This window comes from Bacillus inaquosorum (assembly GCF_023238325.1).
Classification (GTDB): Bacteria; Bacillota; Bacilli; order Bacillales; family Bacillaceae; genus Bacillus; species Bacillus inaquosorum.
Map to the genome: position 1 here is coordinate 2,470,089 of NZ_CP096592.1, position 57,051 is coordinate 2,527,139.

A 57,051-nucleotide genomic window follows, 5' to 3' on the forward strand; every position below is an offset into this window, starting at 1 on the left:
ATGCTCTTTTTGCTTATTTAGTAAACAGATGCTTTTTCGTCAATCGATTCTAAAATTTGTTTCACTCGTCCCAGGAATCGCCCGCACACAAGGCCGTCAAGCACTCTGTGATCCAAGGACAGGCACAGATTGACCATGTCTCTGACAGCAATCATGCCATGATCCATGACAACCGGGCGTTTGACGATGGATTCCACTTGAAGAATCGCAGCCTGAGGGTAGTTGATAATGCCCATTGACTGTACAGATCCGAACGAACCTGTATTGTTGACGGTAAACGTTCCTCCCTGCATGTCGTCTGCTGAAAGTTTTCCGTCTCTTACTTTTTTGGCAAGGTCAGTAATTTCTCTCGCAATGCCTTTAATTGTTTTTTCATCAGCGTTTTTAATCACCGGAACAAATAAAGAATCCTCTGTCGCAACCGCTATTGAAATATTGATATCCTTTTTCTGAATAATCTTGTCGCCCGCCCACATACTATTCATTTGCGGGAATTCTTTTAACGCCTGAGCGACCGCTTTGACGAAAAAGGCGAAGAACGTTAAATTAAACCCTTCTGTCTTCTTGAATGAATCTTTTATACTGTTGCGGTATGCCACCATATTTGTGACGTCGACTTCCATCATCGTCCAAGCATGCGGAATTTCTGTTTTGCTTCGTTTCATATTGGAAGCAATTGCTTTTCTTACGCCTGTGACAGGGATTTCTTTATCTCCGGCTGCAGACGCAGGATATGAAATCTCTTCCTTCGGCTCTGGTTTTGGTGCAGACTCAGGTGCAGGAGCTGCTGTTTTCGGCTTCTCAGGCCGTTCTTGCACGCCGCCTGTCTCAATGATACGCTGAATATCTTTTCGCGTAATGCGGCCGCCGGCACCAGTTCCTGTCACTTGATCAAGATCAATGCCGTGCTCTCCGGCTAAACGGAGTACAGCTGGCGAGTAGCGCTTTTTATTTGGCTGACTGGCTGCTTCGGCACTTTCTGCAGCAGGCGTCTCAGCAGCTTCTGATGCCACTGGCTGCTCTTGTTTTTGTTCAGCCGGATTCGCGCCTTCTGTTTCGATTTTGCAAATCACTTCTCCGACTTGCAGGGTCTGGCCTTCTTCACCCACAAGCTCTGTTATCGTCCCGGTAAAAGAAGACGGAACCTCTGCATTTACTTTATCTGTCATCACTTCCGCTATCGGATCGTATTTGTTCACTTTATCACCGGGGGAGACAAGCCATTTGCTGATCGTCCCCTCTGTCACGCTTTCTCCAAGCTGCGGCATCGTCATTTGTTCAATTGCCATGATTGTATCCTCCTTACGTCTTTAAAACTCCGCTAATTCTCTCATCGCCGCTTCCACTTTATCAGGGTTGACCATAAAGTATTTTTCCATTGTCGGCGCATAAGGCATAGCCGGAATATCAGGACCTGCAAGCCGTTTGATCGGCGCGTCTAAGTCGAAGAGACAATGCTCGGATATAATCGCAGCTACCTCACTCATGATGCTGCCTTCTTTTGTATCTTCTGTGACCAAAAGGACCTTTCCAGTTTTGGATGCGGCTTCGATGATTGCTTCTTTATCAAGCGGGTAAACCGTTCTTAAATCCACCACATGTACTGAGATGCCATCTTTTTCGAGACGTTCTGCAGCCTGTAACGCGAAGTGGACACACAGGCCATATGTGATTACCGTGATGTCGTCGCCTTCCCGTTTTACATCAGCCTTGCCGATTGGCAGGACATAATCATCTGCCGGAACCTCTCCTTTTATCAGGCGGTACGCGCGCTTGTGCTCAAAAAACAGCACCGGATCTTCATCGCGAACTGCGGCTTTTAAGAGTCCTTTCGCGTCATATGGCGTTGAAGGCATGACAATTTTCAATCCGGGCTGATTGGCGAAAATCGCTTCGACTGATTGAGAATGATAAAGGGCCCCGTGTACGCCTCCGCCGTATGGCGCTCTGACAACAATCGGACAGCTCCAGTCATTGTTGCTGCGGTAGCGGATTTTAGCCGCTTCAGAAATGATTTGGTTGACCGCTGGCATAATAAAATCAGCAAACTGCATTTCGGCAATCGGTCTCATGCCGTACATAGCCGCTCCGATACCGACTCCGGCGATCGCTGATTCAGCAAGCGGCGTATCCATAACACGCTCTTCCCCGAATTGTTCGTATAGGCCGGCTGTGGCTTTAAATACACCGCCTTTTTTTCCTACATCTTCCCCAAGAACGAAAACGCGAGGATCTCGTTCCATTTCTTCTTTCATCGCCAAATTGATCGAATCAATATATGACATTACTGACATTTGTTCTTCCTCCCTACTTCGCATACACATAATCAAGCGCTGACTCAGGAGCTGCATAAGGGGCGTTCTCCGCTTCATCCGTCGCTTCGTTGATGATTGCCATGATTTCATCCAGCATGGTTTGTTCTGTCTCATCGGACAGCAGGCCTGTTTCCTTTAAGTAAGCTTGGTAAGTAAGCAGGGGGTCACTTTTTTTCGCTTCCTCTACTTCTTCACGGCCTCTATAGCTGCTGTCATCGTCATCACTGGAATGCGGTGTAAGGCGGTAAGAAATGGTTTCAATTAATGTCGGGCCTTCTCCTCTTCGCGCCCGTTCGCGTGCTTCTTTGACCGCTTGATAAACTTCCAGCGGATCATTTCCATTCACAGTTACGCCAGGCATCCCATAGCCTACGGCACGGTCGGAAATGTTCTCACATGCAACTTGCTTATCGTAAGGCACTGAGATTGCGTATTTATTGTTTTCACACATGAAAATAACCGGCAGCTTATGGACAGCGGCAAAGTTTGCCCCTTCATGGAAATCACCTTGGTTTGAAGAGCCTTCACCAAATGTAACAAAGGCTGCGATATCCTTTTTCTCCATACGTCCCGCCAGCGCAATGCCGACTGCGTGCGGCACTTGCGTTGTCACTGGAGATGATCCCGTCACGATGCGGTTTTTCTTTTGTCCAAAATGCCCCGGCATCTGGCGGCCTCCTGAGTTCGGATCTGCTGCTTTGGCAAACCCGGACATCATTAAGTCCTTTGCTGTCATGCCAAACGCCAGCACGACACCCATGTCTCTGTAGTACGGCAGTACATAATCCATTTCACGGTCAAGAGCGAAAGCCGCTCCTACCTGTGCAGCTTCCTGCCCTTGACAAGAGATCACGAATGGAATTTTGCCAGAGCGGTTTAACAGCCACATTCTTTCATCGATTTTTCTTGCTAACAGCATGGTTCTATACATATCAACGGCTTCCTGATCAGTCAGCCCTAGTGCTTGATGTCGGTTTGTACTCATTCAAGCCCCTCCTTTATGCTTTTAAAAATGAATGGCTTTGCCGTCTGCGGCAAGCGCTGCTTCTCCAATCGCTTCAGAAAGCGTCGGATGCGGGTGAATCGTTTGTCCGACCTCCCACGGCGTCGCATCCAGCACTTTGGCAAGACCAGCTTCTGAAATCATGTCGGTGACATGCGGGCCGATCATATGCACGCCGAGAATATCATCCGTATCACGATCCGCCACGATTTTTACAAATCCGTCGCTTTCACCGTATACAAGCGCTTTTCCAATTGCCATAAACGGGAACTTGCCGATCTTGACATTATGCCCCTTCGCCTTTGCCCCTTCTTCAGTTAAGCCGACACTGGCAGCTTCCGGGCTAGAGTAGATGCACTTCGGTACAAGCGTTGGATCAAGCGGATGCGGATTGAGACCTGCAAAATGCTCAACGGCAATGATCCCTTCATGTGATGCAACATGGGCTAACTGGAGGCCCCCGATCACGTCTCCTATTGCATAAATATGAGATTCCTTCGTTTGGCAGTTTTCATTGACTGAAATGACGCCATTTTCAGTGACAATATCGGTGTTTTCTATGCCGATGCCTTCGATATTTGCCTGTCTGCCGATGGAAACGAGCATTTTTTCAGCAGAGTAGGTAACGGTTTCTCCGTCTTTTTCCGCTTGTATGCTGATGTTGTCTGATGTTTTTGCCATTGTGTCAGGCAGCACTTTTGTGCCTGTAACGAACTGAATGCCTTTTTTCTTAAGAAGACTTTCCATTTCTTTTGAAATGTCTTGATCTTCAGTCGGCAATATGCGGTCCGCGTATTCAATAACCGTTACCTTCACGCCAAAATCATGAAGCATAGATGCCCATTCGATACCGATAACGCCTCCGCCGACGATGATGATCGATTTTGGCAGCTCTTCCATTTGGAGAGCCTCATCTGAAGTCAATACATGCTTGCCGTCCGCTTCAAGGCCCGGAAGCATTCTCGGTCTTGATCCTGTTGCAATGATGACTTGTTTCGGGATCAGCATGTCATTTTCTTCGCCATTTCCCCGCTCAACAGAAATCGTTCCCGGCATCGGAGAGAAGATTGACGGTCCGAGGATACGGCCATATCCGTTATACACGTCGATTTTTCCTTTTTTCATTAAATGATTCACACCTGCTGCAAGCTTATCAACAACAGCTTGCTTACGCTGCTGCACTTTTTCAAAGTTGAGGGACACGCCTTCCGTTTCCACTCCGAATTGGTCGGCTTCACGAGCAGTCCGATATACCTCTGCACTTCTAAGCAGCGCTTTACTCGGGATACAGCCTTTATGGAGACATGTTCCCCCGAGCTTTTCCTTTTCAACAACGGCTGTTTTTAAGCCGAGCTGAGCGGCTCTGATCGCCGCAACATAACCGCCGGTACCGCCGCCCAAAATGACTACGTCATACTCAGTTGCCATGGTGACTCACTCCTGTCTGTCTATTCAATACGATATTGTTTGGATTGCTCTTCGCCCAGCAATACCCTGAGCGCCCCTTGGGCCAGAGACTGCAGTTCATTTTCTCCCGGATAGACTAAAACATCTGAAATCCAATCTATGTATGATCTGATACTGGAAACAAAGCTTTTGCCGTACGCAAGGCCTCCCGTCAGCACAATCGCTTCAACTTCGCCTTTTAATGCCGCGCTGGCTGCTCCGATTTCCTTTGCTACCTGATACGCCATGGCATCAAAAATGAAGCGGGCTTTTTCATCGCCACCCTGAATCATCTGTTCCACTTTTACTGCGTCATTCGTACCGAGATAGCCGAAAAGCCCGCCGGTGCCCACCAGTTTTTTCATGATTTCTTCTTTTGTATACTGTCCTGAAAAACATAAATCCACAAGATCTCCCGCAGGCACTGTTCCTGCACGTTCAGGACTGAATGGCCCCTCTCCGTGAAGACCGTTATTGACATCGACCACTCGCCCGTGGTCATGGACGCCAATTGTAATACCGCCGCCCATATGGGTAATAATCATTTTCATGTTCTCATATCGTTTGCCAAGAGAGGCTGCCGCCTTACGGGCGACAGCTTTTTGGTTTAACGCATGAAAAATGCTTTTCCGTTCAATCTCAGGCATGCCTGAAATTTTTGCGAGCACTGACATTTCGTCTACGACAACAGGGTCGACGATATATGAAGGAATATTCAGGCCGTCAGCGATTTCACGCGCGATAATGCCGCCTAAATTAGAAGCATGCTGGCCGGCGTAGCCGCTTTTCAAGTCCTTAATCATGTCATCGTTCACTTCGTAAGTTCCGCCTTCAATCGGCCGGAGAAGGCCGCCTCTGGCGCAGACTGCATCAAACTTTGAGATATTGATTCCCTGTTCATGAAGCGTTTCGAGAATATGGTGTTTGCGAAATTCATACTGATCAATAATATGGTCAAATCGCTGCAGCTCTTCTATGTTGTGTCTCAATGTTTTTTCAAAAATGCTTCGTTCGTTATGAAAAACACCGATTTTCGTTGAAGTTGAGCCTGGATTAATTGTGAGAATGCGTTTTTCATCATGTAGCACTTTCATAACCTCCAGATCAATTTCTTAACGTCTGCTTAATACACTGTGGCCGTTTTGCAAAAACTGGCTTCTTGAGCGGCGCATGCGTTCAATCCGTTCCTCTGCCAAGCGGTCAGCCGCTAAATACGTCGGAATGCCGTCACGCTGAGAAATTTCAAGTACACGCTCAATATTGCCGTAAATGCCTTCAACTTTCTTCAATGCGCGTTCCGCATTATAGCCGTAAAGCTCATCTGCAACGTTGATGACGCCGCCAGCGTTAATGACATAATCCGGCGCGTAAACGATGCCCATTTCATGAATTTGATCGCCATGACGTGTTTCTTTTAATTGGTTGTTCGCTGCACCCGCGATGACTTTCGCCTTCAGCTGTTTAATAGTGTCGTCGTTGATTGTCGCACCAAGGGCACACGGCGCATAAATATCGCAGTCTTGTGAATAAATCTCTTCCGGATCAACCGCACGGGCGCCAAAATCTTCAACTGCGCGCTGTACTGATTGTTTGTTGATATCCGTAACGATTAAGTTTGCCCCTTCCTCATGCAGGTGGCGGCATAGGTTGTAGGCTACGTTCCCTACACCCTGCACAGCGATCGTTTTCCCTTCAAGAGAGTCAGTTCCGAAAGCAGCTTTAGCGGCTGCTTTCATTCCTCTGTACACCCCGTACGCTGTAACTGGAGATGGGTTTCCAGAAGAGCCAAAAGCAGGAGAAATCCCTGTGACATAGTCCGTTTCATCATGAATGATGTCCATATCCTCAACTGTTGTGCCCACATCTTCAGCTGTAATGTATCTGCCGTTCAGTCCTTGAATATAACGGCCAAACGCGCGGAACATTTCTTCATTTTTGTCTTTTCGCGGATCGCCGATAATCACTGTTTTTCCGCCGCCAAGGTTTAAGCCTGCTGCCGCGTTTTTATAGGTCATGCCTCTTGCCAGTCTGAGCGCGTCTTCAATCGCCGCTTCTTCATTCTCATATGTCCACATTCTCGTTCCGCCAAGCGCCGGACCGAGCGTTGTATCATGAATCGCGATAATCGCTTTTAAGCCTGATTGTTCATCTTGGCAGAACACCAATTGTTCGTAATCGTATTTCTCCATATATTTAAAAAGTTCCATGTTCGTTCCTCCTAATGTGTGTATTCTTCAGATGCGCATATTGCCAGCGCAATGGAATACAGTTTATTTTCAGCGGAGTCCGCTCTGCTTGTTAAGGCAATCGGCGCTTTTGCTCCTGTAATTACAGCCGCCACGCTGGCCTTCGCAAAATAAATCAGTGATTTATATAAAATATTGCCGGCCTCAATTGTTGGGACGAGAAGGATATCAGCGCTGCCCGCTACATCTCCCGAAATCTTTTTCTGGGCTGCGGCAATTTGTGATACTGCGTTATCCAAAGCAAGCGGTCCATCAACAATGCAGCCTTTGATTTGGCCTCTTTTGTACATTTGAGCAAGAGCAGCTGCATTCACTGTCGCTTCCATTTTCGGGTTCACCGTTTCGACTGCTGCCAGAGCTGCTGCTTTTGGCATATTGTTCCCTACTGCGTGGGCCACATGAACGGCATTTTGCAAAATCTGCCGAAGCTCTTCCAGCGAAGGGGCAATATTCATTGCCGAATCTGTCACAAACATCAATCTGTCAAAGTCCGGTATATCAAACACAGCCACGTGGGAAAGGACACTGGATGACCGAAGCCCCTCCTGTCTGTTCAACACCGCTTTAAGCAAAACAGAAGTCGGCACATTGCCTTTCATTAAAACATCCGCTGATTTGTGATGCACAGCACGAACCGCTAATTTTGCCGATTCCTCAGGCGTATCGGCATGAACGATTTCCACTTGATGCCCTTGCATAGATGCTGTCAGATCGTTCAGTTTTTTGCTGTCGCCCGTTAACAAAAAACGGGCGGATAGATGCTCGGCTGCCAGCTTTACTGCCCGGATCACTTCCTCATCCTCAGCATGGGCAACCGCAATGGTCTTGTTTTTGTACATCGACGCTTTGCCGATTAAATCTTTCAGCTTCATCTGTTACCACCTTTCTTATTTCGACTCCGCCTTTTATTATGCAAGTTCCATGCCAGCTCCTCACCTTGCTGTTATACCAGATGTATTGAAAAATCCGTGCAGATGTTTGCGTTTATTCTGCAAATTATTGCATGCCTTCATTTGCAAGGCCGTATTTATCCATTTTGTAATATAAATTCCGTATGCTGACACCGAGGGCTTTCGCTGTTTTTGTCCGGTTAAAATGATGCTTTTCGAGCGTTTGCTGGATTAAATGCGCTTCAAATTTTTCTACTGCGACAGACAGCTTTTCGCCTTCAATATCCGGAAAATCAAAACCTGTCCCCTGCTCTGTATCACTTTCTTTTTGTTCAAGTTCGAAAACAGGCAAGTGATCTTTTTCAATCCATTCCATATGCGGATTTAGAAAAATCATGGCTCGTCCAAGGACATTTTCCAGCTCGCGGACATTCCCAGGCCAATGGTACGCGGATAAGGCACGCACGGCTTGCTGTGAGAGCCCCTTTACATTCCTGCCGTAATCCCGGTTGATCTTTTGGATAAGCCTGACGCTTAATGCCTCAATGTCTTCCAGCCGCTGCCGTAAAGGCGGGATGGAGATGGGATAGCGGTTGATCCTGTAATACAGGTCTTCGCGGAACGTTCCATCTGCCATCGCCTTTTCGATATTTACATTTGTCGCCGCGATTACTCTGACATTGACAGGGATCGCTTTCGTGCCGCCCACTCTGACGATTTCTTTCTCTTGAAGGACGCGGAGCAATTTCGCCTGCATATTTTGTGTCAGCTCACCGATTTCATCTAAGAAAATACTGCCGTTATTGGCTTCTTCAAATAAGCCCTTTTTACCGCCTCGCTTCGCTCCTGAAAACGCACCATCCTCATAGCCGAACAATTCAGATTCGAGCAGGTTTTCAGAAAGGGCTGCGCAATTCACGCGAATAAATTTATTGAATTTCCGGTCGCTTTCGTTATGGATGGCATGGGCGAACAGTTCTTTTCCTGTTCCTGATTCCCCGCGCAGCAAAATGGTAGCCGGCGTTTTCGCCCCGAGCTTCGCCTGCTCAAGCGCAACCAGCATTTGCTCGCTTGTGCCGATAATGTCGTCGAAAGTGTATTTCGCTTCAAGCGTGCGAATGATTTGTCTGGCCCGATTAAGCTCCGCAGTCAGCATTTTAATTTCAGACACATCATGAATCACACCGACGCTGCCTTTCAAAATCCCGTCTACAATCACCGGCGCTACATTGACGATGACTTCTTTTTCATTGGGGCCAACCTTCATTCTGACACCGCGGACAGGGCGTCTTGTTTCAAGCACCTTTAAGTGCATGCTTTCGCCTTCAGAAATATCAGTGTTTGCAGGCTTGCCGATGACTTCTTTTTCAGAAAGCCCCGTCATTTTCGTATATGCTTTATTGATCAAAAGGCCAATACCGTTTTCATCAACGACAGAAATCGCCTCATCGGAGGATTGAATAATCGCCTCCAGCATCGTACGGACCTGCTTTAAATTTGTCACTTCCTCTGCCAGCTCGACAGCATCAGTGATATCTTTAAACACACAAAGCGCCCCGAGCAGACGTCCGCCTTCATCAATAATCGGCAGCCTAGTGGTCACAATTTGCAAATGATCGCCTAAAAGCTGCTTCTGGTTATATTCAGGCTCTCTCGTTTTTAAAATCCGCGGCATCTTTGTGCTCGGAATGACTTCTTTTATCGGTCGCCCGATGACTTCCTCGCGTTTTTTCCCGACCATTTTTTCGGCCATATGGTTAAAGAGAATGATTTCTTCATTGATATCAATGAAAATCATTCCGTCATGAGTGGAATTAAAAATTCTATCGTGTTTATATGTTTGCTCTTTCAGCATTTGAATCAGCTGCTGCTTCTCTTCCATCAGCTGAAAAACGATGTACGCCATTTTTCCCGGCATGACAATGGTCTCTTCATGCTTTTTCTGAAGGAGTTCGTCAAACACGGCTTGATCGCCGGTGGTATGAATGACGATATCCGGTTTTTGTTGTATGTAAGGTTTCCAATCAGATGAAACGGCAATTCCATACCGTTCTGCTTCTTTCAATCCCGGCGCCTCGGGGTCTTTGTCAACCACGGCAATGATATCTATGACGGCTGTTTTGATCAAAATATGTAATAACGCCGTTCCCCTTTTGCCGGCACCTACAATCAGTACCTTTTGCATCCCGTTACCCCTTTGTATGAAAAAATTTGCACACCTATTTATTCCGTTGCAATAATTTGCACAACCCTATGTTACCACGTTTTCTTCTCTTGACAAAATATTTTTTCCGCTGGACAATAAAGGAAATGAAAAGATAAAGGGGTTTTCTGAGGATGAGCCGACTTCTTGCGCTTTTGATATTAGTCCTCCCCGGCGCCATTTCCGCTTTAGGCATTAAACTGATGAGGGATACACTTTTCGGCAATACGATAAAGCCATTTGCAGCTCTTTGGCTCCAAGGTTTGTCAGGATTCATCTTTTTTGCGTTCGGCCTTTATGTGCTGGCCGGGTTCATTTTATACAGAGACAGAAAACGCAATCAAGTCAGCCCGCGATTCAGAAAACGATAGCTGCAAAAAAGCCGGAGAACGCCCCGGCTTTTTTGATCAAAACTATTCGTCAGGCAAAACGGTTTTGGCAATCGTTTTATCTAACGCTTCATAGTCATAGTAAGAAATCGTATCGTACAGTTCTTTTCGTGTTTGCATATCATGCAGGCCTTCTTTTTGCGAGCCGTGCTCCTTAATCAAACCAAACATCCGCTCATAAGCTTTTGCCGCCGCTCGAAGCGATGTGACAGGATAAATCACCATGTGAAACCCCATATCTTCGAATTCATCGGCACGATAATACGGCGTTTTCCCAAACTCGGTCATATTCGCAAGGAGCGGAACGGAGATGCGCTCAGCAAACTGGCGGAATTCGTCCTCCTCCTGAAGCGCTTCCGGGAAAATCGCGTCCGCTCCAGCCTCAATGTAAGCCGCTGACCGTTTCATCGCGGCATCAAGTCCTTCCTGCGCCCTGGCATCAGTACGGGCAACAACGACAAGGGAGGGCGCCGCTTGTTTGATCGCTTTTATTTTTTGCGCCATCTCCTTTATCGGAACAAGCTGTTTGCCATTTAAATGCCCGCATTTTTTCGGAAGCTGCTGGTCCTCTATTTGAACGGCGGCTACCCTGGCTTCTAGCATCTCACGGGCGGTTCGGGCGGCATTTAACACACCGCCAAATCCCGTATCGATATCAACAAGCAGAGGCAGATCAGCTGCGCGCACAAGATCCTTGGCCCGATCAGCCATCTCTGCCGACGTGATGATCCCTAAATCAGGAAGCCCCCTGCTGGCTGTATATGCCGCACCAGACAAATAAATAGCAGAAAAACCGGCCTCCTTCGCAAGCAAGGCGGCCATTCCGTCATGGGCGCCGGGAATTTGCAGAATGTCCGGTGCTGACATCAGCTTGCGGAAACGTCCGGCAAGCTCCTCTTGTGACGATTGCTTATTGACGATCCACGACATGACACAAGTCCTCCTTTTACATGCAGAACATATCTACGAATTCATTTACTCGCATCGTTTGTAATGTCTCATAGTTAGTACAGTGCTCATAAATGTGTTTGTACTGTTTATCAGAAAAATGGGTTTTGAGATTGGCAGAAAACTTTTCCAGCAGTTTCGGCACTGCCTCGTCTCTTCGAAAACGATGGCCGAGCGGAAATTCACATTCCACCATCTCCGTGCTCGTTCCGTCTTTAAAATGAATTTGAACGGCGTTTGAAATGGAACGCTTGTCGGGTTTCAGGTAATCCTCGGTATATACTTTATTTTCAGTCACTTCCATTTTACCCCGAAGTTTATCTATTCTCGGATCAATCGCTGTTTCAGCCTCATAATGCTGCGCTGTGATATCACCAAAAAGCAAACCGATTGCTGTGATGTATTGAAGGCAGTGATCACGATCTGCCGGATTGTGAAGCGGGCCTTTTTTATCTATGATTCGGATAGCGGATTCATGCGTTCTGATGACAACACGGTCAATCTCATCAATCCGGTCCTTTACCTGCGGATGAAGAATGACAGCACACTCCGCCGCTGTCTGAGCGTGAAATTCCGCAGGATAAGACACTTTAAATAACACATTTTCCATGACATAAGCGTCGAGCGGGCGGGCGAGTTTGATCTCTTGCTTATTGAATAAAACGTCTTGGAAGCCCCATCCCGGTGCGCTCAAAGCTGTCGGATAACCCATTTCCCCTTTTAACGCCATCAGCGCCAAATGAACACCTCTGCTCGTTGCGTCTCCTGCCGCCCACGATTTGCGCGAGCCGGTATTCGGTGAATGCCGGTATGTCCTCAAGGCTGCATTGTCAATCCATGCATTCGAAAGCGCATTTTTGATTTCTTCTCTTCCGCCGCCCAAAAGCTTTGCTGCAACAGCGGCTGTCGCAACTTTAACGAACAGAACATGATCAAGGCCAACTCGGTTTAAGCTGTTTTCTAATGCAAGCACGCCTTGAATCTCGTGTGCTTTGATCATCATTTCAAGTACGTCTCGTACCGTTAAAGGCTCTTTTCCTTCAGACAGCCTCTCTCTCGATACATAATCAGCCGCAGCAAGGATTCCTCCCAGATTATCGGACGGATGCCCCCACTCCGCCGCCAGCCACGTATCGTTGTAATCGAGCCAGCGGATCATGCAGCCGATATTAAACGCTGCCTTTACAGGATCGAGAACATATGACGTTCCCGGTACTTTGCTTCCATTCGGCACAATCGTTCCGGGAACAATCGGGCCGAGCAGCTTTGTGCATTCGGGATACCGGAGCGCCAAAATCCCGCAGCCCAGCGTATCCAGCAACACATGCCCTGCTGTTGTATACGCCTCGGAGCTTGTAATCTCTTTCTCAAGCACATAGTCTGTGATTTCTTCAATGACATGATCCGTTTTCAGCATTCTACCAGTTCCTTTCATCATTTATGATTCGGCCTGATGGCGCGGCCCCATATAGCTGACACGAGGACGGAAAAGGCGGTTATTGGAATGCTGCTCAATTACATGGGCGCATAAACCGGACGTTCTCGCGCTGAAAAAGACAGGCGTATACAAAGGAATCGGTATGCCAAGCATCCAGTACACCGGGGCAGCATAGTAATCCAAATTCGGGTAAAGCCCTTTTTCCTTCTCCATCAGCCGCTCGCCCGCTTCACACATCTCGTATAAACGATAGTCTCCGGCTTTATCGCATAATTGCTGCAGCGCTTCTTTCATTATGAGTGCTCTCGGATCCATTTTTTTCATATACACCCGGTGGCCGAATCCCATAATTTTTTCTTTTCTTTTCAGTTTCGTTTGCAGAAGCTGCTCAAACTCGGACGGTGTTTTCGCATCCAAAAGCATATACATCACGGCTTCGTTTGCTCCTCCGTGAAGATTCCCTTTCAGGGAGGCGACAGCTCCTGTCAAAGCGCCATAAAGATCTGAATGTGTGGAAGCGATGACCCTGGCCGCAAATGTTGAATTCGGCATCTCATGCTCACTGTACAAGACGAGGGACCGATCAAAAATCTGCTCTTCCAGTGAGGACGGCAATTTCCCTGTCATCATGTATAGAAAATTTGCACTGTAGCATAGGGTTTGAAGCGGAAGAATCGGCTCTTTCTTATTGATGATCCTGTAGCTGGCAGCAGTGAGGGCAGGCATTTTCCCCAGAAGCTGATAGGCGCGTTCTTTGTTTGCAGAAGGAGACCGATCATCAATTTGCCGATCATAGCCGGCAAGTGCTGACAGTCCTGTCCGCAGGCTATCCATTGGATGAGTGTGCTCAGGGAGCAGCTCAAGCAGGCGGAGATGATCAGCCGGCAAGCTTGATGCGCTGTTTATTTTTCTTTCCAGCGTTTCCGTTTCACCTTCTTCCGGCAGCCTGCCCTCCAGCAATAAATGGACAAGCTCCAGGTAGCTTTTTGTTTTAGAAAGATCAATTAAATCATAGCCTCGTATCAAAATCTGGCTGAACTGCGTGTCAAGATAAGAAATATGAGTTTCTGCCGCGATCACACCGTCCAAACCTGGAGAATAATGCTGTTTCTCCTCCATATCCTCAACCTCCGTTTTGCGTTTTTGTCTATCAGATCCCGCCAAGCAAATGCTTGGAAATAATCAGTCTTTGAATCTCGTTCGTCCCTTCATAGATTTGCGTCACCTTTGCATCGCGAAGCAGACGCTCGACCGGATAATCCTTCATATAGCCGTATCCCCCGTAAATTTGGACGGCGTCTAACGCCGCCTTTACCGCGGAATCGGATGCAAATTGTTTAGCCATAGATGCTTCTTTTCCGCAGGCCAAGCCGCGGTTATGAAGGTCTGCCGCGTGATAAACAAGATGCCTTGCCGCCTCAGCCCTTGTCGCCATGTCAGCCAGCTTAAACGATATGCCTTGATTGGCTGCGATAGGCCTTCCAAATTGCATTCTCTGTTTCGCGTAATGAACGGCATGCTCAAGCGCCGCCTCTGCAATCCCAAGCGCCTGTGCCCCAATGCCGATGCGGCCGACATTTAAATTCGCCATGGCAATGTGAAATCCATCACCCTCTTTGCCAAGCAAATTTTCTTCAGGCACTTCTGCATTGTCAAAAATCAGTTCCGTCGTATTGGAGCCATAGAGCCCCAGCTTTTTTTCTTTTTTTCCAACGGTAAAACCAGGGGTGTTTTTTTCAACGATAAAAGCCGAAATCCCGTGCCTGCCTTGATCTGGAGCTGTTAAAGCAAACGTGATATAGATATCGGCGGCTCCGCCGTTCGTAATGAATATTTTCGATCCGTTTAATAGGTATTTGCCGTTCTTTTTGATTGCTGTTGTGCGAAGGCTTCCGGCATCCGACCCCGAGTGAGGCTCCGTCAGCGCAAATGCGCCCAAATGGTCTCCTGAAGCGAGCTTCGGTATATATTTCATCTTCTGTTCTTCGTTGCCGAAGTACAGAATCGGATTTGTGCCGACTGAGGTATGAACGGAAAGAATGACACCGACAGCCGCGCTGATTTTAGAAATCTCATGAATCGCCAAAATATAAGAAACAACATCCGCCCCAGCGCCGCCGTATTGCTCCGGCACCGGTATTCCCATCAGGCCATGTTCACCCATTTTTTTGATCAGCTGAGACGGAAATTCGTCCGTTTTCTCCATGATTTCCGCAGCGGGAGCAATTTCTTTTCGGGCAAAATCACGCACCATTTTTCGCATCATGACTTGCTCTTGGGTTATATGCAACTCGGCCACCCCCGGATGGAATTGACTTCAGGAAGTCCTCTCCTCATATTGATAAAAACCGCGTCCGCTCTTTTTGCCAAGCCAGCCCGCTTTGACATATTTGCGAAGCAGCGGGCAAGGACGGTATTTGGAATCGCCAAGGCCGGAATGAAGAACTTCCATAATCGATAAACACGTATCAAGCCCGATAAAATCCGCTAATGCAAGCGGGCCCATCGGATGATTCATGCCCAGCTTCATCACCTCGTCTATTGCCTCCGGCTTCGCCACCCCCTCATACACACAATAGATCGCTTCATTAATCATCGGAAGAAGAACTCGATTGGAAACAAACCCCGGAAAATCATTAACTTCTACCGGTATTTTCCCCATCTTTTCCGCTAATCCCATAACATCTAAGGCTGTTTCTTCTGACGTAGCCAAGCCGCATATCACTTCTACCAGCTTCATCACAGGAACGGGATTCATAAAGTGCATGCCAATGACTCGGTCAGGCCGGTTTGTCACAGCAGCGATTTCTGTAATAGGCAAGGAGGATGTATTGCTGGCCAAAATCGTATGAGGCGGGCAAATGTGATCAAGTGTTTTAAACATCTCGGTTTTCGCTGTCATGTTTTCTGCGATAGCCTCAATCACAATGTCCGCATGCTTTGCCTCCTCAAGCGTTTGAGAGAGCGAAATGCGGCTGATCACACGCTTTACTTCCGCTTCGGTCTTTCTTCCTTTCTCAGCATCACGGGTCAGATGTTTCTTCAACCGCTTCAATCCTGCCTCCGCAGCCTCCGGGTTCACATCGTACATTCGCACATAAAAGCCTGCGTCAGCAGCTGTTTGAGCAATTCCGCTTCCCATCTGTCCTGCGCCAGCTACCATGATTTGTTTCATTTCCATTCAAATCCCCTTTTTCGTCATGTTTTAATGAACCTGCACTAAGACGGCGTCCCCCTGAGCCGCACCGCTGCAAATGGCGGCAACGCCCAGTCCCCCTCCCCGGCGCTTTAATTCGTAAACAAGCGTCATGAGAATTCTCGCCCCGCTTGCGCCAATCGGGTGGCCGAGCGCGATCGCACCGCCGTTCACATTTACTTTTTCAAGATCGAAACCGACGATTTTTTTGCATGTCAAAACAACAGAAGCAAACGCTTCATTTACTTCAAACAAGTCAATATCTCGGACGGTTAAACCGGTCTTTTTCAGCAGCTTATTGATTGCAAACCCCGGTGCTGCCGCTAGCTCGTGCGCTTGCATTCCCATAGTAGAAAAACCAAGAATTGTAGCCAGAGGCCGTTTGCCAAGCGCAGCAGCTTTGTCCTCAGACATCAGCACGAACGCACCGGCTCCGTCATTGACTCCGGGAGCATTGCCGGCTGTGACGGAACCGTCACTTGTATAAATCGGAGAAAGTTGTGCAAGCTGATCCAGACTTGTGTCACGCCGAATCGCTTCATCTTTGTCGACAATGTTTGTTTTTCCTTTTCGTCCGATCCAGCTGACAGGAACAATTTCATCCTGAAGCTTTCCTTCATCAGCTGCCTTAGCTGCCCGCGAATGACTTCTTAGCGCCCATTCATCCTGCTCCCTGCGTGAGATTCCATATTCCTTGGCCGCTGTATTTCCGTGAACAGCCATATGCACCTCGTCAAACGCGCACGTTAACCCGTCATAAACCATTAAATCTCTAAGCTCCCCATCTCCCATCCGCGCTCCCCAGCGCCCGGCTGGAACAGCATACGGAATATTGCTCATGCTTTCCATTCCCCCGGCAACAAGAATGTCCGCATCTTGCGCCCGGATCATTTGATCACACAGGGTGACCGCTCGAAGTCCGGATGCGCAGACTTTATTCAGCGTTTCTGACGGCACACTCCAAGGCATTCCAGCCAGACGGGCAGCTTGCCGGGAAGGTATCTGCCCTGAGCCGGCTTGAACAACCATGCCCATGACAGTTCCTTCCGCATCGTCTCCAGAGACTCCAGCGCGATGTAACGCCTCCTTCATCGCAACGCCCCCAAGCTCAGCAGCTTTCACCTCTTTCAACGACCCTCCGAATTTGCCAAATGGTGTTCTTGCGGCACTTACAATGACTGTTTTCCTCATGGTTTCACCTCATTCAGAAGATAGACAGCGCTTACAATTTCTAGTTGTCTTCTATGAATGTATGCTTTGAAACGGGCATGAATGAATGAAAAAAGAAGGCTGCGCCAACAGCCTCCTTCTAAAACAACTATTTATTTTTTAACAATGCCAAAGCCTTTGCAGGAAAATCGGTGAAAATGCCGTCTGCCCCCGCTTCAAAGAGGCGCTTCATATCTTCCGGCCGATTGAGTGTATACGGCCTTACCTTGATCGAACTGTTCCTCATTTTCTTCAGTACTTTATCCGCTGTTGCCGGGCTGTTTAGCTTCGGGTGATAGCCAGAAGCCGGAATTGATGTGATATACCGATCAGCCTGATATAGCACATCTGAAGTCAATGCCGCCCGTTCGATATGGGGTGCAAGCCGGGCGCATAGCGCCAAGCTTTCATGATTAAACGTGGACAGGATGACTCTTTCCTCTATATTGAATCGTTTCACTGCCTTCAGCACTTTTTCTTCCATTCCCTCATAACGGATCACGCTGTTTTTTAATTCAATGTTGATGAGAAAATTCTTTTTTTCTGCCCATGAGAGCACGTCTTCAAGCAGCGGCACTTTGATATCATTGTCCATTTGATTGTGATTTGCTGCCGCATTTGCCGTTTTTATCACATCATACGCTGTATCCTTCACGAATCCTTTGAGCGATGTCGTCCGGTCGAGTCTTTCATCATGGATCACAACAATGCGTCCGTCTTTTGTCAGCTGTACATCAAGCTCTATTCCGTCTGCTCCGGCTTCAATTCCTTTTTCAAATGCAAGCATTGTATTTTCGGGAAATTGACCTGATGCCCCCCGATGGGCAAAAATCTTTGTCATCGTTTCACCTCAAGCCCTAACGTTTTCTCCATTATACTGATTTTGGCGTTTCCACTCTAGGATTAAGGCTATATCAATCTACTGTTCGTAATAAGAATCAATACCGTTGACAATCGCATCCGCGGCCTTTTGCTGGTATTCTTCGCTTCCGAGCTTGTCCGCGTCAGAGCTGTTTGTGATAAATCCAAGCTCCGCCAGCACACTCGGCATTTGTGAATATGTAATGACGTAAAAGTCTGATTCCTTCACGCCTCTGTCTCTTGTCTGTAAGGATGAGACGAGCTGTGATTGAATATCGGCGGCCAGACGCCGGCTGTTTTCCCCTTCATAATCAGATTGAAAATACGTTTCTGTTCCTGAAGCTGAAGCAACCCCGGAATTCACATGAATGCTGACAAAAAGATCGGCGTGATTGGCACTTGCCTTTGCCACTCTGTCCTCCAAAGTCAGAAAATGATCGTCTGACCTAGACGCAACAGGATTGGCTCCCTCCGCTTTTAGCTTGTCCGTCACATGCTCGGAAACTGCTAAATTAATATCCTTTTCAAAGAGCCCGTTCCCGACTGCTCCGCTGTCTTCACCGCCGTGTCCGGCATCAATGTATACTGTTTTCCCTTCTATCGGCTCTGCGGCCTGTGCACAAGGCGCGAGCGTTAAAGCCAATCCGCATAGCGCCAAGCTCCTCCATAACAGTCTCAACTTTCTCCCTCCGGTCTTTTTATGATGAATTCTTCTGCAGCTGAATGTCTTCCAGCTGTAAGGTTCCATTATCCTTCTTTATATATTTCACCTGGACATCTGTGTGATCTGGCAGTGATTCACATTCATCACGTTTATCCTTCGGAACTTGTATCATGGTTTCTTCTCCGTTAAGGGAAACCGCGATCGTATGAGGGTCAGCCGAGCCAATGTATTTTCCCTCTTCGGTAAACCTTGGGGCTGAGTCATCCGCACTTGCAATACTGCACCCTGAGAGAAGGAGCACAGTAAACAGCAAAAGAGCCGTTTGTTTCACATGATCACCTCTTCCTGATGTTTGGCTTTTATCTTTGACCAGAATGGCAGATTTGTAAAGATGTTGTGAAAGCAGGCGATGAAGTTCCATGATTTTCAAAAGGGCTATCCGACCTGATCATTTCCTGTTGTTAGAAAGAAAACAATCGCATTTGTCTATGAGGATGGCTCTAATTGAGGCGCATATTAGAAAAAATTAACGGAAAGAAGCAACTTTTTATTCATTTTGAAAAAATGTGAGGAATGAGGTGAGCAAATCGTTTGACGGCTGAATCAGCCAGGCGTAACCTTTTAAAGGATATTCACTTTATAGAAAGAAGTTACACCCATGAAAAAATTCGTTCTGCTGCTCGCTGCAGCAGTCATCACTTGCACCATCGGCCACCAAATCAGCGGCGGCTACAAAGCCCCCGAAAAAGAGCGCAGAAAACGTCACTCTGTACTCAAAATATTCAGCCGGTAAAGCAGATCAATTGCATTAATTTTTACATATAGGCTAGAATATGTGCGAATCCAAACGAAAGAAGATGATCAAATGAACCCTAAATATAAACCGCTGTTTGAACCATTTACGTTTAAAAGCGGCGTTACAATTGACAACCGGATCACAGTAGCACCAATGACTCATTACGCTTCTAATGATGACGGTACAATATCTCAAGCAGAGCTTGATTACATCATCCCCCGTTCAAAAGAAATGGGAATGGTGATTACAGCCTGTGCAAATGTCACACCGGATGGAAAAGCATTTCCCGGGCAGCCGGCCATCCATGATGATTCCAACATTCCAGGTTTAAAAAAATTAGCGCAAGCCATTCAGGCGCAAGGCGCTAAAGCCGTTGTACAATTTCATCACGGCGGCATTGAATGTCCGTCTGAGCTCGTTCCGCAACAAGATGTTGTAGGGCCAAGTGACATGTTTGATAACGGCAAGCAAATTGCCCGCGCCTTAACAGAGGAAGAAGTAGATAACATTGTGAAGGCATTTGGAGAAGCGACAAGACGCGCCATTGAAGCCGGCTTTGACGGTGTCGAAATTCACGGCGCAAACGGCTACTTGATTCAGCAGTTTTATTCTCCGAAAACCAATCAGCGCACAGACCGCTGGGGAGGTAGCGACGAAAAACGATTAGCCTTCCCGCTTGCTATTGTCGATGAAGTGAAAAAAGCCGCTGCAGAACATGCGAAGGGTGCGTTCTTAGTCGGCTACCGCCTGTCTCCGGAAGAACCTGAGACACCAGGATTGACAATGACTGAAACCTTTACGCTTGTTGACGCTTTAGGGGATAAAGAATTGGATTACCTTCATATCTCACTGATGGACGTGAACTCAAAAGCGCGCCGCGGTGCAGATCCGACTCGCACACGCATGGACTTGTTGAATGAACGTGTCGGAAACAAAGTGCCGCTTATCGCCGTCGGTTCCATTCATTCCGCAGATGACGCGCTGGCCGTAATCGAAAACGGCATTCCGCTAGTCGCGATGGGACGCGAAATTCTAGTTGACCCTGACTGGACGGTGAAAGTAAAAGAAGGCCGTGAAAAACAAATCGAAACAGTGATCAAAGGCACAGATAAAGAAAAATATCACTTGCCTGAACCGCTATGGCAAGCAATAGTGAACACGCCTGGCTGGGTGCCTTATAAAGATTAATGTGTGGAGACTGCCGAAACGATATTTTTAAAAAAGCCCCTTGTATATGGGGCTTTTTCTCTAATCAAACAGTTTGTGTAAAAACCTAAATGGCAGGAACAGCAATAGGTCTGCCGCTTCAGAAAGCAAATCCAACAGCATCCGTCACGTTTTCCGGCTTTTTTCTTTTTCATTCGTACGTCTTCTTTGTTCATGAATACGTCCTTATCTTACGAGTTTGCAGGGGAAAGGTTTCAATTTGATCCTGATTGTTTGTTTTTGGTAATCCAAGCAGCGAAAACACATGAAACCATGACTGTAAATGAGATGAAGTCGATCAGGGTGCCTGCCATGTGTGATTCTGTAATGATGTTCGAATTGACGCAAAGCGCAAGAATAAATAACGCAATCAGCAGTCCGTACTTTTCAAACACATTATCACTCCCTCCGAAAAATGTGCTTCATATTCATCATCCATTATAATAAATGTCCCTAAAACAAAACGCCTCCTATTTATCAGCGCGGACTAATAAATAAAAGACGTTTGATTTAATCATCGCTTAAACCGCTCATGCTTAAGAAGCCTTATGCTCTAATCTCAGCTTATCCGCAACCATTGCAATGAATTCGCTGTTGGTAGGTTTAGCTTTTGTCATGCTGACAGTATAACCGAACAATGAGGAAATGGAGTCAATGTTTCCTCTGCTCCACGCCACTTCAATTGCATGGCGGATCGCTCTTTCTACACGGCTTGCGGTTGTGTTGAATTTTTTGGCGATGTCCGGATAGAGGACTTTTGTAATGCTGCCGAGCAATTCGATGTCATTGTATACCATTGAGATTGCTTCGCGCAGATAGAGATAGCCTTTAATATGCGCCGGGACGCCGATTTCATGGATAATGCTTGTGATGCTCGCGTCGAGATTTTTCTTTTTTGGTTCAGGCTGGCTGCTGCGTATAATGCTGCTTTGCGATGAGGGCGCACGGTGCGTCACGCTGCTGGCATTTCCGCTGACCTGACGGATATGTCCGACAAGGTTTTCCATATCAAACGGTTTGAGAATAAAGTAGGACGCGCCTAAATCGACGGCCTTTTTCGTGACATCTTCCTGTCCAAAGGCTGTCAGCATAATGACATTCGGCTGTTTTTTCAGATCTGATTCCCTCAGCCGCTCTAAAACAGCAAGTCCGTCCAAATGCGGCATAATAATATCCAATACGAGCACATCGGGATCTTTTTCTTTAAACAACGACAGGCATTCCTGTCCGTTATAAGCTACACCGATCACTTCCATGTCTTCCTGTCCTTCTATATATTCACTCAACAGGCTTACCAGCTCTCGATTATCATCAGCAACACAAACTTTAATTTTCTCCACGTTTCTTCCTCCCCAAATGTAGTTAACAGGATTCACCCTTGCTACATGTTTACATTCGACAAAACCGCTATATACCCTCTAAAAAAATCATAATCACCAATATTAGTGGCATATCTTTGTTATTCTATGTTTTTCTCCGTTTTTCGACTAAAAATGAAATTTGACAAACAAGGAAACGTGAATTTGTCGAAAAATCTTCTTTTGTACATTTTACCGTATGTATTCTGAGAAGTGAAGAGGAATAAAAACAAAAAAACTGCCGGAAATTCCGGCAGTCAGCTTGCTTTTTCTTTTCCGTAAATATCGATTCCTGCTTCTGACAGCATCCATTCAATATGAACGCCGTAGCCGCTTGTCGGATCATTTACAAACACATGGGTGACAGCGCCGATCACTTTTCCATTTTGAATGATCGGGCTTCCGCTCATCCCCTGTACGATGCCCCCTGTTTCTTTCAACAGCCTCGGATCGGTTATTTTTAAGACCATTCCTTTTGTCGCCGGGAATTTTTGCGGCGTCGTGCTGACGATTTCAATATCAAATTTTTCTACCTTGTCATCATCAATGACCGTTAAAATTTCAGCCGGCCCTTTTTTGACTTCATTAGAAAACGCAACCGGCAATGCTTGATCTGAAATGTTGTTTTGAATTGGCTGATGCAGTGTGCCGAAAATCCCAAATGGGCTGTTTCTGTTAATATCCCCGATCGTTTTGCGTTCTGAGGAAAATCGCGCCAGTTTTTCTCCCGGATTTCCGCCTGTCCCTTTTTCAATCGATGTTACAGTGGATTTGACGATTTCTCCATTCTCCACTACGATTGGTTTCTTTGTGTCCATATCGGAAATCACGTGGCCAAGTGCTCCGTATTTTTTTGTTTTCGGTTCATAAAAGGTCATGGTACCGATGCCAGCAGCCGAATCCCTGATATATAATCCGATTCTGTACTTGCCTTCTGCTTCATCCTTTTCTGGAATGAGCTTTGTTTTGATTTTTTGCTTATCACGTTTAATCAGTAAATCTAACGATTCTCCGGTTTTACCCGCCTTTTGGATAAATGGGGCTACATCATTCATTTTTTCAATTTTCTGTCCATTCATCTCAATAATGATGTCGCCCGCTTCGATACCGGCCGTTTCTCCCGGAGATTTTTTGCCTTCACTTGTGTTGATTTGATGAAACCCGACGACAAGAACACCGACGGAATGAAGTTTAACACCGATTGATTGTCCGCCAGGTATGACTTTTAAATCAGGAAGAACTTGCACTTTTGTTTTTTTGATTGGAAATCCGGCAAGATCGTATACTAATTCTGATTCACCTGATTTTTTGCCTGTCACCTTGATTTCATGCGGGTCTTTTTTTACTGTAAACGCTTCTGACGATTCTTGTGCATGAGCGTTTACCGATAAGCTCGTTTCAATCGCTTGTGTTTGGGTTTCAAATACTCTCATTTGCGTTGGAATCAGTAAATACTCTTTTAGCGGTTTGCATAAACCTACACTTAATAACGAAACAAGGAGAATTAAACCTACTGCTTTTCTGATGTTATCGGGCATTCACTACTTCACTCTCCTCGCTCCTATCCCACACCTTCTTTATGACTTGCTGCTACATCATTTAATTTTGCCTTCTGACGCCTTATTTATAACTGTCATATAAAGAAAAACATTGGATATACTGATGAACGAATGGATGTGTGCGAAAAAAAATAAGCTGCGCTTCTCGCGCAGCTTACCCAGTTGTTTTGACTTGATCCGCTTGTTTTAAAAGTTCTTTCGCATGGCGTTTCGTCAAGTCTGTTACTTCGACTCCTGCAATCATGCGCCCGATTTCCACTACCTTTTCCTGCTTAGACAGCGGCTTGACATGTGTCGTCGTTCTGCCGTCTTTTAACTCCTTCGCAATATAAAGGTGCGTATCGGCCATGGCAGCCACCTGAGGCAAGTGTGTAATACACAGCACTTGTGATCCTATTGACACTTTATGGATCTTCTCAGCGATTGCCTGGGCGACTCTGCCGCTTACACCGGTATCGACCTCATCGAATATAATCGACGTCACATCCTGCTGAGAGGAAAAAATGCTTTTTATGGCAAGCATTACCCGAGACAACTCTCCCCCGGAAGCGACTTTCGAAAGAGATTTTAGCGGTTCACCTGTATTGGTTGAAATTAAAAACTTCACCAGATCTATCCCTTGTTCAGTCAGCTGAACAGGCTGGCCGTTTACAATCGGCGCCTCCTCATTGCGGGACGCTGTTCTGACCTTAAATTCCGTATCAAACGTTGACTTTTCCATGTACAGGCTTTTTAATTCCCGATGAATCTCATCGGCCAGCTTTTTCGCCCATGCTTTCCTGATTTGTGAAACATTTGCCGCTTCCACTGCGACATCTTTGCCGACTGAGTCAAGCTCCTTCTTCAAGCTTTGAAGGTGGCTGTCCCTGTTTTCAATTTGGTCTATCTCTTCTTCAATTTTAGAAGCGTATTCTAAAATATCTTCAACAGATGCACCATATTTTCGTTTCAGCTGTTTGATTTCATTAAGACGTGTTTCAATATAATTCAGGCGTTCCGGATCATACTCAAGCTCGTCCAGCATATTTCTCATCTGAAATGTAGCGTCCTCCAGAAGATAGTAGGAGTTCGAAACACTTTCAGACAGTTTTTTCAGCGGTTCATTAATATCGGATATATCTTCAAGCTGCGCTGATGCCATTCCGACCCAGTCCAGCCCGCCTTGCTCACTGCGAAGCGCGTTATACGCGTTTTGCAGCGATTCATATATCTTCTCAAAGTTTGAAATTTGCTGGCGTTCTTCTTGAAGCTGTTCATCTTCATTAAGCTCAAGCTTTGCCGATTCGATTTCTTCGAGCTGAAATTGAATGAGATCAAGGCGGTGGGCCATTTCCTGTTCGCTTTCAGAAAGCTGTTTTAGCTTTTTAAGCAGCTTCATGTAACGCTGGTATCCTTCCTGATATGCTTGGAGCGCACTTTCCACTTCGGCTCCGGCAAACTTGTCCAAAAGCTGGAGATGATTTTCGTCCTCCATTAACAGCTGGTTATCGTGCTGCCCGTGAATATCTAATAAAAGCCTGCCGATCTCTCTTAACGAGGCAATCGTGACAAGCTTGCCATTAACCCGGCAAACGCTTTTTCCACTCGTGCTGATATCCCTTCTCATAACGATCATTTCGTCTGAAACGTCGATTCCCTGCTCAGCGCATATATCAAAAACGGGATGGCCGCTCTCCAACAGAAACAGCCCTTCAAGCTCGGCTTTTGCTTCTCCATATCTGACAAATTCAGATGATCCTCGGCCTCCGACTAAAAGAGAAATGGCATCTATGATGATGGATTTGCCGGCTCCGGTTTCTCCTGTTAAAACCGTGAGCCCGCGTTCAAAAGAAACCGTCAGTTCCTCAATAATGGCAAAGTTTTTAATCGATAGTTCAGCTAACAAACAGCATTACACCTCTTATCTTTGTTAGATTTCTGTTACAGCAGCTCAAGCAGTCTGTTTTTTACGCCGTCTGTATCTTCAGGAGTCCGGCAAATAATTAAAATCGTGTCATCTCCGCAAATGGTCCCCATAATTTCATCCCAGTCCAAATTGTCCATCAGCGCCCCGATTGCCTGGGCATTGCCCGGCATCGTTTTCAGCACAATCATATGGCTTGCAGAGTCTACTTTCACAAATGCGTCCATCAGTGCCCGCTTCAGCTTGGACAGCGGATTGAAACGCTGGTCTGCCGGAAGACTGTATTTGTAAGAGCCGTTATTCGTAGGGACTTTTACAAGGTGAAGTTCTTTAATATCCCGTGAAACCGTGGCTTGCGTTACTTTGTATCCATCCTGCTTCAGCATGTCGACCAATTCATCTTGCGTTTCGATTTCATTGCTTGTAATGATCTCTCTGATTTTAATATGCCTCTGGCCTTTGTTCATGTAAGCACCTCTATTTCCAGCTTATCTGTTCTTTTATGTTATATGATTCTCTGCAAATTGTACATGAATGCAGAAAAAAGGAATAATAGTCGCCCTATTATTCCGGTACATCTGCTTTTTTTTCTTTTAACGTCTTATGTGCCTCTTCTACAATGCGGGTGATCTCTTCTTCCGGCAGCTCCTGTCCTTCCTGTCCCTCTCCCGGCCAATGCAAATGAAGGAGAAATTCAATATTACCGTCTCCTCCCGTAATTGGGGAAAATGACAGGCCTTTGCAGATATAGCCTTCAGCCGCAGAAAAACTGATCATTCGCTTGAGAACATCAGCATGCACTTTTGGATCTCTGACAATCCCTTTTTTGCCGACGGATTCCCGTCCCGCTTCAAACTGCGGCTTAACAAGAGCCATGCAGTCACTGCCCGGTACAAGCAATGTTTTGAGGACAGGCAGGATGAGCCGCAGTGATATAAAGGATACATCAATCGTAGCAAACTCCGGCATGCCCTTTGTAAAGTCTGCCGGTGTTGCGTAACGGAAGTTGGTCCGTTCCATTACGACGACCCGTTCATCTTGTCTGAGCTTCCACGCAAGCTGATTGTAGCCTACATCCACCGCGTATGACTGTTTAGCTCCGTTTTGCAGAGCGCAGTCCGTAAAACCGCCGGTGGAGGAGCCAATATCAATCATGATTTTATCCTTAACAGAGACGGGAAACTCCTTCAGCGCTTTTTCAAGCTTTAAGCCGCCTCTGCTCACATATTTTAGCGGGTTTCCTTTGACGGTTAACGGTAAGTCACGGTCAATTTTTTCCCCGGGCTTGTCCAAGCGGTTTTCGTTTGAATAGACGATCCCCGCCATAATAGCTCTCTTGGCTTTTTCCCGCGTTTCCGCCAGCCCTCTTTCCACTAGTAATACATCTAAACGTTCTTTCTTTGACGTCATGATCCAATTCCTTTATGTGTCTTCGGCGGCATCAGTAATCTAATCCGGTCTGCCGCCTGCTGTTTTGTTAGTCCAATTTCTTCAAGAAGCGCCGTTACGCTTCCGTGTTCAATAAAACGATCCGGGATACCCATTCTGTCAATTGGTGTAAGATATTCACCTTGATCATGAGCGAATTCTAAAATCGAGCTTCCGAAACCGCCTTCTAAGACCGCTTCTTCAATCGTTAAAATTGGCAAGCCTTCTTTTAGGATATCCTTCATCATCTTTTCATCAATCGGCTTAATAAAGCGCGCATTTACAACGCGCACGGAAAGGCCTTCTTTTTGCAGCTCTTCAGCTGCTTCAAGCGCCATTTCGATTGTTGTTCCAAATGTTAAGATGACAGCGTCGTTCCCCGGACGCAGCACCTCCCACGTGCCGATCGGAATCGTTTTCAGCTGTTCATCCATTTTTACGCCGAGTCCGTTTCCGCGCGGAAAACGCATCGCAATCGGGCCTTCATTATAGCTGAGTGCTGTATGAACCATGTGCTGTCCTTCATTTTCATCTTTTGGCATCATTAAGACGATGTTTGGAATGTGACGCATAAACGCAATATCAAACACACCTTGATGTGTTTCTCCGTCAGCGCCGACGAGCCCTGCACGGTCAATGCCAATAAACACATTCGCGTTTTGACGGCAGATGTCATGAACAACTTGGTCATATGCCCTTTGCAGGAAGGTTGAATAAATCGCCAAAAACGGCTTCATCCCCTGCATTGCCATAGCTGCTGCCATCGTAGCGGCATGCTGTTCTGCGATTCCTACGTCGAACATGCGGTCAGGGAATTCCTTTGCAAAGCCTTCAAGCTTAGAGCCGACAGGCATAGCCGGCGTAATGGCTACAATGCGTCCGTCCTCGCGCGCCATTCGCTGCACAGTGCCGCTGACTAGGCCGCTCCATGAAGGAGCTGCGGCTTTCGGTTTTACAAAGTCACCTGTATTAATTTTATATGGTCCGGTACCATGCCATGTTCCAACCGTATCGGTTTCAGCCGGTTTGTACCCCTTCCCTTTTTTCGTAATGACATGCAGGAGAACAGGGCCTTTCGTTTTTTTGGCGTATTGAAGATTCTCAATCAGCTCATGATAAGAATGTCCGTCCACCGGGCCTAAATACGTAAAACCAAGCTCTTCAAAAAACATTCCCGAGACTAGCATGTATTTCAGGCTGTCTTTGACTCGTTCCGCCGTGGCAGCAAGTTTGCCCCCGACTGCCGGAATCTTTTTAAACAAGTATTCGAGCTCGTCTTTTACCCACTGGTATTTCCCTGCAGTGCGCAGTCGTCCGAGCATAGAATGAATGGCGCCGACATTCGGTGCAATACTCATTTCATTATCATTCAGGATGACAATCATATCTTTTTTCTCATCGCCAATGTGGTTTAGCGCTTCGAGCGCCATTCCGCCAGTCAGCGCGCCGTCACCAATGATCGGAATAATAAATTCATCCGTACCTTTAATATCACGCGCAGCAGCCATCCCCATCGCACCTGACAGAGAAGTTGAGCTGTGCCCGGTTTCCCAAACATCATGCTCGCTCTCACTCCGCTTTGGGAATCCGCAAAGCCCTTTGTACTGGCGAAGCGTCGAAAATTCTTTTCCGCGTCCTGTCAGCAGCTTGTGGACGTAAGACTGGTGGCCTACATCCCACAAAAATTTGTCTTTCGGGCTGTTAAATTCCTTATGCAGCGCAACAGTAAGCTCTACGACACCTAAGTTTGGGCCGATGTGGCCGCCGGAAGCAGATAAAGTTGTAATTAAAAATTGACGGATTTCATCACTTAATTTCTCTAATTCATCAATGGACATGTTTTTTAAAAACGACGGGTCCTGTATTGATAAAAGATCCAAAGCGGATCAACTCACTTTCAGCATGAATTTCTGCAATGATACATGTCTTCTACAAGCCGAGCTGGACAATGGCCAGTTCTCAGACATAAAAAAAGACAAACACGCTTTTCCTTTTCATTTTTCATATAAACTGCTTACATTTTACCATATCTCGTGCAGCCGCTTCAAATTAGGATCGTTTTAGTGATCTCTTGCCGCAATTAAATCACAAAGCTCAAATAAAAGATCTTTTTGAAGAGAGAGTCCGCCGATTAAACGCTTCGCCTCATTGATGTGAACATCCAATTTATGTTTGGCCCCTTCCAGTGAAAGAAGTGACGGGTAAGTCGATTTGTCGTTTGTTGTATCCGAGCCGACACGTTTGCCGATTTTCTCTTCACTGCCTTCTAAATCTAAAATATCGTCTCTGATTTGAAAACCGATTCCAATGTGACTGCTGAAGGTACGCAGCGTTTCAATGTCTTCCTCAGGCGCATCCGCCAAAATAGCACCGGCAATTACGCAAAAACCGAGGAGCTTGGCTGTTTTCCGTTCATGAATGGATTCGAGCTCTTCAAGCGTGACTTGGCGGTTTTCCGCTTCCATATCAGCTACTTGCCCTCCGACCATGCCTTCAGTGCCTGCCGCTGAAATCAGTTCATTCACAAGCCGAAGGCGCTTTTCTGCTGACACCTCGTCTGACACGTGGGAGGTGATCAGCTTAAAGCTTTCCGTAAGGAGCCCGTCACCGGCTAATACTGCTGTCGCTTCACCGAATACTTTATGGTTTGTCGGCTTCCCGCGGCGCAAATCGTCATCATCCATACAAGGAAGGTCATCATGAATTAACGAATATGTGTGAATCATTTCGACAGCACACCCAACTGGAATGCCGTCCTTTTCACTTTTCCCATAGGCGTTTAATACAGCCAGTACAATGAGAGGACGCAGCCGCTTTCCGCCAGCCTCTAGGGAATACAGCATAGACTTTTTTAATGAGTCCGGCATATCAAGCTTCTCTGTATAGACAGAAAGCTGATTTTCAATCATTTTCTTCCGCTCCGCCAGAAAGCTCGTTAATTTATTTGTCACCTTCGTCTTCCTCCTGAACACTAAAAGGTGCCAGTTCGCCGTCTTCTTTTAAAATGAAGTCCATTTGTTTTTCGACTTTTTGCAGCTTTTCGTGGCACATTTTTGAAAGAGCCATGCCTTCTTGGAAATAGTTAATCGCTTGCTCTAAAGGCACATCGCCCTCTTCAAGCTTTGACACAATGCTTTCAAGCCCTTTCATCGCTTCTTCAAATGTCATGTTTTCATTTTTTTTCACGTCTGTCATTTTTCTTCCCCTCTCTTTTCTAATACTTCACAGGTCAGCACGCCATCCTTCAGCTTGACCTCAACCTGGTCCTTCTCTTCTATCTGACTGACACTTTTAATGAGTTCGTCTTCTTTATAAGCCAAGCTGTATCCTCTTTCCATCACTTGAAGAGGACTTAACGCATTCAGCTTGCCAAGAACAGTTTGAAATTGGGAATGCAGCTGCTTCATTTGAATTTTCATATTTTTTCTCAGCTGATTTGTTTGTTCCTCGTATCGTGTTCTCGCTTGCTTCAGCTGTTCATGAGGATGCAGCGCCTCTAATCTGTACGTTTCACGCTCAAGCTGTCTGCTTTTTCGATCTAAAAGAGCGGTAAGCTGTGCTTGAAACTGTTGATAGGCAAGGTCAAACTGCTGCTCTTTTTGCGCATACAAACGCTTTGGAAAACGAAAGGCATACGAGGATTGCAGCGTTTGAATCCGCTCTTTTTTCTGGCCGAGATGCTGCTGCATCGCTCTTGTCATCCTGACTTCCGCTGTTTTTGTCCGTTCGATTAAATCAGTGGTATGCGGTACGGCAATCTCAGCTGCTCCTGTCGGCGTTGCGGCTCTGATATCAGCGACAAAATCACTGATCGTAAAGTCCGTCTCATGCCCGACTGCCGATATAATCGGAATGTTAGAAGCGAAGATCGCACGTGCTACAATTTCTTCATTAAATGCCCACAGTTCTTCAATCGAACCGCCGCCTCTCCCAACAATTAATACGTCGCAAACCTCTTTTTCATTTGCCTCTTCAATGCGCTGAACGATGGATCTGCTCGCATTTTCGCCTTGTACGAGCGCTGGAAGAACAATAACTTTTACAAGGGGATATCTTCTTTTTAGAGTTGTAATGACGTCTCTGACAGCGGCACCCGTTGGAGATGTCACAACCCCGATTGTGGCTGGAAATGCGGGGATTTGTTTTTTGTAGCGGTTATCAAATAAACCTTCTCCGGCAAGCTTCTTTTTTAGCTCTTCGTACGCTAAATAAAGCGCTCCGACCCCGTCAGGCTGCATTTCTTTGGCATATAATTGGTAGTTTCCGCTCGGTTCATATACGGAAATTCCGCCTCTGACCAGCACCTTCATGCCGTTTTCAGGTTTAAAAGGCAGACGCTCGCTCTGTCTCGCGAACATCACCGACTGCATTCTGGCATTTTCGTCTTTCAATGTGAAATAAATGTGGCCTCTTGTGTGTATTTTTACATTCGATAATTCGCCTTTAATCCAAATATTTTCAAGGTGAGGATCTACATCGAATTTTCGTTTTATATACTTTGTCAGCGCTGAGACAGTAACATACGCTGTTTCGCCCATGTCTCAAACTCCTCTCATAAGCATTCCTGCACCATAACTAAAGAAAACCCGCCCTGGCTTTAGGAGCCTGAAGAAGCGGGTATCGTGCTCATATTCACAGCGGGCAAAACGTCCCGCCTGTGAATATCTCCAATTATCTATGATAACGTACGTTTCGCAGATTTAACAGTATTATGCGCAAGCATCGTGATGGTCATCGGACCTACTCCGCCAGGAACCGGCGTGATGAAGGACGCTTTTTCCTTTGCCCCTTCAAATTCAACGTCTCCGCAAAGCTTTCCGCTTTCCAGACGGTTAACGCCGACGTCAATGACAACAGCGCCCTCTTTGATCTGGTCTGCACTGATGAAGTTAGCTCTGCCGACTGCCACCACCAAGATGTCCGCTTTTTTCGTATGTTCGGTAATATTTTCCGTTCTTGAATGACAGTAAGTAACCGTCGCGTTTTCATTTAATAAAAGCTGGCCGACAGGTTTGCCGACAATATTGCTTCGGCCGACTACAACAACCTCTTTACCGGAAAGGTCGATATTGGTTTTCTTCAAAAGCTCAACAATTCCATGAGGCGTACAAGGAAGAAACGTATCTTCGCCAAGGAGCATTTTCCCTACGTTTAATGGATGAAAACCGTCTACATCTTTATCAGGAGAGATACGTTCGATCACCGCTTTTTCAGAAATATGTTCTGGAAGCGGGAGCTGAACGAGAATGCCGTGAAACTCAGGGTCTTGATTGTATTGATCGATTATGGATAGCAGTTCAGCTTCTGTGAGGCTGCTGTCAAATTGATCGAGCTTGAAATTCATTCCCATTGTTTCAGCCGCTTTTTTCTTTCCTCGCACGTAAGAGTGAGAAGCAGGATCATCTCCAATCAAAATAACCGCCAGTCCAGGAGTGACGCCTTGCTTTTTAAGCTCTTCTACCTCTTTTGCCAATTGTTCGCGTTTTTCTCTAGCCGTTTCTTTTCCGTCGATGATTGTTGCAGTCATTTTCTTTCCTCCTATGATTGTTCAATATCAGATTTAATGTTAGAAAGAACCCCGTTTACAAACTTTGTCGCTTTGTCATCACCAAACCGTTTTGCCAGCTCAATCGCTTCGTTCATGGAGACATTCACCGGAATGTCTTCGACATATGCCATTTCGTATGCTGCCAGACGCAAAATCGCGCGGTCAACATTGGCAATCCGATCGAGCTTCCAATTCACCAGATGCTTGGAAATCATTTCATCCAGCTGGACTTGGTGTTCCAATACCCCGTGTACAAGCTGTTCAAAGAAAGGATCTGTTTTTTCTTCATCCAATGCGTGTTCAATGGCTTCATTTACTGCGATATCGCTGACATCAATTTGAAATAGTGCCTGCAAAGCTTTTTCTCTTGCTGTTCTTCTTTTCATTTTCTTTCTCCTTTGATCCTCTTTATCCGCTTGTCGTTAAGCCACAAAGAGATCATAACATATTTTTTTCGTATCCGCATATTGAAATCAAGGTTTTTTTACCCTATTACCGAATATTTTCACACACCTTGATATGATCATTCGGATTTCACGTTCATGAAGAAACTCGGCTGCCTTGAGCCGGCTTTCTTCATGCTTTGAAATAAAGGGTAACGTGTAAAAAAACCAAAGGGCCGCCCTCCCCTTGGTTTTTTGTTAAGCCATTTACATTTCTTCGTCGATTTGGACTTCTTGGGCTTTTGTGTCAAATTGAATGCCGACGATGTGAATATTGATCTCGTTAATCGAAAGAGACGTCATATTTAATAAGGTTTGACGAATGTTTTCCTGAACGGACGCTGCAACTTTCGGAATCGAAACGCCGAATGTAACAACGCAGTATACATCGATCGTAATTCCGTCATCCGCCAGGTCGACTTTGACACCTTTGCCATGATTCACTTTACCGAAGCGCTCGACGACGCCTGTCGCAAAGTTTCCGCGCATTTCGGCAACACCGTCAACTTCTGAAGCTGCTATGCCGGCAATGACCTCAATGACTTCCGGTGCAATCTCAACCTTACCTAAATGCGTATCTTCTTGATCCATTTTAAGCAAGCTGTTGTCTTTCATTCAATTCACCTCCGTAAAAATTATGAGCCCATTACATCATATGTTTCTAAAAATTTCGTATTAAACTCTCCGCTAACAAATGTTTCGTGTTCAAGCAGTTTTAAGTGGAACGGGATTGTTGTCTCAATGCCTTCGATCACGAATTCGCTCAATGCACGCTTCATTCGGGCAATCGCTTCATCTCTCGTTTTTCCATATGTGATCACTTTTGCAATCATGCTGTCATAGTACGGAGGGATGGAATAGCCCGGATACGCAGCTGAATCTACACGGACACCAAGACCGCCAGGAGGCAGGTACATTTTAATTTCACCAGGTGACGGCATGAAATTTTTACTTGGGTTTTCTGCGTTGATTCGGCATTCGATAGCCCAGCCTTCAAATTCGACATCTTCCTGCTTGAGGCTCAGTTCCATTCCTGATGCAACTTTGATCTGTTCCTTAATCAGGTCGGTTCCCGTTACCATTTCTGTGACTGGGTGCTCTACCTGGATTCTCGTATTCATTTCCATGAAGTAGTAGCGCTGTTCTTTGTAGTCATAAATAAATTCAACAGTTCCCGCGCCTGTATAGCCAACTGCTGTTGCAGCCTTAACCGCTGCATCTCCCATCTGCTCCCTGATTTCTGAATCAAGCGCCGGAGACGGCGTTTCTTCCAAAAGCTTTTGCAGGCGTCTTTGAATCGAGCAGTCGCGTTCGCCCAAATGGATCGTATTTCCGTAGTTATCGGCAAGCACTTGGATCTCAACATGACGAAAATCTTCTATGTATTTTTCGATGTAAACACCTGGATTTCCGAATGCTGTTGCAGCTTCCTGCTGTGTAATCTTAATGCCTTTGACCAATTCCTCTTCGGTGCGGGCAACCCTGATTCCTTTTCCGCCTCCGCCTGCGGTGGCTTTTATAATTACAGGATACCCAATTTCATTAGCAAGCGAAACCGCTTCTTCCACATTTTCTATAATTCCTTGTGAACCCGGTACGATCGGCACGCCGGCCTGTTTCATCGTTTCCCGCGCAACATCTTTTGTTCCCATTTTTGAAATGGCGTCAGCGCTCGGACCGACAAACGTGACGTTAACTTCTTCACATAATTCCGCGAAATCAGCATTTTCAGCTAAAAATCCATATCCCGGATGAATAGCGTCTGTGCCTGTCAGCTTTGCAACACTTACTATATTTGTAACGTTTAAGTAGCTGTCTTTTGATGCTTTCGGTCCGATACAAAAAGCTTCATCGGCCATTTGAACATGAAGGGCATCTTTATCAGCTTCTGAATAAACAGCGACAGTCTCAATTCCGAGCTCTTTGCAGGCTCTGATGATTCTGACAGCAATTTCTCCTCGGTTGGCGATCAATAGCTTTTTAATCATGTTAAGTCTCCTTACTCTGCTTTCACAAGAAATAGAGGTTGTCCGTATTCGACCAGCTGGCCGTTTTCTACTAATACTTCAACGATTTCACCTTTTACTTCCGCTTCGATTTCGTTGAATAGCTTCATTGCTTCTACAATGCAGACAACTGTGTTTTCATTTACTTTTGAACCAGCCGTTACATAAGGGCCCGCTTCCGGTGATGAAGATGCATAAAACGTTCCTACCATTGGCGAAGTGATTTTATGCAGATTTTCATCTTGCTTCGGTGCTTCTTGGGCAGGTGCCGGCGCTGCTTGCTGCGCTTGCGGCTGAACTGCCTGCGGAGCCTGAGCTTGTACAGGTGCTGCCGGCGCCTGCTGCATCACTTGAACAGTGCCTGCTTCATGTTTTTTCAGTTTTAAGGATACACCTTCATTTTCATATACGAATTCGTCAATTGTAGACTCGTCAATTGCTTTAATCAGCTCGTGGATTTCTTTAATATTTAACATTCAATCGCACTCCTATGTATGAAATTTCTTTTTTATAGGTTACTACTAAAAGTACATACTATGTTTATCTTACAGGAGCGGACTTTTGAATTCAACTCTAATATGATTGGCACTCAAAAAGCCCGCTGCTTAAGCGGGCGTGTTTTTCCTCTTTTTCACTTGGATGGCTCAAATGTGACAGCGACGTCTTTCATTGTTTTGATTTCTTTTGCCACAAGGTCTATGATGGCTGTCGCCTTCGATTTGGAGTGTTTGTCTGATTTGACAGTAATATTGATTTTATCTCCTTCAGCATTGACGAGCGCGTCTTCGTAGCCTTGTGTTTTAATAAGGGTTTCCAGCTGTTTTTCTGTTCCTTCTACTTCACTGAGAGCCGTCATTTTATCATATGCTTCGCTCTTTTCCTTTGCTGTTGCATCATCGCTTGACACAATGGCATTCAGCTCTTCTCTTTCTTTGCTTCTGGCATCTTCTAAATCAAGACGGTACGTCGTAAACAGATCATCATCAGCTGTTTCTGTTACAACAGTTCCTTTTTCACTGGCTTCAGCTGATGTTTCCTTGTCTCCAGATGAATCTTTCGTGCCCTTTGTTCCATCTTCTTTTTCCGTTTCTGTTTCAGTTTCTGCACCGTTTTTTTCCTTCGTGTCTTGCTTGGCAGGCGCTTTTTCAGTTGCAACCTCTCCGCTGTCAGACGCGCTTTTTTCACTTTGCATCTGTACGGCATTTTTACTTTCCGGCGACATGATATAGTAGACGCTTAACACCACGACAAGACTGAGCATTGTTAATAGCCAAACGGTTTGTTTTTTAAGCATTTATGAATCCTCCTTTATTTTTTTAGGGGCAACCGCAACCCGGTGGCTTGGTACATCCAGGACCCGTGTCACCGCTTCAATAATGGTTTGTTTTATTTGAACGTTGTCCACTCCTTGAGCAACAACGAGTACACCGCGTATATCAGGCTTTTTCGTTTGGACGACGACGGGCGTTTCCTTATCGCCGTTTTTGATCATGACAATTTCTTCTTCTGACGTCTGGTCTGTAACGCTTCTTGTTCCGCCTTCTTTGTCTGTTTCTTCAGTGGTTGTATTTTTGTTTGATTTGTTTTTTTCGTATACTTTCAGCGACGTTGCATCAACATTCACGACAACAGAGACATCGTCCACACCTATGATCGTTTCAAGAATTTCTTTCAGCTGATTTTCGTATTCTTTTTCATAATCATCGATCGAGTCTTTAGGTTCATCAGATTTTGAGGCTTTAAACACTTCGGCTGTTTTCTCTTTGCTGTCTTTGGTATCTTGTGATGGTACTGCCGTTATCATTTTGGCGTTTTCTGTTTTCTCAGGTGAAGAAAACAGCTGGCTGACAAGCATAAAGGAAACTCCGAGAACAAAAACGAACAGAAAGTAATGATATTTGGTCAGCTTCGGCTTTTCACCGTCCTTCGTTTGCCCCGGAAGAAACTGCTTTTTCAATACATTCCATAATCCGTTTTTATTCATTGCCGACACTCTCCCCGCCTTCCATATGAACCGTAATTTTCTCACTTCCGATTTCCCAAATGTCCGCAAGCTGTGACTGGATCTGTTTGGCTTCTTTTTGTTCGGCTGCTTCTTTCGTTACGTATGCATGATCTGTATCAATGTTGACCGGCGCGACCGTTTGGACCGTTTTTTCAGAAGACGGGGCCATATACACGCTGATTGTTTTAATATCCTCTTCTGAATCTACCTTTTCTCCTGCCGTGAGTTTGATGTTGTCTACTTTGTATTCATCATGACTGAATCTCTCCTCCGCTTTCTTTTTTAGTTGGACAGCCATTTCTTCTAAAATATATGCGCGCTGGGAAGCTTGTATTTCTATTTTTTTTGAATTGATTTGATTTTTTATGTCGGCAGACTCTGACTGCCCGTTTTTTGTGAGGTACTCAAAGATGACTGCAGGGTCTGTGTTGAAAAGCTTAAAAATCGGCGTGAGCATGACGACAATCAAGAGCAGGCTGACTACCATTTTTGCGTACTTTTGCATGCTGGAGCTCGGCAGCAGCATATCAATTACAATTGCAAATAGGATAAACAACACGATGGTGGTCAGCCATTCAGTTAAAAAACTCATCCGCCAGCCTCCTTTATTTCATCATCATCGTGAGGTTTCCGGCTGTGATTATGACGGTAAGGCTTAAAAAAAACATGAGAGATACAATGGCGAGAGCTGCAAAAATATAAATGACGCTTTTGCTGATGACATCGAGGCAAGTAATGACGGGCCCGCCTCCAAGCGGCTGAAGAATCGCGGCTGCCAGCTTATAAATAAAAGCGAGGGAAAGCACTTTGATTGCCGGAAAGGCCGCAATACAGATCAAAATAGCGACACCGAGAATCCCTACTGTATTTTTCAGCAATAAGGAAGCACTGATCACTGTATCTGTCGCGTCTGTAAACATCCGGCCAAGCACAGGAATAAAGTTTCCGGTTATAAATTTAGCCGTCCTGAGCGTAATGCCGTCTGTCACTGCAGCTGAGGCTCCCTGAACAGAGATGACGCCGAGAAAGATGGTGAGAAAGACGGCCAGTGCGCCGATGGCGATATTTCTAAGCAGATTGGCCAGCTGCGTTACTTTGTATTGTTCGGTCATTGTACTGACAATGCTCAGAATCGCTGATAAGAAAATGAGCGGCATAACAATATTCTGAATCAAGAGACCGCTTGTATTCATCAGAAAGAGGATAACAGGATGAAAGAAGGCTGCAGATACAGCTCCGCCTGAGGAAGCCAAAAGCGCCAAGAGGAGCGGAATGAGCGCCAATATAAAGCTGGTCATCGTCTGAATGGCCTCTGTCGCATAATTGATTGCCACATGAAAACTGTTTAGCGCAAGGATAATCAACACCATGTACACAATTGAGTAAGCGACTTTGCTGACGGTGCTTTGCTGAAACGCATTTTGCAGAAGCTGCAGGATGACGCAAAATATCGTGAGCAAAATCAATGTGCCCAGCAGCTTTCCGTTGGCAAGCACTTCATGAAACAAATAAGAAAAAAGAGCTTTCAGCCATTCTTGCGGTGAAAATGATTTATCGCCGTTGATAAACTCCATTAAGCTGCCTTTTTGGCTTTCCGGCAGCAGTCCGCCGTACTCTGTCATAATGTCATTCCAAAATTCACCGATCTTGTCTGTTTCAAGCGAGTCCGCTGTCCTTTCCGCTAATTGTTCAGCCGTTTCAGCATGGTCTTCCGTTTGTTCGGCGTCACCGGCTGCTTGTACCATTTCTGCACGGCCTGCTATGAGCAGCAGGGCCAGAAGCAAAGCCCATTGAAAACGCTTCAATCTACCGCCTCCTTTCGGTTATGACATAGAAGGTATAAGTCCGAGAATCGTTTCGATAATGACTGTTAAAATAGGCACAGCCATAACGAGAATTAAAATTTTCCCCGCCAATTCTATTTTCGAGGCGATGGCCCCTTGACCGGCATCCTTGGTGAGCTGCGCCCCGAATTCAGCAATATAGGCGATTCCGATAATCTTTAAAATGGTTTCAACATAAACCATGTTGACGTTTGCATTAATCGCGATTTTTTCTATCATTCGAATAATGTCGTAGATTTGATCTACTAAATAAAGAAAAATGGCACAGCCGGCAAACACGACGATTAAAAACGCAAAAGTCGGCTTTTGTTCTTTTACAATCAAAGAAAGGAAGGTGGCGATCAGCCCTAAACCTACAATTTGAACAATGTCAATCTGCAAGCCCCCCTATCCTTGGAATAAAAACACAGCTTTTATCTTTTTAAAAAGGTCATCTACGATCGTGGCGACCATAAATAAAATATAGATAAAACCTAACAGCGTCACCCACTGGGCATATTCTTTTTTGCCCATCTGATCCAAAATCGTGTGTAAAAAAGCAACCACGATTCCCACTCCGGCGATTTGAAATATGACATTCACGTCTACTCCCATTTTATTTTTGCTCCCCTCACGTTTACATCAATAGAAGAATGAGTAACAAGCCCGCTAAAAAGCCCAAACTTTTTATCATCTTTTCATTTTTTGCTTGTGCCTGCTCAGCATCCGCTTCAGAGGCTTCCAAGTGTGTCAGCGCCAGCTTGATGTGCTTTTGCTGTGAGATTCGATCATGAATCCCGAGCGTCTCACCAAATTGCTTTAGCACTTCATATTCGCTTTTTTTCAAAGACATGCTGTCCCACACTTTCTTTAAGCTTTGCTCCCACGCCGTTTTCGCGGAATCACTGCCCTTGTCCAGCTGATCACTAAACGTGATAAAAAGAGCCGAAACAGGCTGTGCCAGCTGCTTGGCAATCTGCTGTGAAGCGGTATGAAGCGGTGTATGGCCGTACATGATTTCTGCCTCGAGAGATTGGAGCGCCGCACGCAGCTGGCGGATTTGCCGCGGACGTTCTGTATAAATCTTCGCCATCTCAAAACCTGTCCATGTTGTCGCTACCACAATGAATACAGCGCCCAGCAGCTTCAGCATGTCTTCACGCCCATCGTCCCAGACAGCACATTTCCGTCTTTGTCATAAATCCGGCTTACTGTGCCCGGCCCCTTCGCTCTCGATAATTCCAAATAGCGGTCAAAGGCTCTTTCTTCCCACAAACGCTTCAATGAAGGCCGCTTCATCAGGTCGGATATGCTCCAGCCATGCGCCGAGACGATTACTGAAACACCGGCATGCAAGGCCTCAAGAAGTGCATCTGTATCTTCCACGCGCCCGATTTCATCGACAATGATCACCTCAGGGCTCATCGATCGAATCATCATCATCAGACCCTCAGCCTTTGGACAGGCGTCTAATACGTCAATCCTCTGTCCAAATTGATGCTGCGGAATGCCGCGCAGGCACCCGGCAATTTCTGACCGCTCATCGACGATTCCTGTCTTTACGGGCAACATGAGATTTTTGCCGGTGCTCGAGAGCCTCGCAAGATCCCGGAGAAGTGTTGTTTTGCCGGTTTGCGGCGGACCGATAATCAGCGTATTCAGCCAGCTGTCTTGATACAAGTATGGAAGCAGCGGCTCCGCAATCCCCAGCTTTTGCCGGGCAATTCGTATATTAAAAGATGTGATGTCACGGAGGCCTTTCACACCTCCGTTTTCCGTAATGACTCTGCCTGCCAGTCCGACTCTGTGGCCGCCTCTGATCGTGACATACCCCTTCTTCAGCTCTTCTTCGAGCGTATACATACTATAGTTGCTGAGCCGGCTAAGGATCAGATGGGCATCCTCGGCCGTGCCCGTATAGGACAAAAAAACAGGTTGTCCTTTTCGAATTAATTCAACAGGGCGGTTGACCCGAATTCTGACTTCTTCGATTTCCAGCCATTGATGTTCCGGTATTTCAGAAAGGGCGTTTTTCATGGATTCAGGGAGAACCTCAGCGATTTCATTCAACAGAGCCTCCTCCTTTCTACCGATTGGCTTCTTTAAAATGTATGATGTGAGGCAGACTTTATGACAAGCCTCTCTTTATTTATGAACACCCGCTAAAATCAAAACAACACCCGTAAAAATCAGTATCAGCTTTGCATACGACAGCTGCCCGGCAATTTGATAGATTCCGACAGTCATGGTAATGATAAATATCAGCGGACCGACAATAGCGAGAATGCTGTTAACCACAACCGCCTTCCGGACATCATTTGTCACAAGCATGATAATCGCTGCCGTCAGCTCAATCATTGAGGATAAAACTCGCAATCCGGCCATTGTTAAAACAGTAGAATTGATATTTCCAAGTAAAAATTTCATAGCACTCTCCCAACCTCCCATTTTTTTATATGATATGCTCTAGCTTGCAGAAGTAGTCTTGTCATTTTCGTATAAAAGAAAGATTCTGTTTTTGGGCAAAAAAAAGCCTGCTCCCATTCGGGAACAGACTTCTTATTTCTTTCTACGCTCTTGAAACGTAAGAACCGTCTGATGTATTGACAACAAGTGTGTCGCCTTCATTCACAAAGAACGGCACGTTGACAACAAGGCCGGTTTCAGTTTTCGCAGGTTTTGTACCGCCTGATGCTGTATCACCTTTAATACCAGGTTCAGTCTCAACAACTTTCAGCTCAACTGTGTTTGGAAGTTCGATACCGAGCGTTTCATCTTGGTACATCATGATATGCACAGACATGTTTTCAAGCAGGTATTTTAATTCCTCTTCGATTTGAGCCTCGCCCAGTTCAAGCTGCTCATAAGAAGAAGTATCCATAAATACGTGCTGATCTCCGTTTGCATATAGGTATTGCATTGTTTTTGTTTCGATTTGCGCTTTTGCTACTTTTTCACCAGCGCGGAAAGTTTTTTCCTGAATCGCGCCCGTACGAAGGTTGCGGAGTTTAGAGCGGACAAACGCCGCGCCTTTACCAGGTTTTACGTGCTGGAAGTCAACGACGCGCCAAATGCCGCCGTCTACTTCGATTGTTAATCCTGTACGGAAATCGTTAACTGAAATCATGTTTAATGTCCTCCTATATTCCAATCACAAAATAATAAGTTCTTTTGGGGAATGGGTGATTGTCCGGTTGCCGTTTTCTGTAATCACGATGTCATCTTCTATGCGGACACCGCCTGTTTCTGGTATGTAAATGCCCGGCTCCACTGTGACCACCATGCCCGGTTCAAGGATAGCTGAAGATCTGACGGACAATCCCGGCGATTCATGAACTTCCATACCGAGCCCGTGCCCGGTTGAATGGCCGAAATATTCACCGTAGCCTTTTGCAGCAATGTGATCCCTTGTGAGGGCGTCAGCCTCTTTTCCTGTCATGCCCGGCTTAATATGTGCGACGCCGAGTGCCTGAGCATCAAATACGACCTGATAAATCTCCTTCAATCGATCACTGGGCTGACCGACAGCGACCGTACGGGTAATATCAGAACAGTATCCTTTATAATAAGCGCCAAAATCAAGTGTAACAAGGTCTCCGCTTTCAATCAGCTTGTCACTGGCCACACCGTGCGGAAGGCTTGACCGAAGGCCCGAGGCGACAATCATATCAAAAGAAGAGCTATCAGCTCCCTGGCTTCTCATATAAAACTCCAGCTCATTGGCAACAGCTATTTCAGAAATGCCGGGTTTCATAAACGTCAAGATATGTTTGAAGGCATCATCTGCAATCTTCGCAGCTTCCTCTAATATCTTAATCTCTTCACTAGACTTAATCAAGCGCAACTTTTCTACGGATTCAGCCACAGGCACTAATTCAGCCTCACTGATAACCGCGCTGTATGATGCGTATGTGCCGTATGTCATGCTGTTCTGCTCAAAGCCGAGACGCTTGATGCCGAACGCTTCAACCGTGTCGGCTGTAGTCTGAATCAAGCTGCCGCCATGCTCAATGATCTCAAAGCCCTTTACCTGAACCTTCGCCTGCTCTGTATAACGAAAATCCGTAATAAACGCTGCCCTGTCACCTGATATAACAGCCAGGCCAGCTGAACCTGTAAATCCTGTCATATAGCGTACATTTGTGCTGCTTGTAATCAGCATTCCGTCAATCCCCAGCTGTCCAAACAGGTTTCTTAATTTCTCTAGCTTCATCTTTATTCTCCCCCTTGCTGGCTTATTAAGTAGCGGAGAGCAAGCTTGTAGCCTTCAGATCCAAGACCGACAATCTGCCCTTTCGCAACCGGAGCGATGACCGACTGATGCCTGAATTCCTCCCTGGCGTATAAGTTTGATAAATGCACCTCAATCACTGGAAGATTAATGCTTGAAACAGCATCCCTGATCGCATAGCTGTAATGGCTCAAGGCACCAGGGTTCAGAACAATCCCGTCGTATTGCTCCTCAGCCTCATGTATCGCATCTATCAAATCACCTTCGTGGTTAGACTGGAAGAAAGTGAGCTGGATATGTAAAGCTTCAGCAAAATGAAAAAGGTCTGTTTCGATATCAGTCAGTGTCCGGCGGCCGAATACCTCCGGCTCACGCTTCCCCAGCCGATTGACATTCGGCCCGTTCAAAATCAAAAAATGAGGCACATGAATCTCTCCTTTTCGCGAGGGTTTCTCATGTAAAAAATGTTCACTTCTCGTGAACATTTTACCATACTGGAAATGGATAATACACTATTCTCTATGCGTTCCCAGCGCACGTGCCAGCTTTTCCGAATTCAGCTCATTGTATTCAAATGAAATGGAATAACCGACAAACAGCCCGTAAAGCAAATAAATGCAAATGGTTGTAATAATTGTATCTGGTTTCAGTTCGGTCACCGCGCGCACATCAGGAAAAATCGGATTAAAAACAAAAAACACGAGTAGCCAAAGCAGCAAGCCGTATAAAATACCCGGCCACATAGTTTTTAAACGTTTCAATAGAAGAAAATATAGAAATGCTGCGCCAATTGAAATCATTCCGATCAAAATGATGCTGATTATGGTTCCAAGTCCATGTTTTTTCCACTCTCCAAGCACAAACGGCTGCAAAATCATATTCGGACTGACTTCAGAAAAATGAAACAAATACGCAATATAAGCGATAAAACTCCATAATACGCCGCCGCAAAAACCTGTTGCCGCCACCCTGCCGGCCATCGGAACAGGCGGTCCTTGCTTCTCAGTCGATTCTTGATTTTGTTCTGTATTTTTTTCGCTTGTCATCACGGCACCTCCAGTTAAAGTGTGCCCAAAAAATGAAATGTCAATAAAAAAGCTCACACTTTTTGGCAGCTGCGAGTAAAATTTGAAAATAACGGGTATAATGCATGAAGAAAAAGCAAGGCTATGGCAACTTTTCAGCCTGTCAATCTAGAGGTTTAGCGCTGTTTCCTGTACAATAGAGTGAAAGGAAATAGTTAGCAATCCTAAAGAAATAGGCAGGTTGATAATATGTCAAAACATAAAATTCCGCCCGCTTACGGCGGGCAGGCAGTTGTGGAAGGCGTTATGTTTGGCGGAAAGCATCATTACGTTACGGCGATCAGAAGAACGGATGGGAGCATTGACTTTTTTAAGCTTCCCCGCAAACACAATCCGAAACTGAACATCGTAAAAAAGATACCGTTTTTACGAGGAATCGCGGCCATTATTGAAGCGAGCGCAAACGGCACCAAGCATTTAAATTTTTCAAGCGAACGTTACGGGCTCGATCCATCGGAAGACGAGACACTTGAGCAGGAAGAAAAAAAATCCTCCGGTCTGTCTATGTATCTCAGCCTCGCGGTAATCGGCGTCTTATCATTTTTGTTCAGTAAATTCGTATTTACATTGGTTCCTGTTTTCTTAGCTGAACTGACAAGGCCGATTTTTTCATCGGACACAGAGCAAATCGCGGTTGAAAGCCTGTTTAAGTTGATTTTGCTGCTCGGCTACATTTATTTTTTGTCCATGACACCGCTCATTAAAAGAGTGTTTCAATATCATGGAGCCGAACATAAAGTCATAAACTGTTATGAACAGAATTTGCCAATTACAGTGCAGAATGTTCAAAACCAATCTCGGCTTCATTACCGCTGCGGATCAAGCTTTATATTATTTACGATTATTGTCGGCATGTTTGTCTATTTGCTCGTTCCGACAGATCCGCTTTGGCTGCGTGTTATAGATCGTGTCGCGCTGATACCAGTCGTACTCGGCATATCCTTTGAAGTTCTCCAGCTGACTAACAAAGTGCGTGATATTCCCGGACTGAAATTTCTTGGATACCCGGGCCTCTGGCTTCAGCTGTTAACAACAAAAGAACCTAAGGATGACCAGGTTGAAGTTGCCATCGAAAGCTTTAACGAGCTTCTCAGACTCGAAGAAATGTCTGAACAAAATCAGAAGCCTTCTCACAACGTCATCTAAAATCCGTTGCCCTGCTATTACTTTCGGAGGTGGACAGTTATGAATCATCGTGTACAACCTATTATTGCTGTATTAATCGCGCTGGGAGCGTTCGGTTTCCTCTATGTTCTGGTAACCAATCCCGGAGAAATGGCAAAAATGGCGGTAACCGTCATCGTGGCAGGTATCATTATTTATTTTATTGTGAAATATGTAATGAATCGAAATGCGGGCAGCGAAGGAGCAGCCTTCAAAAAAGCGGCGAAACAGTCGCGGCGCCGGATGAAAGAACAAAAAGCAAAGCATCGCGCCGGACATAAGGGACGTGTGAGCCACCTGCGAAGCGTTCCGAGCGCCAGCAAGCCTAAGCCGATGATTCTCAAGAAAAAAAGCCAGACTCAGCTGACTGTTATAGAAGGGAAAAAAAATAAAAAGAAAAACAGAGCGCTTTTTTAATAGGTCCATTGTTTTAAAAACAACTCTGTCCGTCTTTTACCTAGCTCTATCAGGGCTAGTTTTTTTTGTTGTGTTAATTGAAAATCAGTTGCCATTACGTCATCAACCGGCAGAAAAATGATGTTTTGTTCATAGCGTGACGCAATATGCCTTGCGTCATGGGCATCCTTCATCGTTTCAAACAGGGCGCCAAACAGTTCGAAAGCGTTGCGGATATTTTTTTTCGGGCGCTCCCTTTCACGCGGCGCAAGCGTCACACCGATCACAGGGCGTTTTCTTTCCTTTGAAAACAGCCATATTGGAAAATTGCTTAACACGCCTCCGTCAACCACCGTGGCGGTGCCTGTGTCCGTTTTTAATTTTATCGGTTCAAAGAAATACGGAATGCTGCAGCTCATTCTTACCGCCCTGGCAACCGGAAACATATCGGGATTTAACCCGTAACGGACCAAATCGTCTGGCAAAACAATCATGGTGCCGTTTGTCAGATCAGAAGCGATAAGGCGCAGAGACCCTTTCTGCAAATCACCGAAAACCCTTATGCCCTTCGCTCTTAACAGATCAGCAATCCATTTTTCTATCGTGTCGCCTTTGTATAAGCCAAGACGCCAGTAGATGGACACCCACTGGAGCATTTTTAAGGGGAGAAATGAGTACCGCTGGTCCAGCAATTTCTCTCCATCCACTTCTTCAATTAAAGCGTGGATTTCCTTACTGGTGTAACCTGACGCAATGAAAGCGGCAATAATTGCGCCCGCGCTTGTACCCGCAAGCCTTTTAAAGCGGAAGCCTTTTTCCTCAAGCGCTTCATAAGCGCCTGCAAGCGCAATGCCTTTTACTCCTCCGCCGGAAAACACACCGTCAATATACATCTCATTCCCTCCCCCTCGATCCGATCGTTTACTATCATTTTAAGAAAACACGTGAAGAAATAGACCAACGAATGACACGCGGCCCGACGCATCAAAAAAGACGGCCTCCTTCGAGACCGCCTTTTTACTGATTATGATGTTCTGTTTTCTTTTGGATTGATTTCAGATCTTTTTTACGAGCATCATCTTCTTCAAAATATTGAACAAGATCCCCGATGCGATCAATGCTGTTCCAACTTAAATGATGTTCGATTCCTTCGACATCGTTATATATTTTCTCTTCATCAACACCAATGATTCTTAAAAACTGCTCAAGCAATTCATGTCTGTATACCAGCCGTTTGCCTATTTTTTTCCCTTTAGACGTTAACACGAGACCGCGATATTTTTCATAAATTAAATATTCGTCTTTATCTAGTTTTTGAACCATTTTCGTTACAGAGGAGGGATGGACTGCCAATGCTTCCGCGATATCGGAAACCCGTGCATATCCTTTTTCTTCAATCAGCATATAAATCTGTTCAATATAATCTTCCATACTTGGTGTTGTCATCGAAACCCTCCCAAAAAGCACCTTAACTTTATAAACCATTACAAGTTTACACTAATGAACTTGAAAAAACAAGGATGCTCCGCAGGCCAAAAGCCCTTTTTACCGCTTATAATTCCATTCATCTGAAGCATATTTTGTTTCTGCCAAATGATGAACAAAATCAAGCTCTTCCTGAGTTAGTTCGTACGGCTTTAAATGAATGTTAAGACCAGTTTCAAATCCTTCTTTAAAGGCTTTACGGGCCTCATCCATCGTCACCCGCTTATCGGTGAGTTCATTAATGGCAACCGCTTTATTTTTGAAATTGCGCTGCATCCGCTCTCTGACTCTTTCACTCGGATACAAGAACAGATCGAACAGCTTGTCCTCATCCAAATCAAGCAGAATGGAGCCATGCTGAAGAATCACGCCTTTTTGTCTCGTTTGCGCACTTCCTGCCACCTTGCGTCCCTCGACCACCAGCTCATACCACGAAGGCGCGTCAAAACAAACGGATGACCGCGGATTTTTTAAGCTTTCTTTTTCTTTTTCGGTTCTCGGGATGGCAAAGTATGCGTCCAGACCGAGATTTCTAAATCCTTGGAGTATGCCTTCTGAAATGACCCGGTATGCTTCAGTAACAGTCGCCGGCATTTCGGGGTGCTCTTCCGAAACAATCACGCTGTATGTCAATTCCTGATCGTGCAGCACACCTCTCCCGCCGGTCGGGCGTCTGACAAATCCGAGATTATACTTATGTACTGCTTCAAAATTGATTTCCTTTTTAATATTTTGAAAATATCCTACAGAAAGAGTCGCCGGATTCCAGCCGTAAAAACGGATAACCGGAGGAATTTTCTTTTCGCTGTGCCAATATAAAAGCGCTTCATCAAGCGCCATATTGAATGCAGGACTTGCATTGCCTGAGTCTATAAACCGCCAAGTTTCTTTTTCCATTTTGAGACCTTCCTTACCGTTTTAATAGAATCAGTTTATCAAACTGCAGGGAAAATGAAAAATATTTTAGTTCCATTATGGATGACAATCGCGCCATGCTTTACTATAATAGTATTTGTCGAAAACGGCTCTATGGCCTTGTTTTATGAAGCAGGGTTTTGATTTTATATGCTAAAGGAGTAGAATCACATTGTCTAATATGATCGTCTTAATTATTTTTGCTGCGTTTCTCGTCTATATGATTGCTTCATATGTCTATCAGCAGCGAATTATGAAAACACTTACGGAAGAAGAGTTCCGCGCAGGTTACCGAAAAGCGCAGCTCATTGACGTTCGTGAACCGAATGAGTTTGAGGGCGGACATATTTTAGGCGCCCGCAACATCCCACTTTCCCAGCTGAAACAGAGAAAAAATGAAATCCGTCCGGACAAGCCTGTCTATCTGTACTGCCAAAACAGTGTCCGCAGCGGACGCGCGGCACAAACTCTGCGCAAAAACGGCTGCACTGAGATTTACAACCTAAAGGGCGGCTTTAAAAAATGGGGCGGAAAGATTAAAGCGAAGTAATAAAGAAAAACAGCTGTCGTATAGACAGCTGTTTTTTTACCTCTCTTCCGCCTCGTACCTGAGCACCGGGTGTCTCGCCGCTTTTGTTTCATCCATTCTTTTTACAATCGTCGTATGCGGCGCCTCTTGGACGAGCTCCGGATTCTCCTCCGCTTCCTTTGCGATTTGAATCATAGCGTCGATAAACGCATCCAGTGTTTCCTTGGATTCCGTCTCTGTCGGCTCGATCATTATGCATTCTTCAACATTAAGCGGGAAATAAATCGTAGGCGGATGATATCCGAAATCGAGCAGCCGTTTTGCTATATCAAGCGTACGCACTCCCAGCTTTTTCTGGCGCTTCCCTGACAATACAAATTCATGCTTGCAATGACGGTCAAACGGAAGATCGTAATAAGGCGCGAGCTTTCTCATCATATAGTTGGCGTTTAACACTGCGTTCTCAGTAACAGCCTTTAACCCGTCAGGCCCCATAGAGCGGATATACGTATACGCTCTGACATTGATGCCGAAGTTGCCGTAATACGGCTTCACGCGGCCGATCGCATGAGGGCGGTCATAATCAAACGTAAAGCGTCCTTCTTTTTGGATTAAAACTGGTTTTGGCAAATAAGGAATCAGATCTTTTTTTACGCCGACAGGGCCTGATCCGGGGCCTCCGCCGCCATGAGGGCCAGTGAATGTTTTATGCAAGTTGAGGTGCACCACGTCAAAACCCATATCTCCCGGTCGTGCTTTGCTTAAAACGGCATTTAAATTAGCGCCGTCATAGTACAGTTTCCCCCCCGCTTGGTGAACAATTTCCGCCATCTCGGTAATCTGTTCCTCAAACAAGCCGAGCGTGTTCGGATTCGTCAGCATAAGAGCCGCCGTTTCTTCATTCACTGCTCTTTTTAAATCCTCCAGATCGACAAGCCCCTTTTCATTCGATTTCACCGTTACTGTTTCAAAGCCTGCTACTGTCGCTGAAGCAGGGTTCGTCCCGTGCGCGGAATCAGGTACAATGACCTTCGTTCGCTTGAAATCCCCTCGCGCTTCATGATAGGCCCGGATCATCATCAGCCCCGTCCACTCGCCATGCGCCCCGGCAGCGGGCTGAAGAGTAACCTCATCCATTCCCGTAATTTCCTCAAGGTGCTTGCTTAAATCATATAAAAGCTCTAAAGCGCCTTGAACCGTGTCTTCATCCTGAAGAGGATGAATCGCAGCAAAACCGGGAATTCGCGCAATTTTTTCATTTATTTTCGGATTGTATTTCATTGTGCAAGAACCGAGCGGGTAAAAGCCGGAATCCACTCCGTGATTACGTTTAGACAGCGCTGTATAATGGCGCATGATATCCAGCTCGGACACCTCTGGCAGCTCTGCATCCTCGTCACGAATATAGGTGTCTGACAAGAGGTTCTCCAATTCGATTTCCGGTACATCGAGCTCCGGCAGACTGTAGCCGATACGGCCTTCTCTGGAAAGCTCAAAAATAAGTGCCTGATCCTGATTACTCATGGCGATCCCCCAATTCCTGAATGAGTGCGTCAATTTCTTCTTTTGTTCTCAGCTCCGTTACAGCAATCAGCATATGACAGTCCAGCTCCGGATACGTCAGCCCAAGATCATATCCGCCGATGATGCCTTTTGCCAGCAAACGCCGATTTACTGCTTTTACCGGTTCATCCAGTTTGATGACAAATTCATTAAACATCGGTCCATCAAACATGACGGTGAGGCCCGCTTTTTTTCCTTCTTGCTTGGCATAGTTGGCTTTTAGGAGATTTTGACGGGCGATTTCTTTTACGCCGTTTTTCCCGAGAGCTGTCATGGCGACAGAAGCTGCCAGCGCATTTAAAGCTTGGTTCGAGCATATATTTGATGTCGCTTTATCCCGGCGGATATGCTGTTCCCTGGCTTGCAAAGTAAGCACAAAGCCTCTTTTTCCGTTTTCGTCTTCCGTTTGTCCGACGAGACGGCCCGGCACTTTTCTCATTAATTTTTTGTTGACTGCAAAAAAGCCGCAGTGCGGGCCGCCGTATGCGGAAGGAATGCCGAAAGGCTGTGCATCACCAACGACGATATCAGCCTGAAACTTGCCCGGCGGAGTGAGAAGACCTAGCGCAAGCGGATTGGCTGACACAATAAACATGGATTTCCCTTGATGAGCGATAGGCTCAATATCCTTTAACGGCTCAACCCGGCCAAAAAAATTAGGGTACTGAACGATCACTGCAGCCGTGTCCTCGCAAACGGTTTGGCGCAAAGCATCAATATCAGTAACTCCATCTTTAGCGGGGACTTCAACGACTTCAATATACTGACCTTTTGCGTACGTTTTCAGCACTTCTCTCGATTCAGGATGCACGGTTTTTGACACAACGATTTTTTTCTTTTTCGTGTGGCCGGAAGCAAGCATGGCCGCTTCCGCCAAGGCTGTTCCGCCATCATACATAGAGGAGTTGGCGATATCCATTCCTGTCAGTTCACAGATCATCGTTTGGAATTCGAAAATGGCCTGTAGCTCCCCTTGTGAAATTTCCGGCTGATAAGGCGTATACGCCGTATAAAACTCAGAGCGCGAAATGACATGATCCACAATAACAGGCTGATAGTGGTCATATACACCCGCTCCTAAGAAAGACGCGTGTTGTACGGTATCACGATTTTTAGAGGCCAGCTTTGCCAGTTCTCTTGTTAATTCCGTTTCTGATTTCGCTTTTTTGATTTGATACTCTTTTTGATATCTGACGTTTTCCGGTATATCAGCAAATAATTCATCGATGCCGCTTACGCCGATAGCGGCAAGCATTTCCTGTTTATCCTTTTCTGTTGCGGGCAAATAACGGTGCTTCATGTGTTGACTCCTCTCCCCAAGAAAAAATATTAGCGTTTATAAAATGGTGTTTTGACAACCTTTGCTTTCACTAATTTTTTGCGAATCTCCACCTCTACAACAGTCCCGATTTCACTCGCTTCCGCAGCAACTAGGGCAAGGCCGACGTTTTTCCCTAATGTCGGTGACTGCGTGCCGGTTGTGACCTTTCCGACGGACTTGCCATGTTGGAATACTTCATATCCGTGCCGCGGTATCCCTTTTTCGATCATTTCGAGACCGACAAGCTTTCGCTTCGCTCCGTTTTCTTTCTGTTCACTCAATACAGACTTACCGAAAAAGTCAGACTCTTTTTTGTGTTTTACGGCAAAGCCAATACCTGCTTCAATCGGTGTAATATCCCGGGTCAGCTCCTGTCCGTAGAGCGGGAGTTTCGCTTCAAACCGGAGCGTATCACGTGCGCCAAGACCGCATGGAATCAGTCCGTATTCCTCACCCGCATCAATAATTTGCTTCCACAAATACACGGCATCATGGGCACGGCAGTAAATTTCAAATCCGTCTTCACCCGTATAGCCGGTGCGCGAAATGAGTGCTCTGCAGCCGCTGATATCAGCTTCATCAATAAACGCAAACGGCTTTATTGCAGACACATCTGAAGCTGCCAGTTTTTTTAAGATTGCTTCTGCTTTCGGCCCCTGCACAGCCAGGAGCGCAATTTGATCTGACTGATTGTCAATCTGCACATCACCTGTCGCATGTTCTTTCATCCAAGCCAGGTCTTTATCTATATTAGAAGCATTAATGACTAGCAGATAGCGGTTCTCTCCTTTTTGATAGACAAGCAAATCATCGACGGTTCCGCCATCCGGATAGCACATCGCTGTATATTGCGCACGGCCTGGTGTCAACGCGGAAACATCATTTGTCATCAGCCTTTGCAAAAAAGACAGACTGTCGCTTCCTGACACTTCGATTTCTCCCATATGGGATACATCAAAGAGCCCGGCTGCAGTTCGAACAGCCTCGTGTTCGTTTTTTATAGAAGAGAATTGAACAGGAAGCTCCCAGCCTCCGAAATCAATCGTTTTTCCTCCATATTCCTTATACAGGTCAAATAACGGCGTTCTTTTCAGCATCAAATTCCTCCCCTTTTTCAACGGCGCAGCTAAAAAATTATACAAAAAAGGACAGAGAAACACCTCATGTAAAATGAAGGTTCTCTGTCCTGGCACCTGAAAGTTTACTTTGCATACGCAAAGACGTCCCCTTTGGTGGCTTGCGGCATCCGCGCAAACACTCTCCAGAGTTGCGTCGAGCAAGAGTTCTTTTGCCTGAGAGATTCACTCCGCAGTTTGCTCCTTCGGCGCCTGTATCCCGAGGTTCTCGGTCAGGTCTCTCCCCTTGCTGTCATTCGCTCATATTTTCATGCTGTTATGGACATACTATAGCAATATCTTACATCAAATACATACTCATATCCTACCACCATCACTATATGCTGGGCAACAGCAATTTGGGCAGATTTTTCTTATATTGTTCATTTTAAGAATCGAAGAATAAGAAGGGCGGTTTCAAAGCAATGAACGCAGAAATGATCTACGATGCAAAATGGCCGGAAGAATTCGCTGAAAGGCTGAAAAATGATGGCCCATGGGCGAACTGGGAACTGTACAAGCTATCTACAGAAATCCAGAACACATTAGCAATTCCTGAATTTGAAGGCTTACGGGCCCCTTTATATCTGCCTTCCTTTACGCCGCTCCCTCACCAGCTTGAGGTAGCGCAAAAAGTGGTTGAAAAAATGAACGGGAAAGCGATTTTAGCAGATGAGGTGGGTCTCGGGAAAACGGTTGAAGCCGGGCTGATTCTAAAAGAATATATGATTCGCGGTTTAGCCAAAAAAATTTTAATCCTTGTGCCTGCTTCCCTTGTGTCACAGTGGGTCAAAGAGCTACAGGAAAAATTTTTGATCCCGGCTGTTGAACAAAAGAAAAGCTACGTGTGGGAGCAATACGATATTGTCGTCTCATCAATCGACACCGCGAAGCGCTCGCCCCACCGTGAAATTGTGCTGTCAATCCCATATGATCTCGTCATTATTGATGAGGCACATAAACTAAAAAATAGCAAAACGAAGAACTATGAATTTGTCCGGAATCTCGTAAAAAAATATTGCCTGCTTCTTACCGCGACGCCAATTCAAAACCGTATCGAAGAAATTTTCAATTTGGTGTCATTATTAAAGCCTGGCCATTTAGGCAGTCAAAATCACTTTCAGGAAGAGTTCGCTAAGAAGAAATCCAGTTTAGAAGCGCACGAGCATTTAAAAGATCTTGTGAATAAAGTCATGATCCGTAACAGGCGGCATGACACAGGGCTGAATTGGAAACAGCGCTATGTTGAAACAGTGCCGATTGAATTTTCTCCATCTGAGCAGGCGCTTTATGATGAAATTTCCCGCCTGAAGGAAGGCATCAACAAGCCGGCCAGCATGTTCTCGATTATGACTTTGCAAAGAGAGTGCTGTTCGAGCAGAGAAGCGGTGTATATGACGCTGAAAAAGATGCTAGATCAAAAAGAGAAACAAGCACCGGCCATTGATGAGCACACCATTTCGGTTTTAATAGATCGCATCAACCAAGTGACACAAAACTCCAAAGCACTTCAGGTCGTTGATCTGATCAAAAAGATAGACGATAAGGTCATCATTTTTACAGAATACCGGGCAACCCAGATTTACCTGCAATGGTTTCTTCAGCAAAACGGCATCAGTTCTGTGCCGTTCAGAGGCGGATTTAAACGCGGGAAAAAAGACTGGATGAAGGATCTTTTCCGCGGAAAGGTCCAAGTCCTGATTGCAACTGAAGCAGGCGGTGAAGGGATTAACCTGCAATTTTGCAATCACATGATCAACTATGACCTGCCATGGAATCCGATGCGTCTCGAGCAAAGAATCGGAAGAATTCACAGGCTCGGGCAGGAGCGTGACGTGCACATATACAACATGGCGACGAAACATACTGTAGAAGAGCATATTTTAAAGCTGCTATATGAAAAAATTCATTTGTTTGAAAAAGTGGTCGGCGAACTTGATGACATTTTAACGAAAATTCAAGTGAACAATTTTGAAGAGCACCTGCACGACATTTTGTACCATTCAGCTACAGAAGAAGAAATGAAAATAAAAATGGATAATTTAACCTCATTTTTGTCTTATAAAAAACAGCAGCCTGCTGAAAAAAGAGGATCTTAGCCTGTAAGGAGGTTTTACAAGTGAGACAGCAAGAGGTTCACGATTTTCTGCTTCGTTTTTTCCAGGCAAACAGCTGCCAAATCGTCGATCAAGGTTCCGGCTATATGACTGTGCAGCTTACAGTTGAAATGGACAAACAGATCATGAACCGCCCTTTCTACTGGCACTGGCGCGAGAAGACAGGCGGTGATCCGAATCCGATGAAAATCACTTTTATTACAGATAAGGAGACTGCTCCAAAAGACCTAGACGGCGAATTTATTTATTTTGGAGCGCCCCGCCTTTTTCAAATATTTAAAGCTGTTAAACAAAATGGGAGATTTACCAGAATGTATGAGAAAATTGAATCAGCCGGAGCTAAAGTCCCACTCCAGCCTTGGCTTGGTATAAATATCACGATTTCATACCAGTCCGACATGAAAAAGGACAAGCTATTGTCACTAGGTCTTCACCTAGTCTCTGGAACCATGATTGAAGATTTTCAAAGCAAGCTGACACAGCTTTCGCTGACGTCTCAAATATGTGACTATTGCTTCACCATATCGCCTATGATCAAACCAGAAAGCGGCCTCAAGCGCATGGAAAACTATATTGCTAAATCTGCCATGCAGGAGCCGTCAGACTGGGCAGAACAGGCTGTAAACAGGTGGAAAAAAGATATGGAATTGCTTGACAAATTTTATGAGCATACAGAAGAAAAACCAGAAGAGTATTATCTAGAAAAACAGGCCCTGAAAGCCTTGTATCAACCAAAGATATCAGTTGAAATTGAAAATGGCGGATTATTTTATCTGCAAAATAATATTTCAAGCTAACTTTTTTACCATTCGACATCGTTCTCGTTTTTTTTGAAAAAATGCGACTATAATAAAGATATATTGGAAAAAAATTCTGGCAATTTCAATGACAAATGACTTCCAGAGACCAATGAAGGCATACAATGAGTCATGGCCGGACTGGCTGAAATACATAAACAAGTATTTTAGGAGGAGAAACTGCATGAAAAATGCAAAACAAGAGCACTTCGAATTAGATCAAGAATGGGTTGAATTAATGATGAAAGCCAAAGAGGCAAATATCAGCCCGGAAGAAATACGAAAATATTTACTTTTAAACAAAAAGTCTGCTCATCCTGGTCCGGCAGCCAGAAGTCATACCGTAAATCCTTTCTGAATGTGCTATAATATCACAAGGAAGGTGATGACATTGATTGGCCAGCGTATTAAACAATACCGTAAAGAAAAAGGCTACTCACTATCAGAACTAGCTGAAAAAGCTGGGGTAGCGAAGTCTTATTTAAGCTCAATAGAACGAAATCTACAAACGAACCCCTCCATTCAATTTCTCGAAAAAGTCTCCGCTGTTCTGGACGTCTCGGTTCATACTTTGCTCGATGAGAAACATGAAACCGAATACGATGGTCAATTAGATAGTGAATGGGAGAAATTGGTTCGCGATGCAATGACATCCGGGGTATCGAAAAAACAATTTCGTGAATTTTTAGATTATCAAAAATGGAGAAAATCCCAAAAAGAGGAGTAGTGCCTGAGCAGAGGCACTTACTCCTCTTTTGTTAATAAACGTAGAGATGGCCCAGTATATGATATACCGGGCCATCTCTTTTTTATTGCTGCTATTAATTTTTATCCTCACTGTGCGCTTTTTCATTTTCTTTCACGTAACCGTCTTTATCAGTGTGTTCCTTTTTGATTGTCAAACCATTCCATTGTGTTGCTTCAAACGAGAACTGAAGCTGAATGGAGTTGCCTTGGTATTTATTTTGAACCATTAGCCCGTTTTCATCTTTTGTTTTGTCGTCTTTAAATTGGATTTCCATTTGAACCTGGTCGAAATCAGTCGGTGTTTTTGGAACACCATCATATTCAGGAGCGGTTTTACCGTCAATTGTTGCTACATTGACTTTGCCGCTTGCGTTTAAGAATTTAGGGTCAATTTGTTTTTTAATTTTTTCAGCAGCCGCTGCATCATTCTTTGAGGACATCAAATACAAGTCTTTGAGGTTGGCATCATCTAAAATAATGTTTTTCGGGTAACCATTGCCGCCCTCTTTTCCGACTGTCAATAACGTCACTTCAAACTGGCTGAGAAAATCTTCTGGAGATGTATTGCTGCCACCGTTTGCTTTAAATTCTCCGTAATTCAGCGCCATTAATACCTCTTTGATTGCAAGTGAGCCGTTATTTTCAAAATGGAAATCTTTCGTCAATTTGTCTCCCGGCTTTAGATTTGACAGGTTGACACTTG

At 45.5% G+C, this 57,051-nt stretch carries 62 protein-coding genes and 1 riboswitch (1 of these 63 cut by a window edge); of the genes, 10 read left to right on the forward strand and 52 right to left on the reverse strand.

Annotated features, from left to right (window positions below; genetic code table 11):
- Nucleotides 1–17: 17 nt before the first annotated feature.
- From bfmBB to M1M80_RS12345, 8 genes are all read right to left on the reverse strand, one after another.
- On the reverse strand, nt 18–1,289 hold the full coding sequence (bfmBB, locus tag M1M80_RS12310) for a branched-chain alpha-keto dehydrogenase complex dihydrolipoyllysine-residue (2-methylpropanoyl)transferase (RefSeq protein WP_060398982.1): 1,272 nt from the start codon (nt 1,287–1,289) through the stop codon (nt 18–20).
- A 21-nt stretch (nt 1,290–1,310) separates the two neighbouring features.
- Complete coding sequence (gene bfmBAB, locus M1M80_RS12315; RefSeq protein ID WP_003236844.1) at nt 1,311–2,294, reverse strand: 3-methyl-2-oxobutanoate dehydrogenase subunit beta; 984 nt, start codon at nt 2,292–2,294, stop codon at nt 1,311–1,313.
- Between the two features lie 13 nt (nt 2,295–2,307).
- Nucleotides 2,308–3,300 carry a 3-methyl-2-oxobutanoate dehydrogenase subunit alpha gene (bfmBAA, locus tag M1M80_RS12320; RefSeq protein WP_019258847.1) on the reverse strand — a complete coding sequence of 331 codons (993 nt, stop codon included), beginning with the start codon at nt 3,298–3,300 and terminating at the stop codon, nt 2,308–2,310.
- A 21-nt stretch (nt 3,301–3,321) separates the two neighbouring features.
- The gene (lpdA, locus tag M1M80_RS12325; protein ID WP_060398983.1) at nt 3,322–4,746 is read right to left on the reverse strand and encodes a dihydrolipoyl dehydrogenase; all 1,425 of its coding nucleotides are present in this window, start codon (nt 4,744–4,746) and stop codon (nt 3,322–3,324) included.
- Between the two features lie 20 nt (nt 4,747–4,766).
- Nucleotides 4,767–5,858, reverse strand: a complete 1,092-nt coding sequence (gene buk, locus M1M80_RS12330) for a butyrate kinase (RefSeq protein ID WP_003236850.1) — start codon at nt 5,856–5,858, stop codon at nt 4,767–4,769.
- An 18-nt stretch (nt 5,859–5,876) separates the two neighbouring features.
- Complete coding sequence (gene bcd / locus M1M80_RS12335; RefSeq protein ID WP_003236852.1) at nt 5,877–6,971, reverse strand: branched-chain amino acid dehydrogenase; 1,095 nt, start codon at nt 6,969–6,971, stop codon at nt 5,877–5,879.
- Nucleotides 6,972–6,982: 11 nt separating this feature from the next.
- A complete protein-coding gene (yqiS, locus tag M1M80_RS12340) occupies nt 6,983–7,882 on the reverse strand; it encodes a phosphate butyryltransferase (RefSeq protein WP_060398984.1) in 900 nt (299 codons plus the stop codon).
- A 124-nt stretch (nt 7,883–8,006) separates the two neighbouring features.
- Nucleotides 8,007–10,085: a sigma-54 interaction domain-containing protein gene (locus M1M80_RS12345; protein ID WP_060398985.1), complete on the reverse strand. Its 2,079-nt coding sequence runs from the start codon at nt 10,083–10,085 to the stop codon at nt 8,007–8,009.
- Between the two features lie 152 nt (nt 10,086–10,237).
- Between M1M80_RS12345 and M1M80_RS12350 the strand changes: the two genes are divergently transcribed.
- Nucleotides 10,238–10,474 carry a DUF2627 domain-containing protein gene (locus M1M80_RS12350; protein ID WP_060398986.1) on the forward strand — a complete coding sequence of 79 codons (237 nt, stop codon included), beginning with the start codon at nt 10,238–10,240 and terminating at the stop codon, nt 10,472–10,474.
- Nucleotides 10,475–10,516: 42 nt separating this feature from the next.
- On the opposite strand, the gene prpB is transcribed toward M1M80_RS12350, so the two are convergent.
- The 9 genes from prpB to M1M80_RS12395 form a co-directional block, all read right to left on the reverse strand.
- Entirely contained in the window at nt 10,517–11,422 is a 906-nt protein-coding gene (gene prpB / locus M1M80_RS12355; RefSeq protein WP_060398987.1) for a methylisocitrate lyase, read from the reverse strand.
- 16 nt (nt 11,423–11,438) lie between these two features.
- Nucleotides 11,439–12,857: a bifunctional 2-methylcitrate dehydratase/aconitate hydratase gene (locus M1M80_RS12360; RefSeq protein ID WP_080429032.1), complete on the reverse strand. Its 1,419-nt coding sequence runs from the start codon at nt 12,855–12,857 to the stop codon at nt 11,439–11,441.
- A 21-nt stretch (nt 12,858–12,878) separates the two neighbouring features.
- Nucleotides 12,879–13,997: a citrate synthase gene (gene mmgD, locus M1M80_RS12365; RefSeq protein ID WP_060398988.1), complete on the reverse strand. Its 1,119-nt coding sequence runs from the start codon at nt 13,995–13,997 to the stop codon at nt 12,879–12,881.
- Nucleotides 13,998–14,028: 31 nt separating this feature from the next.
- Complete coding sequence (locus M1M80_RS12370; RefSeq protein ID WP_060398989.1) at nt 14,029–15,168, reverse strand: acyl-CoA dehydrogenase; 1,140 nt, start codon at nt 15,166–15,168, stop codon at nt 14,029–14,031.
- 27 nt (nt 15,169–15,195) lie between these two features.
- Nucleotides 15,196–16,059 (reverse strand): 3-hydroxybutyryl-CoA dehydrogenase, encoded by an 864-nt coding sequence (locus M1M80_RS12375; protein ID WP_060398990.1) that lies wholly within the window; start codon nt 16,057–16,059, stop codon nt 15,196–15,198.
- Between the two features lie 24 nt (nt 16,060–16,083).
- Nucleotides 16,084–17,265 (reverse strand): acetyl-CoA C-acetyltransferase, encoded by a 1,182-nt coding sequence (locus M1M80_RS12380; RefSeq protein ID WP_060398991.1) that lies wholly within the window; start codon nt 17,263–17,265, stop codon nt 16,084–16,086.
- A 127-nt stretch (nt 17,266–17,392) separates the two neighbouring features.
- Nucleotides 17,393–18,124 carry a glycerophosphodiester phosphodiesterase gene (locus M1M80_RS12385; protein ID WP_060398992.1) on the reverse strand — a complete coding sequence of 244 codons (732 nt, stop codon included), beginning with the start codon at nt 18,122–18,124 and terminating at the stop codon, nt 17,393–17,395.
- A gap of 78 nt (nt 18,125–18,202) precedes the next feature.
- On the reverse strand, nt 18,203–18,823 hold the full coding sequence (locus M1M80_RS12390) for an N-acetylmuramoyl-L-alanine amidase family protein (RefSeq protein WP_060398993.1): 621 nt from the start codon (nt 18,821–18,823) through the stop codon (nt 18,203–18,205).
- A gap of 19 nt (nt 18,824–18,842) precedes the next feature.
- Nucleotides 18,843–19,139: a hypothetical protein gene (locus M1M80_RS12395; RefSeq protein WP_060400040.1), complete on the reverse strand. Its 297-nt coding sequence runs from the start codon at nt 19,137–19,139 to the stop codon at nt 18,843–18,845.
- A 327-nt stretch (nt 19,140–19,466) separates the two neighbouring features.
- Here M1M80_RS12395 and M1M80_RS12400 point away from each other — a divergent pair, with 327 nt between their 5' ends.
- Both M1M80_RS12400 and M1M80_RS12405 read left to right on the forward strand, forming a co-directional pair.
- The gene (locus M1M80_RS12400; RefSeq protein WP_060398994.1) at nt 19,467–19,601 is read left to right on the forward strand and encodes a hypothetical protein; all 135 of its coding nucleotides are present in this window, start codon (nt 19,467–19,469) and stop codon (nt 19,599–19,601) included.
- A 72-nt stretch (nt 19,602–19,673) separates the two neighbouring features.
- Nucleotides 19,674–20,792 carry an NADH-dependent flavin oxidoreductase gene (locus M1M80_RS12405; protein ID WP_060398995.1) on the forward strand — a complete coding sequence of 373 codons (1,119 nt, stop codon included), beginning with the start codon at nt 19,674–19,676 and terminating at the stop codon, nt 20,790–20,792.
- 233 nt (nt 20,793–21,025) lie between these two features.
- On the opposite strand, the gene M1M80_RS12410 is transcribed toward M1M80_RS12405, so the two are convergent.
- The 28 genes from M1M80_RS12410 to M1M80_RS12545 form a co-directional block, all read right to left on the reverse strand.
- Nucleotides 21,026–21,205, reverse strand: a complete 180-nt coding sequence (locus M1M80_RS12410) for a hypothetical protein (RefSeq protein ID WP_060398996.1) — start codon at nt 21,203–21,205, stop codon at nt 21,026–21,028.
- Nucleotides 21,206–21,346: 141 nt separating this feature from the next.
- Nucleotides 21,347–22,150 (reverse strand): sporulation transcription factor Spo0A, encoded by an 804-nt coding sequence (gene spo0A / locus M1M80_RS12415; RefSeq protein ID WP_003226427.1) that lies wholly within the window; start codon nt 22,148–22,150, stop codon nt 21,347–21,349.
- A gap of 275 nt (nt 22,151–22,425) precedes the next feature.
- Nucleotides 22,426–23,706 (reverse strand): SpoIVB peptidase, encoded by a 1,281-nt coding sequence (spoIVB, locus tag M1M80_RS12420; protein ID WP_003236887.1) that lies wholly within the window; start codon nt 23,704–23,706, stop codon nt 22,426–22,428.
- 175 nt (nt 23,707–23,881) lie between these two features.
- A complete protein-coding gene (recN, locus tag M1M80_RS12425; protein ID WP_060398997.1) occupies nt 23,882–25,612 on the reverse strand; it encodes a DNA repair protein RecN in 1,731 nt (576 codons plus the stop codon).
- A 35-nt stretch (nt 25,613–25,647) separates the two neighbouring features.
- Entirely contained in the window at nt 25,648–26,097 is a 450-nt protein-coding gene (gene argR / locus M1M80_RS12430) for an arginine repressor ArgR (protein WP_003236889.1), read from the reverse strand.
- 97 nt (nt 26,098–26,194) lie between these two features.
- The gene (locus M1M80_RS12435; protein WP_060398998.1) at nt 26,195–27,040 is read right to left on the reverse strand and encodes a TlyA family RNA methyltransferase; all 846 of its coding nucleotides are present in this window, start codon (nt 27,038–27,040) and stop codon (nt 26,195–26,197) included.
- Nucleotides 27,037–28,938 carry a 1-deoxy-D-xylulose-5-phosphate synthase gene (dxs, locus tag M1M80_RS12440; protein WP_060398999.1) on the reverse strand — a complete coding sequence of 634 codons (1,902 nt, stop codon included), beginning with the start codon at nt 28,936–28,938 and terminating at the stop codon, nt 27,037–27,039. Before dxs ends, M1M80_RS12435 begins: the two co-directional genes overlap by 4 nt.
- A gap of 180 nt (nt 28,939–29,118) precedes the next feature.
- Nucleotides 29,119–30,009 carry a polyprenyl synthetase family protein gene (locus M1M80_RS12445; protein WP_060399000.1) on the reverse strand — a complete coding sequence of 297 codons (891 nt, stop codon included), beginning with the start codon at nt 30,007–30,009 and terminating at the stop codon, nt 29,119–29,121.
- Nucleotides 29,999–30,253, reverse strand: coding sequence for an exodeoxyribonuclease VII small subunit (locus M1M80_RS12450; RefSeq protein ID WP_003226409.1), 255 nt, complete (start codon nt 30,251–30,253; stop codon nt 29,999–30,001). The genes M1M80_RS12445 and M1M80_RS12450 overlap by 11 nt, the downstream gene beginning before the upstream one ends.
- Complete coding sequence (xseA, locus tag M1M80_RS12455; protein WP_060399001.1) at nt 30,250–31,596, reverse strand: exodeoxyribonuclease VII large subunit; 1,347 nt, start codon at nt 31,594–31,596, stop codon at nt 30,250–30,252. Before xseA ends, M1M80_RS12450 begins: the two co-directional genes overlap by 4 nt.
- Nucleotides 31,597–31,733: 137 nt before the next feature.
- On the reverse strand, nt 31,734–32,585 hold the full coding sequence (gene folD / locus M1M80_RS12460; RefSeq protein ID WP_060399002.1) for a bifunctional methylenetetrahydrofolate dehydrogenase/methenyltetrahydrofolate cyclohydrolase FolD: 852 nt from the start codon (nt 32,583–32,585) through the stop codon (nt 31,734–31,736).
- 11 nt (nt 32,586–32,596) lie between these two features.
- Nucleotides 32,597–32,992 carry a transcription antitermination factor NusB gene (gene nusB / locus M1M80_RS12465; protein WP_003236895.1) on the reverse strand — a complete coding sequence of 132 codons (396 nt, stop codon included), beginning with the start codon at nt 32,990–32,992 and terminating at the stop codon, nt 32,597–32,599.
- A 264-nt stretch (nt 32,993–33,256) separates the two neighbouring features.
- Nucleotides 33,257–33,664 (reverse strand): fatty acid biosynthesis protein YqhY, encoded by a 408-nt coding sequence (gene yqhY / locus M1M80_RS12470; protein ID WP_003236896.1) that lies wholly within the window; start codon nt 33,662–33,664, stop codon nt 33,257–33,259.
- A 20-nt stretch (nt 33,665–33,684) separates the two neighbouring features.
- On the reverse strand, nt 33,685–35,037 hold the full coding sequence (gene accC / locus M1M80_RS12475; RefSeq protein ID WP_003236897.1) for an acetyl-CoA carboxylase biotin carboxylase subunit: 1,353 nt from the start codon (nt 35,035–35,037) through the stop codon (nt 33,685–33,687).
- 11 nt (nt 35,038–35,048) lie between these two features.
- The gene (gene accB / locus M1M80_RS12480; RefSeq protein ID WP_003236898.1) at nt 35,049–35,531 is read right to left on the reverse strand and encodes an acetyl-CoA carboxylase biotin carboxyl carrier protein; all 483 of its coding nucleotides are present in this window, start codon (nt 35,529–35,531) and stop codon (nt 35,049–35,051) included.
- A gap of 155 nt (nt 35,532–35,686) precedes the next feature.
- Nucleotides 35,687–36,349, reverse strand: coding sequence for a stage III sporulation ratchet engulfment protein SpoIIIAH (gene spoIIIAH / locus M1M80_RS12485; protein WP_060399003.1), 663 nt, complete (start codon nt 36,347–36,349; stop codon nt 35,687–35,689).
- Complete coding sequence (gene spoIIIAG, locus M1M80_RS12490) at nt 36,350–37,039, reverse strand: stage III sporulation protein AG (protein ID WP_060399004.1); 690 nt, start codon at nt 37,037–37,039, stop codon at nt 36,350–36,352.
- The gene (gene spoIIIAF, locus M1M80_RS12495) at nt 37,032–37,652 is read right to left on the reverse strand and encodes a stage III sporulation protein AF (protein ID WP_003236901.1); all 621 of its coding nucleotides are present in this window, start codon (nt 37,650–37,652) and stop codon (nt 37,032–37,034) included. Before spoIIIAF ends, spoIIIAG begins: the two co-directional genes overlap by 8 nt.
- Nucleotides 37,653–37,665: 13 nt before the next feature.
- Entirely contained in the window at nt 37,666–38,865 is a 1,200-nt protein-coding gene (spoIIIAE, locus tag M1M80_RS12500) for a stage III sporulation protein AE (RefSeq protein ID WP_060399005.1), read from the reverse strand.
- 18 nt (nt 38,866–38,883) lie between these two features.
- Nucleotides 38,884–39,285, reverse strand: a complete 402-nt coding sequence (gene spoIIIAD / locus M1M80_RS12505) for a stage III sporulation protein AD (RefSeq protein ID WP_003230228.1) — start codon at nt 39,283–39,285, stop codon at nt 38,884–38,886.
- Between the two features lie 6 nt (nt 39,286–39,291).
- On the reverse strand, nt 39,292–39,498 hold the full coding sequence (gene spoIIIAC / locus M1M80_RS12510; RefSeq protein WP_003153142.1) for a stage III sporulation protein AC: 207 nt from the start codon (nt 39,496–39,498) through the stop codon (nt 39,292–39,294).
- A gap of 22 nt (nt 39,499–39,520) precedes the next feature.
- Nucleotides 39,521–40,036 carry a stage III sporulation protein SpoIIIAB gene (gene spoIIIAB / locus M1M80_RS12515; protein ID WP_003236904.1) on the reverse strand — a complete coding sequence of 172 codons (516 nt, stop codon included), beginning with the start codon at nt 40,034–40,036 and terminating at the stop codon, nt 39,521–39,523.
- Nucleotides 40,030–40,953: a stage III sporulation protein AA gene (gene spoIIIAA / locus M1M80_RS12520; RefSeq protein WP_060399006.1), complete on the reverse strand. Its 924-nt coding sequence runs from the start codon at nt 40,951–40,953 to the stop codon at nt 40,030–40,032. The genes spoIIIAB and spoIIIAA overlap by 7 nt, the downstream gene beginning before the upstream one ends.
- Nucleotides 40,954–41,028: 75 nt before the next feature.
- Nucleotides 41,029–41,310, reverse strand: coding sequence for a YqhV family protein (locus M1M80_RS12525; RefSeq protein WP_003226379.1), 282 nt, complete (start codon nt 41,308–41,310; stop codon nt 41,029–41,031).
- Nucleotides 41,311–41,452: 142 nt separating this feature from the next.
- On the reverse strand, nt 41,453–42,010 hold the full coding sequence (gene efp, locus M1M80_RS12530; RefSeq protein WP_003236907.1) for an elongation factor P: 558 nt from the start codon (nt 42,008–42,010) through the stop codon (nt 41,453–41,455).
- A gap of 24 nt (nt 42,011–42,034) precedes the next feature.
- Nucleotides 42,035–43,096 (reverse strand): aminopeptidase PapA, encoded by a 1,062-nt coding sequence (gene papA / locus M1M80_RS12535; RefSeq protein WP_019258873.1) that lies wholly within the window; start codon nt 43,094–43,096, stop codon nt 42,035–42,037.
- Between the two features lie 2 nt (nt 43,097–43,098).
- Complete coding sequence (gene aroQ / locus M1M80_RS12540) at nt 43,099–43,539, reverse strand: type II 3-dehydroquinate dehydratase (RefSeq protein WP_019258874.1); 441 nt, start codon at nt 43,537–43,539, stop codon at nt 43,099–43,101.
- Between the two features lie 87 nt (nt 43,540–43,626).
- Nucleotides 43,627–44,163, reverse strand: a complete 537-nt coding sequence (locus M1M80_RS12545) for a YqhR family membrane protein (protein WP_003236914.1) — start codon at nt 44,161–44,163, stop codon at nt 43,627–43,629.
- 225 nt (nt 44,164–44,388) lie between these two features.
- Between M1M80_RS12545 and M1M80_RS12550 the strand changes: the two genes are divergently transcribed.
- Both M1M80_RS12550 and M1M80_RS12555 read left to right on the forward strand, forming a co-directional pair.
- Complete coding sequence (locus M1M80_RS12550) at nt 44,389–45,345, forward strand: DUF1385 domain-containing protein (RefSeq protein WP_060399007.1); 957 nt, start codon at nt 44,389–44,391, stop codon at nt 45,343–45,345.
- 39 nt (nt 45,346–45,384) lie between these two features.
- Nucleotides 45,385–45,780 carry an SA1362 family protein gene (locus M1M80_RS12555; protein WP_003226367.1) on the forward strand — a complete coding sequence of 132 codons (396 nt, stop codon included), beginning with the start codon at nt 45,385–45,387 and terminating at the stop codon, nt 45,778–45,780.
- On the opposite strand, the gene M1M80_RS12560 is transcribed toward M1M80_RS12555, so the two are convergent.
- From M1M80_RS12560 to lipM, 3 genes are all read right to left on the reverse strand, one after another.
- The gene (locus M1M80_RS12560) at nt 45,777–46,652 is read right to left on the reverse strand and encodes a patatin-like phospholipase family protein (protein WP_003236918.1); all 876 of its coding nucleotides are present in this window, start codon (nt 46,650–46,652) and stop codon (nt 45,777–45,779) included. The genes M1M80_RS12555 and M1M80_RS12560 overlap by 4 nt on opposite strands.
- Before the next feature lie 124 nt (nt 46,653–46,776).
- Entirely contained in the window at nt 46,777–47,205 is a 429-nt protein-coding gene (gene mntR / locus M1M80_RS12565) for a transcriptional regulator MntR (protein ID WP_003236923.1), read from the reverse strand.
- A gap of 99 nt (nt 47,206–47,304) precedes the next feature.
- Nucleotides 47,305–48,141 (reverse strand): octanoyltransferase LipM, encoded by an 837-nt coding sequence (gene lipM, locus M1M80_RS12570; RefSeq protein ID WP_060399008.1) that lies wholly within the window; start codon nt 48,139–48,141, stop codon nt 47,305–47,307.
- 190 nt (nt 48,142–48,331) lie between these two features.
- On the opposite strand from lipM, the gene M1M80_RS12575 reads away from it, so the two are divergent.
- Nucleotides 48,332–48,709 carry a rhodanese-like domain-containing protein gene (locus tag M1M80_RS12575; RefSeq protein WP_003236926.1) on the forward strand — a complete coding sequence of 126 codons (378 nt, stop codon included), beginning with the start codon at nt 48,332–48,334 and terminating at the stop codon, nt 48,707–48,709.
- 36 nt (nt 48,710–48,745) lie between these two features.
- On the opposite strand, the gene gcvPB is transcribed toward M1M80_RS12575, so the two are convergent.
- From gcvPB to gcvT, 3 genes are read right to left on the reverse strand one after another with little or no spacing between them, the layout of a single operon-like run.
- On the reverse strand, nt 48,746–50,212 hold the full coding sequence (gene gcvPB / locus M1M80_RS12580) for an aminomethyl-transferring glycine dehydrogenase subunit GcvPB (RefSeq protein WP_060399009.1): 1,467 nt from the start codon (nt 50,210–50,212) through the stop codon (nt 48,746–48,748).
- Entirely contained in the window at nt 50,205–51,551 is a 1,347-nt protein-coding gene (gene gcvPA, locus M1M80_RS12585; RefSeq protein WP_060399010.1) for an aminomethyl-transferring glycine dehydrogenase subunit GcvPA, read from the reverse strand. Before gcvPA ends, gcvPB begins: the two co-directional genes overlap by 8 nt.
- A gap of 29 nt (nt 51,552–51,580) precedes the next feature.
- The gene (gcvT, locus tag M1M80_RS12590; protein WP_060399011.1) at nt 51,581–52,669 is read right to left on the reverse strand and encodes a glycine cleavage system aminomethyltransferase GcvT; all 1,089 of its coding nucleotides are present in this window, start codon (nt 52,667–52,669) and stop codon (nt 51,581–51,583) included.
- Between the two features lie 173 nt (nt 52,670–52,842).
- Nucleotides 52,843–52,944, reverse strand: a riboswitch (glycine riboswitch).
- A gap of 168 nt (nt 52,945–53,112) precedes the next feature.
- On the opposite strand from gcvT, the gene M1M80_RS12595 reads away from it, so the two are divergent.
- The 4 genes from M1M80_RS12595 (at nt 53,113) to sinR (ending at nt 56,328) form a co-directional block, all read left to right on the forward strand.
- Nucleotides 53,113–54,786, forward strand: a complete 1,674-nt coding sequence (locus tag M1M80_RS12595) for a DEAD/DEAH box helicase (RefSeq protein WP_060399012.1) — start codon at nt 53,113–53,115, stop codon at nt 54,784–54,786.
- A 20-nt stretch (nt 54,787–54,806) separates the two neighbouring features.
- On the forward strand, nt 54,807–55,601 hold the full coding sequence (locus M1M80_RS12600; protein ID WP_003236936.1) for a YqhG family protein: 795 nt from the start codon (nt 54,807–54,809) through the stop codon (nt 55,599–55,601).
- A 184-nt stretch (nt 55,602–55,785) separates the two neighbouring features.
- The gene (gene sinI / locus M1M80_RS12605) at nt 55,786–55,959 is read left to right on the forward strand and encodes an anti-repressor SinI (protein WP_003226347.1); all 174 of its coding nucleotides are present in this window, start codon (nt 55,786–55,788) and stop codon (nt 55,957–55,959) included.
- Between the two features lie 33 nt (nt 55,960–55,992).
- Nucleotides 55,993–56,328: a transcriptional regulator SinR gene (gene sinR / locus M1M80_RS12610; RefSeq protein WP_003226345.1), complete on the forward strand. Its 336-nt coding sequence runs from the start codon at nt 55,993–55,995 to the stop codon at nt 56,326–56,328.
- A 94-nt stretch (nt 56,329–56,422) separates the two neighbouring features.
- Here sinR and tasA read toward each other — a convergent pair whose 3' ends face one another.
- Nucleotides 56,423–57,051, reverse strand: partial view of a biofilm matrix protein TasA gene (gene tasA / locus M1M80_RS12615; RefSeq protein ID WP_003236939.1) — the 3' portion only. 157 nt of this gene lie beyond the right edge of the window; only the last 629 of its 786 coding nucleotides appear in the window; its start codon lies beyond the right edge, outside the window; the stop codon is at nt 56,423–56,425.

Coding starts and splice junctions, on each gene's coding strand:
- bfmBB (WP_060398982.1), bottom strand. CDS start 1,289: ATGGCAATTGAACAAATGACGATGCCGCAGCTTGGAGAAAGCGTGACA.
- bfmBAB (WP_003236844.1), bottom strand. CDS start 2,294: ATGTCAGTAATGTCATATATTGATTCGATCAATTTGGCGATGAAAGAA.
- bfmBAA (WP_019258847.1), bottom strand. CDS start 3,300: ATGAGTACAAACCGACATCAAGCACTAGGGCTGACTGATCAGGAAGCC.
- lpdA (WP_060398983.1), bottom strand. CDS start 4,746: ATGGCAACTGAGTATGACGTAGTCATTTTGGGCGGCGGTACCGGCGGT.
- buk (WP_003236850.1), bottom strand. CDS start 5,858: ATGAAAGTGCTACATGATGAAAAACGCATTCTCACAATTAATCCAGGC.
- bcd (WP_003236852.1), bottom strand. CDS start 6,971: ATGGAACTTTTTAAATATATGGAGAAATACGATTACGAACAATTGGTG.
- yqiS (WP_060398984.1), bottom strand. CDS start 7,882: ATGAAGCTGAAAGATTTAATCGGCAAAGCGTCGATGTACAAAAACAAG.
- M1M80_RS12345 (WP_060398985.1), bottom strand. CDS start 10,085: ATGCAAAAGGTACTGATTGTAGGTGCCGGCAAAAGGGGAACGGCGTTA.
- M1M80_RS12350 (WP_060398986.1), top strand. CDS start 10,238: ATGAGCCGACTTCTTGCGCTTTTGATATTAGTCCTCCCCGGCGCCATT.
- prpB (WP_060398987.1), bottom strand. CDS start 11,422: ATGTCGTGGATCGTCAATAAGCAATCGTCACAAGAGGAGCTTGCCGGA.
- M1M80_RS12360 (WP_080429032.1), bottom strand. CDS start 12,857: ATGCTGAAAACGGATCATGTCATTGAAGAAATCACAGACTATGTGCTT.
- mmgD (WP_060398988.1), bottom strand. CDS start 13,997: ATGGAGGAGAAACAGCATTATTCTCCAGGTTTGGACGGTGTGATCGCG.
- M1M80_RS12375 (WP_060398990.1), bottom strand. CDS start 16,059: ATGGAAATGAAACAAATCATGGTAGCTGGCGCAGGACAGATGGGAAGC.
- M1M80_RS12380 (WP_060398991.1), bottom strand. CDS start 17,265: ATGAGGAAAACAGTCATTGTAAGTGCCGCAAGAACACCATTTGGCAAA.
- M1M80_RS12385 (WP_060398992.1), bottom strand. CDS start 18,124: ATGACAAAGATTTTTGCCCATCGGGGGGCATCAGGTCAATTTCCCGAA.
- M1M80_RS12400 (WP_060398994.1), top strand. CDS start 19,467: ATGAAAAAATTCGTTCTGCTGCTCGCTGCAGCAGTCATCACTTGCACC.
- M1M80_RS12405 (WP_060398995.1), top strand. CDS start 19,674: ATGAACCCTAAATATAAACCGCTGTTTGAACCATTTACGTTTAAAAGC.
- spoIVB (WP_003236887.1), bottom strand. CDS start 23,706: ATGCCCGATAACATCAGAAAAGCAGTAGGTTTAATTCTCCTTGTTTCG.
- argR (WP_003236889.1), bottom strand. CDS start 26,097: ATGAACAAAGGCCAGAGGCATATTAAAATCAGAGAGATCATTACAAGC.
- M1M80_RS12435 (WP_060398998.1), bottom strand. CDS start 27,040: ATGACGTCAAAGAAAGAACGTTTAGATGTATTACTAGTGGAAAGAGGG.
- M1M80_RS12450 (WP_003226409.1), bottom strand. CDS start 30,253: ATGACAGACGTGAAAAAAAATGAAAACATGACATTTGAAGAAGCGATG.
- xseA (WP_060399001.1), bottom strand. CDS start 31,596: ATGGGCGAAACAGCGTATGTTACTGTCTCAGCGCTGACAAAGTATATA.
- folD (WP_060399002.1), bottom strand. CDS start 32,585: ATGACTGCAACAATCATCGACGGAAAAGAAACGGCTAGAGAAAAACGC.
- nusB (WP_003236895.1), bottom strand. CDS start 32,992: ATGAAAAGAAGAACAGCAAGAGAAAAAGCTTTGCAGGCACTATTTCAA.
- yqhY (WP_003236896.1), bottom strand. CDS start 33,664: ATGAAAGACAACAGCTTGCTTAAAATGGATCAAGAAGATACGCATTTA.
- accC (WP_003236897.1), bottom strand. CDS start 35,037: ATGATTAAAAAGCTATTGATCGCCAACCGAGGAGAAATTGCTGTCAGA.
- accB (WP_003236898.1), bottom strand. CDS start 35,531: ATGTTAAATATTAAAGAAATCCACGAGCTGATTAAAGCAATTGACGAG.
- spoIIIAH (WP_060399003.1), bottom strand. CDS start 36,349: ATGCTTAAAAAACAAACCGTTTGGCTATTAACAATGCTCAGTCTTGTC.
- spoIIIAG (WP_060399004.1), bottom strand. CDS start 37,039: ATGAATAAAAACGGATTATGGAATGTATTGAAAAAGCAGTTTCTTCCG.
- spoIIIAF (WP_003236901.1), bottom strand. CDS start 37,652: ATGAGTTTTTTAACTGAATGGCTGACCACCATCGTGTTGTTTATCCTA.
- spoIIIAC (WP_003153142.1), bottom strand. CDS start 39,498: ATGGGAGTAGACGTGAATGTCATATTTCAAATCGCCGGAGTGGGAATC.
- spoIIIAB (WP_003236904.1), bottom strand. CDS start 40,036: ATGCTGAAGCTGCTGGGCGCTGTATTCATTGTGGTAGCGACAACATGG.
- M1M80_RS12525 (WP_003226379.1), bottom strand. CDS start 41,310: ATGAAATTTTTACTTGGAAATATCAATTCTACTGTTTTAACAATGGCC.
- efp (WP_003236907.1), bottom strand. CDS start 42,010: ATGATTTCAGTTAACGATTTCCGTACAGGATTAACAATCGAAGTAGAC.
- papA (WP_019258873.1), bottom strand. CDS start 43,096: ATGAAGCTAGAGAAATTAAGAAACCTGTTTGGACAGCTGGGGATTGAC.
- M1M80_RS12550 (WP_060399007.1), top strand. CDS start 44,389: ATGTCAAAACATAAAATTCCGCCCGCTTACGGCGGGCAGGCAGTTGTG.
- M1M80_RS12555 (WP_003226367.1), top strand. CDS start 45,385: ATGAATCATCGTGTACAACCTATTATTGCTGTATTAATCGCGCTGGGA.
- M1M80_RS12560 (WP_003236918.1), bottom strand. CDS start 46,652: ATGTATATTGACGGTGTGTTTTCCGGCGGAGGAGTAAAAGGCATTGCG.
- mntR (WP_003236923.1), bottom strand. CDS start 47,205: ATGACAACACCAAGTATGGAAGATTATATTGAACAGATTTATATGCTG.
- lipM (WP_060399008.1), bottom strand. CDS start 48,141: ATGGAAAAAGAAACTTGGCGGTTTATAGACTCAGGCAATGCAAGTCCT.
- gcvPB (WP_060399009.1), bottom strand. CDS start 50,212: ATGAGTAATCAGGATCAGGCACTTATTTTTGAGCTTTCCAGAGAAGGC.
- gcvPA (WP_060399010.1), bottom strand. CDS start 51,551: ATGAAGCACCGTTATTTGCCCGCAACAGAAAAGGATAAACAGGAAATG.
- gcvT (WP_060399011.1), bottom strand. CDS start 52,669: ATGCTGAAAAGAACGCCGTTATTTGACCTGTATAAGGAATATGGAGGA.
- M1M80_RS12595 (WP_060399012.1), top strand. CDS start 53,113: ATGAACGCAGAAATGATCTACGATGCAAAATGGCCGGAAGAATTCGCT.
- sinI (WP_003226347.1), top strand. CDS start 55,786: ATGAAAAATGCAAAACAAGAGCACTTCGAATTAGATCAAGAATGGGTT.